35 protein-coding genes and 8 pseudogenes are annotated in these 42,206 nt (G+C 63.9%); 20 read left to right on the top strand and 23 right to left on the bottom strand.

Going from position 1 to position 42,206, the window contains the following annotated elements; all coding sequences use genetic code 11:
* Positions 1 to 533: 533 nt before the first annotated feature.
* From ACSHZY_RS17295 to ACSHZY_RS17280, 4 genes and pseudogenes are all read right to left on the bottom strand, one after another.
* The gene (locus ACSHZY_RS17295; protein WP_435171253.1) at positions 534 to 722 is read right to left on the bottom strand and encodes a hypothetical protein; all 189 of its coding nucleotides are present in this window, start codon (positions 720 to 722) and stop codon (positions 534 to 536) included.
* Positions 723 to 1,070: 348 nt separating this feature from the next.
* Positions 1,071 to 1,812: pseudogene (locus ACSHZY_RS17290) on the bottom strand (IS5 family transposase).
* A 219-nt stretch (positions 1,813 to 2,031) separates the two neighbouring features.
* Positions 2,032 to 2,361: a transposase gene (locus ACSHZY_RS17285; RefSeq protein ID WP_435171251.1), complete on the bottom strand. Its 330-nt coding sequence runs from the start codon at positions 2,359 to 2,361 to the stop codon at positions 2,032 to 2,034.
* Positions 2,362 to 2,375: 14 nt separating this feature from the next.
* Positions 2,376 to 2,757 (bottom strand): annotated as a pseudogene (locus ACSHZY_RS17280) (transposase); the annotation flags it as partial.
* 238 nt (positions 2,758 to 2,995) lie between these two features.
* On the opposite strand from ACSHZY_RS17280, the gene repA reads away from it, so the two are divergent.
* From repA to repC, 3 genes are all read left to right on the top strand, one after another.
* Positions 2,996 to 4,195, top strand: a complete 1,200-nt coding sequence (gene repA, locus ACSHZY_RS17275; protein WP_435171250.1) for a plasmid partitioning protein RepA — start codon at positions 2,996 to 2,998, stop codon at positions 4,193 to 4,195.
* The gene (repB, locus tag ACSHZY_RS17270; RefSeq protein ID WP_435171248.1) at positions 4,195 to 5,283 is read left to right on the top strand and encodes a plasmid partitioning protein RepB; all 1,089 of its coding nucleotides are present in this window, start codon (positions 4,195 to 4,197) and stop codon (positions 5,281 to 5,283) included. Before repA ends, repB begins: the two co-directional genes overlap by 1 nt.
* A gap of 252 nt (positions 5,284 to 5,535) precedes the next feature.
* Complete coding sequence (gene repC, locus ACSHZY_RS17265) at positions 5,536 to 6,687, top strand: plasmid replication protein RepC (protein WP_435171247.1); 1,152 nt, start codon at positions 5,536 to 5,538, stop codon at positions 6,685 to 6,687.
* Positions 6,688 to 7,593: 906 nt separating this feature from the next.
* Here repC and ACSHZY_RS17260 read toward each other — a convergent pair.
* A pseudogene (locus ACSHZY_RS17260) lies at positions 7,594 to 7,824 on the bottom strand (hypothetical protein); the annotation flags it as partial.
* A gap of 986 nt (positions 7,825 to 8,810) precedes the next feature.
* Positions 8,811 to 8,972, bottom strand: coding sequence for a hypothetical protein (locus tag ACSHZY_RS17255; protein ID WP_435171244.1), 162 nt, complete (start codon positions 8,970 to 8,972; stop codon positions 8,811 to 8,813).
* Between the two features lie 365 nt (positions 8,973 to 9,337).
* On the opposite strand from ACSHZY_RS17255, the gene ACSHZY_RS17250 reads away from it, so the two are divergent.
* The 5 genes from ACSHZY_RS17250 to ACSHZY_RS17230 all read left to right on the top strand — a co-directional run bounded on the left by ACSHZY_RS17250 (position 9,338) and on the right by ACSHZY_RS17230 (position 13,886).
* Positions 9,338 to 10,258 carry a LysR family transcriptional regulator gene (locus ACSHZY_RS17250; protein ID WP_435171243.1) on the top strand — a complete coding sequence of 307 codons (921 nt, stop codon included), beginning with the start codon at positions 9,338 to 9,340 and terminating at the stop codon, positions 10,256 to 10,258.
* A gap of 327 nt (positions 10,259 to 10,585) precedes the next feature.
* Positions 10,586 to 11,485, top strand: coding sequence for a SphA family protein (locus tag ACSHZY_RS17245; protein WP_435171241.1), 900 nt, complete (start codon positions 10,586 to 10,588; stop codon positions 11,483 to 11,485).
* A gap of 10 nt (positions 11,486 to 11,495) precedes the next feature.
* Complete coding sequence (locus tag ACSHZY_RS17240) at positions 11,496 to 11,870, top strand: Rieske (2Fe-2S) protein (protein ID WP_435171239.1); 375 nt, start codon at positions 11,496 to 11,498, stop codon at positions 11,868 to 11,870.
* Between the two features lie 9 nt (positions 11,871 to 11,879).
* Positions 11,880 to 12,842, top strand: coding sequence for a fumarylacetoacetate hydrolase family protein (locus ACSHZY_RS17235; RefSeq protein WP_435171237.1), 963 nt, complete (start codon positions 11,880 to 11,882; stop codon positions 12,840 to 12,842).
* Between the two features lie 204 nt (positions 12,843 to 13,046).
* Complete coding sequence (locus tag ACSHZY_RS17230) at positions 13,047 to 13,886, top strand: 3-keto-5-aminohexanoate cleavage protein (RefSeq protein WP_435171235.1); 840 nt, start codon at positions 13,047 to 13,049, stop codon at positions 13,884 to 13,886.
* A 960-nt stretch (positions 13,887 to 14,846) separates the two neighbouring features.
* Here the strand turns inward: ACSHZY_RS17230 and ACSHZY_RS17225 are convergent.
* The 3 genes from ACSHZY_RS17225 to ACSHZY_RS17215 form a co-directional block, all read right to left on the bottom strand.
* A complete protein-coding gene (locus ACSHZY_RS17225; RefSeq protein ID WP_435171233.1) occupies positions 14,847 to 16,487 on the bottom strand; it encodes a tannase/feruloyl esterase family alpha/beta hydrolase in 1,641 nt (546 codons plus the stop codon).
* 41 nt (positions 16,488 to 16,528) lie between these two features.
* The gene (locus tag ACSHZY_RS17220) at positions 16,529 to 16,705 is read right to left on the bottom strand and encodes an alpha/beta fold hydrolase (protein ID WP_435171231.1); all 177 of its coding nucleotides are present in this window, start codon (positions 16,703 to 16,705) and stop codon (positions 16,529 to 16,531) included.
* A 72-nt stretch (positions 16,706 to 16,777) separates the two neighbouring features.
* Positions 16,778 to 17,134, bottom strand: a complete 357-nt coding sequence (locus ACSHZY_RS17215) for a hypothetical protein (RefSeq protein ID WP_435171229.1) — start codon at positions 17,132 to 17,134, stop codon at positions 16,778 to 16,780.
* Between ACSHZY_RS17215 and ACSHZY_RS17210 the strand changes: the two are divergent.
* Positions 17,024 to 18,059: pseudogene (locus tag ACSHZY_RS17210) on the top strand (IS5 family transposase); the annotation flags it as partial. The gene ACSHZY_RS17215 and the pseudogene ACSHZY_RS17210 sit on opposite strands and share 111 nt — an antisense overlap.
* A gap of 383 nt (positions 18,060 to 18,442) precedes the next feature.
* Here ACSHZY_RS17210 and ACSHZY_RS17205 read toward each other — a convergent pair.
* From ACSHZY_RS17205 to ACSHZY_RS17175, 7 genes and pseudogenes are all read right to left on the bottom strand, one after another.
* A pseudogene (locus ACSHZY_RS17205) lies at positions 18,443 to 19,563 on the bottom strand (IS110 family transposase).
* 174 nt (positions 19,564 to 19,737) lie between these two features.
* Positions 19,738 to 21,075: an amidohydrolase family protein gene (locus tag ACSHZY_RS17200; RefSeq protein ID WP_435171227.1), complete on the bottom strand. Its 1,338-nt coding sequence runs from the start codon at positions 21,073 to 21,075 to the stop codon at positions 19,738 to 19,740.
* Entirely contained in the window at positions 21,072 to 21,518 is a 447-nt protein-coding gene (locus ACSHZY_RS17195) for a hypothetical protein (protein WP_435171226.1), read from the bottom strand. The genes ACSHZY_RS17200 and ACSHZY_RS17195 overlap by 4 nt, the downstream gene beginning before the upstream one ends.
* Positions 21,515 to 22,159 carry a hypothetical protein gene (locus ACSHZY_RS17190; protein ID WP_435171224.1) on the bottom strand — a complete coding sequence of 215 codons (645 nt, stop codon included), beginning with the start codon at positions 22,157 to 22,159 and terminating at the stop codon, positions 21,515 to 21,517. Before ACSHZY_RS17190 ends, ACSHZY_RS17195 begins: the two co-directional genes overlap by 4 nt.
* Positions 22,160 to 22,173: 14 nt before the next feature.
* Positions 22,174 to 22,698, bottom strand: a complete 525-nt coding sequence (locus ACSHZY_RS17185) for a VOC family protein (protein ID WP_435171222.1) — start codon at positions 22,696 to 22,698, stop codon at positions 22,174 to 22,176.
* Positions 22,698 to 23,105, bottom strand: a complete 408-nt coding sequence (locus ACSHZY_RS17180; RefSeq protein WP_435171220.1) for a GlcG/HbpS family heme-binding protein — start codon at positions 23,103 to 23,105, stop codon at positions 22,698 to 22,700. The genes ACSHZY_RS17185 and ACSHZY_RS17180 overlap by 1 nt, the downstream gene beginning before the upstream one ends.
* 473 nt (positions 23,106 to 23,578) lie before the next feature.
* Complete coding sequence (locus ACSHZY_RS17175) at positions 23,579 to 24,817, bottom strand: LysR substrate-binding domain-containing protein (RefSeq protein WP_435171217.1); 1,239 nt, start codon at positions 24,815 to 24,817, stop codon at positions 23,579 to 23,581.
* Positions 24,818 to 24,963: 146 nt separating this feature from the next.
* On the opposite strand from ACSHZY_RS17175, the gene ACSHZY_RS17170 reads away from it, so the two are divergent.
* From ACSHZY_RS17170 to ACSHZY_RS17155, 4 genes are all read left to right on the top strand, one after another.
* A complete protein-coding gene (locus tag ACSHZY_RS17170; RefSeq protein WP_435171215.1) occupies positions 24,964 to 25,830 on the top strand; it encodes a DUF1932 domain-containing protein in 867 nt (288 codons plus the stop codon).
* Between the two features lies 1 nt (position 25,831).
* A complete protein-coding gene (locus tag ACSHZY_RS17165; protein ID WP_435171213.1) occupies positions 25,832 to 27,322 on the top strand; it encodes a tripartite tricarboxylate transporter permease in 1,491 nt (496 codons plus the stop codon).
* Between the two features lie 71 nt (positions 27,323 to 27,393).
* Positions 27,394 to 28,341 (top strand): tripartite tricarboxylate transporter substrate binding protein, encoded by a 948-nt coding sequence (locus ACSHZY_RS17160; protein ID WP_435171210.1) that lies wholly within the window; start codon positions 27,394 to 27,396, stop codon positions 28,339 to 28,341.
* Positions 28,338 to 28,850, top strand: a complete 513-nt coding sequence (locus ACSHZY_RS17155; protein ID WP_435171208.1) for a tripartite tricarboxylate transporter TctB family protein — start codon at positions 28,338 to 28,340, stop codon at positions 28,848 to 28,850. Before ACSHZY_RS17160 ends, ACSHZY_RS17155 begins: the two co-directional genes overlap by 4 nt.
* Positions 28,851 to 28,889: 39 nt before the next feature.
* Here ACSHZY_RS17155 and ACSHZY_RS17150 read toward each other — a convergent pair whose 3' ends face one another.
* The 3 genes from ACSHZY_RS17150 to dctA are packed head-to-tail and all read right to left on the bottom strand — an operon-like array spanning position 28,890 to position 31,998.
* A complete protein-coding gene (locus ACSHZY_RS17150; protein ID WP_435171206.1) occupies positions 28,890 to 29,951 on the bottom strand; it encodes a 4-oxalomesaconate tautomerase in 1,062 nt (353 codons plus the stop codon).
* Entirely contained in the window at positions 29,944 to 30,615 is a 672-nt protein-coding gene (locus ACSHZY_RS17145) for a 4-carboxy-4-hydroxy-2-oxoadipate aldolase/oxaloacetate decarboxylase (protein ID WP_435171205.1), read from the bottom strand. The genes ACSHZY_RS17150 and ACSHZY_RS17145 overlap by 8 nt, the downstream gene beginning before the upstream one ends.
* An 18-nt stretch (positions 30,616 to 30,633) precedes the next feature.
* Positions 30,634 to 31,998, bottom strand: a complete 1,365-nt coding sequence (dctA, locus tag ACSHZY_RS17140) for a C4-dicarboxylate transporter DctA (protein WP_435171203.1) — start codon at positions 31,996 to 31,998, stop codon at positions 30,634 to 30,636.
* 185 nt (positions 31,999 to 32,183) lie between these two features.
* Between dctA and ACSHZY_RS17135 the strand changes: the two genes are divergently transcribed.
* The 3 genes from ACSHZY_RS17135 (at position 32,184) to ACSHZY_RS17125 (ending at position 35,414) form a co-directional block, all read left to right on the top strand.
* Positions 32,184 to 33,416, top strand: a complete 1,233-nt coding sequence (locus ACSHZY_RS17135) for a LysR substrate-binding domain-containing protein (RefSeq protein ID WP_435171201.1) — start codon at positions 32,184 to 32,186, stop codon at positions 33,414 to 33,416.
* An 88-nt stretch (positions 33,417 to 33,504) separates the two neighbouring features.
* Positions 33,505 to 34,527, top strand: a complete 1,023-nt coding sequence (locus tag ACSHZY_RS17130) for an amidohydrolase family protein (RefSeq protein ID WP_435171200.1) — start codon at positions 33,505 to 33,507, stop codon at positions 34,525 to 34,527.
* Entirely contained in the window at positions 34,527 to 35,414 is an 888-nt protein-coding gene (locus tag ACSHZY_RS17125; RefSeq protein WP_435171198.1) for an amidohydrolase family protein, read from the top strand. Before ACSHZY_RS17130 ends, ACSHZY_RS17125 begins: the two co-directional genes overlap by 1 nt.
* A 267-nt stretch (positions 35,415 to 35,681) precedes the next feature.
* Here ACSHZY_RS17125 and istB read toward each other — a convergent pair.
* A pseudogene (gene istB, locus ACSHZY_RS17120) lies at positions 35,682 to 36,409 on the bottom strand (IS21-like element helper ATPase IstB).
* Positions 36,342 to 37,906, bottom strand: a pseudogene (gene istA, locus ACSHZY_RS17115) (IS21 family transposase). The pseudogenes istB and istA overlap by 68 nt, the downstream one beginning before the upstream one ends.
* Before the next feature lie 114 nt (positions 37,907 to 38,020).
* Here istA and ACSHZY_RS17110 point away from each other — a divergent pair.
* Positions 38,021 to 38,155 (top strand): annotated as a pseudogene (locus tag ACSHZY_RS17110) (IS3 family transposase); the annotation flags it as partial.
* 468 nt (positions 38,156 to 38,623) lie between these two features.
* Here ACSHZY_RS17110 and ACSHZY_RS17105 read toward each other — a convergent pair.
* Complete coding sequence (locus ACSHZY_RS17105) at positions 38,624 to 38,920, bottom strand: hypothetical protein (protein ID WP_435171197.1); 297 nt, start codon at positions 38,918 to 38,920, stop codon at positions 38,624 to 38,626.
* On the opposite strand from ACSHZY_RS17105, the gene ACSHZY_RS17100 reads away from it, so the two are divergent.
* From ACSHZY_RS17100 to ACSHZY_RS17090, 3 genes are all read left to right on the top strand, one after another.
* Positions 38,919 to 39,473: a hypothetical protein gene (locus ACSHZY_RS17100; protein ID WP_435171195.1), complete on the top strand. Its 555-nt coding sequence runs from the start codon at positions 38,919 to 38,921 to the stop codon at positions 39,471 to 39,473. The two genes, ACSHZY_RS17105 and ACSHZY_RS17100, sit on opposite strands and share 2 nt — an antisense overlap.
* A gap of 105 nt (positions 39,474 to 39,578) precedes the next feature.
* Entirely contained in the window at positions 39,579 to 39,764 is a 186-nt protein-coding gene (locus ACSHZY_RS17095; RefSeq protein ID WP_435171194.1) for a hypothetical protein, read from the top strand.
* 39 nt (positions 39,765 to 39,803) lie between these two features.
* Complete coding sequence (locus ACSHZY_RS17090) at positions 39,804 to 41,384, top strand: ABC transporter substrate-binding protein (protein WP_435171193.1); 1,581 nt, start codon at positions 39,804 to 39,806, stop codon at positions 41,382 to 41,384.
* Here the strand turns inward: ACSHZY_RS17090 and ACSHZY_RS17085 are convergent.
* A complete protein-coding gene (locus ACSHZY_RS17085) occupies positions 41,381 to 41,569 on the bottom strand; it encodes a hypothetical protein (protein ID WP_435171191.1) in 189 nt (62 codons plus the stop codon). The genes ACSHZY_RS17090 and ACSHZY_RS17085 overlap by 4 nt on opposite strands.
* Positions 41,570 to 42,206 lie beyond the last annotated feature (637 nt).

The raw sequence follows: 42,206 nt of genomic DNA, 5'->3' as shown, positions 1-42,206 counted from the left end.
AGATGCTGGCGGATGCCGCCCAGATCCACGAACCGGTCGATGGCCCGGATCAGGTGGTCCTGCGGGACGTGATCCTCAAGGGAGAACTGCTAGAACAGAGCGCCCTGCGCCACCTGCCGCGATCCCATCATCCCGATCACCTCCACCGCCTACGAATGGAAGTGAACCAGCCCCAGACCCGCCGATCAACAGGTGCTTTTCAACACAATCGCCCAGGAGCGGACGCAGGATATAGCGGACGACATCCTCCGGCTGGGTCGCGACCGAGCGGTTTGCGAGGGCGACAAGCCGAGGCTCGCTATCGAAATCGGCGAGCGGATTTAGCAGGTCCGGATGCCTCCAGAGCACAGCTTCGGCATCCGCGGTCCAGAAGCCTTCTCCACCGCCCCCAAGCGTTCCAGTAGCCTCAGGGCAGTTCAAAGCCAAGTTCACCGGCACTGGTGTGGTCTTGGACGTAATCGAGCCCGCTGTGCGGCGGAAGACGACGCGTGACAACGTCTGCGACCAGCTTGGACTCCAACATCTGAGTCATATCAATGCACCATCAATCGAGCGTCCTGCAGCTCCGCCAACTGGAGCATGCGGATCACGGTGCGGAGGTTTTCAGGCCGGTTCAGGCTCGCGATTCGGTCGAGAGCATCGAGAACGCCCATGGTCACCGCATCCGACAGCGACCTCCGCGACCGTTCACGCAAGACGAAGGCCCGAAGGTCCTTCTGCATCAGGTCACGCAGGACGAGGGCGCGACATCGGCTTCGGAACGGGGAGGAAAGCTGTGTAACGTCGTTGGACGTCGTCAACCCACGATACCCAACTCACATCGAAGGGCAGCTGGAAACGGGGACAATTCCAGCCCTTTGCCGTCAGGGTTTCCAAGAACGGGAGAAGCGATCCCGTCAGGCTATAGCTGCCCCCTTGGTGCCTTGAACTGGTCCGACCTTTTCAATCTCGTCGAGCACGGTAAGGAGATTTGCGATACCTCCCCCCCCCGGAAAGTCAGGTTCAAGAGACGGCCTGGTTCCGCGCTCTACCAACCGCGCTGCATACTTAGGCTCCAGACCCATTGAGTTTCAGAGCCAGAACAAGACGGTGGCTGCGAGAGCAATGGCGGAGAAGAACGTCTCCGGGCCTCGGTCGTAACGGATGGCGACCCGCCGCTAATACTTGAGGCGTCCGAACATGATCTCCATTCGGTTGCGCCGCATGTCGTATTTCACGGCCGTCTTGCGGGACTTCCGGCCGGGGATGCAGACCTTTATTCCCTTGTCTTTTAGCGCATCCCTGATGCCAATCCGCATCATAGCCTCGATCCGCCAAAAGCCAATCCGCCTTCGGCAAACCGCCCAGCAGCGCCGCAGCGCCCGTGCAATCGCTCACCTGTCCGGCCGACATGCAGAACCCGATCGGCCGTCCCCTCGCGTCCGTGACGGCATGCAACTTGGTGTTCATGCCGCCTTTTGTGCAGCCGATCTGGCGATCACGCCCCCCTTTTGACCCGCAGGCTCGAGGCCGTGCGATGCGCCTTCAGATCGGTCGCATCATGATTGCCTTGTGCTCGGCGCTCTCGGAGGCCAGGCCCATCATGATCCGGCCGAAAACCCGGTTGTCGCTCCGGCGGTTCCAGCGGTTGTAGAGGATCTTGTGCGGGCCATATTCCCTTGGCGCATCGCACCAGCGCAACCCGTTGCGATTGACGAAGATCATGCCGCTGAGCACCCGTCGATCATCGAGGCGCGGCTCGCCATGGCTTTTCGGAAAGAAGGGCTTCAAGCGCTCCATCTGCGCATCGCTCAGCCAGCAAAGACTGTTCATCGATCAGGTCTCCTCGCGGAGCCTGAATCACGCCAACAGCCTGAAATCAATGGGTCTGGAGCCTAGGTATTGTATCTGTCAGGTTGGATATGCCGCCTATTTCTGAAGGCTTTCGCACAATGCATTGGCGACGTTGACCAGCTTTCTGGCAGCGGTGATGATGACCTTGTGCGGTTTACCTGCCTTGCGAAGTCGATCTGCGAAGGACCTCAGGGAGAGTTATGATGGGCCGCAACCAGGGCCGTTTGGAACATCACGTGCCGGAGAGCACGGCGATCGCCCGTTCCCACAAAGGGTTCCGCTCTCATGCGCGATCGGGGCCAACTCAGTGAGTGCGGCCGCTTCTTCACCGGTGATGGTACCGATCTCGGGCATTTCGGCAATCAGCATTGTATTGGAAACAGGGCTGATCCCGGGGATGGAACGGAGATCGGTGGCCATTTCCAACAGGTGATCATCGCTCGCGACAGCCCGGATGATCCTGCCTTCAAGCTCCTTGATCAGGCTGTCGATCCGTTGCTTCAACTCGGTGTCGACGTCCTCAAACATCGCAACTATTCCCCGATGCGCCGGGCAAGGGCCACCATGGCTCGCTTCGCACCTTGATGGGACGCAACCTTCGCGGCCCATGTTCTCCGCCATGTCGCGCTGCCACGAAGCATCATGACGGTTGCTGCCTGGCACAGCGCGCCTCAGGTTAACGTCCCCTACTTCGATGACTCCGCCCGAGACGCCGTGTTCGCCTGACTGGTTGCGTGAAGGCGTGAGGCCGACCCATGGCCGGACCTTCTTCGGCGACGCAAATCAAGGGCGATCATCAACGGCGGAACGTTAGGGCAGCGCCACGACCGCGCCGACGCCTGGCATCGACATCGGAAGGTGACAGACAGGGTCGTCCTGCGCCAGTTGACGGACACGGCGTTCCAGTCCTGAGAGTTCATGCCGATGCACCGGTTCGCCAGCCTGGCACGATCTGCCGACATGGTTGCCGATGAACCGATACGAAGCTGTGATTATCCACATCAGGGAAAGATAACAGTTGCCCAAGCGCGAGATGCATGGCAATTCTGGTCTTAGTTGCCTCTGACTGTCTTGTATGGATCCATCAATCAAAACAGTTTAGAGGCATACAAGATCGCGCAAGAGCCCTTGGAGGGCCGTGTATGAGGCAGGAATGAACGAGATGAGCCTTCTGGAGCGGAGCTTCAACTCCGACCGAATCTCCCAGTTCGCCGAGAGTCTCGCGAGCTCGCTAGATCGCCAGATGAAAAACGCGTTTCGACCGGACGAGCGGAAGACGCTCAGGCTGTTCTCCGCACGGGAGGTGTCGGAGCTCACGGGAATCTCCATCTCGAACCTGAACACCCGGTTGGCGGATGACCCGGACTTCCCTCAGCCGATCACGGACACTCGCGGTCATCGCTGGTTCTCGGCGGAGAAGATCGACCAGATCCGCGACCGGATGTATGCCACCGGCAAGAATGTCCTGACCTACCGGCCGGGGCGTCAACCGGGCGATGCGTTGCAGGTCCTGAGCTTCGTCAACTTCAAAGGCGGGTCTGGGAAGTCCACCTCCAGTTGCCACGTGGCGCAGCGCCTTGCCCTTCGCGGATACAGGGTGCTCCTCATCGATGCGGATGCGCAGGCTTCTGCCACCACCATGTTCGGCTACCGCCCCGAGATCGAGTTCCAGGACAAGGGCACCCTCTACGACTGCCTGCGTTACGATCAGGATCAGGTCGGCATCGAACACGTCATCAAGAAGACCTACTTCCACAATCTGGACCTCGTCCCAGCTGGCCTGGTCCTTTCCGAATATGAAACCAACACGGCATATGCGCTTGGGCAGAGGATCACGCCCACCTTCGCCGAACGCCTGACGATCCAGCTCAGTAGGGTCGAGCATGATTACGACCTCGTCATCATCGACTGCCCGCCCCAGCTCGGCTTCACCACTCTCACGGCTCTCGCGGCATCCTCCGCCCTTGTCGTTACCGTGGTTCCAAGTATGCTCGACATCGCTTCCATGTCGCAGTTCCTGAGCCTGGCCGGCGACCTCTTCCGGACGATCCAGCACCACACGAACCGGTCGGAGCCCATCAGCTGGAACTTCGTGAAGTTCCTCCTGACACGCTACGAGCCTTCGGACGGTCCGCAGACCCAAATGGCAGCCTATCTGCGGGCCATCCTCGAGGACGAGGTCCTTACGGAGCCGATGCTGAAGTCGACGGCCATCAGCGACGCGGGCATGACCCAGCAGACGGTGTACGAGGTCGACCCGGGCAATTTCGTGAAGAAGACCATCGAACGCGCCGTCCAGAGCTGCAACGCCGTGTCCGACGAGATCGAGGGTCTCATCCAGCGGTCGTGGGGCAGGACCTGATGGGACGCAAGAATATCTTCGAGACGGCCCTCTCCCACCAGCTTCCGCCTGCCGCACCTTCCCAGGCTCCGCCTGCCGCACCTTCCCAGGCTCCGCTTGCCGCACCTTCCCAGGCTCCGCTTGCCGCACTACCTCCCCGCAGGCACGGTGCGCCGGCGTTGGAGACCCTGGGCAGCAGCCTGCGGGACATGAGCGAGAGCGGCATCCAGGAACTGGATCCGTCGCTGATCATAGACTCGGGCGTTCAGGATCGTATAGAACTCGATCCTGTCGAAATTGCCAGGCTCTCCGAAAGCATCCGCACGCATGGGCAGCAAGTGCCCATCCTTGTGCGGCCCCATCCGGACAGCATGAACCGCTTCATCATCGTCTATGGGCGGCGCCGCCTCGCTGCGATCCGCAAGATCGGCCCGGCCGCCCGGGTAAAGGCGATCGTCCGGCATCTCGCCGAGGATGCCGCCATCCTCGCTCAGGGTCAGGAGAACAATCTTCGGGTCGACCCGTCCTACATTGAGAAGGCGCTCTTCGTACGCGAGCTGAAATCCGCAGGATACGACTCTCAAGTCATCCAAGACGCTCTCGGCATCGACCGGACGGCGATCTCCAAGATGTCGACGGTCGTCGACAACGTGCCCCTCGACGTGATCCTGCACATCGGGGCGGCCCCTGACATCGGCCGCCGGCTCTGGACTGAACTTGCGCAGATCGCACGCGACGACGGCGTCGACCTGCGTCGCCTGATCCCCAAGGCCGAGCAGTCATCCCACAGCACCGGCTCGGACCGTTTTGGTAATATATTTCGACAAGCCAAGAAAATCATTGAGGAATCCGTCAGGGATGGCACTGCTCCCCCGAAGGCGAATGTCGTTGTGCCCGCGGGCACAACGACAAAGTCCGGTCCTACCGCTTCGAGGCCCCTCGCCCTCTCCGGACGTCACGTCGGGACGCTGAAGAAGACCGGTCGAAGTCTTTCGCTGAATGTCTCCTTGCGACATCAGCCCCAGTTCGGACAGTGGTTCGAGGAGAACGCGGACGAAATCGTGCGCCTACTTCACGATCGCTGGACGGAGAGCCGGGGCAAGGGGTGAGCCCCCTGCCCTATCTATTTGATCCAACATTCAACAACGAAAGGAGGACCGCTACAGACCGCACATAAGAAAAGAGCCCCCCAGAGAAATCCCTGGAGAGCCCGGTAGTCACGTTTTTGCACCTTCATGCCTACCAGCCTCCACTGTGCCCGTCAATAGCTTCCGTTTCGGGAGTTGGGTAAGGTTTGCCCACTCTTTCGTGAGCAAGGAGGAGGGACTACTCTCGGCTCCGCGGTTCGGCCGGTAACGACCATGACATTCAAAAAACTTATTCAACGTTCCCATCCCGGAGCGAACGATGTTGCAGTGCCCAAGGGCAACTCAGATCAAACATGGGCTATTTACCAGATGATCCGCGACGCGGCCCCAAGCCTCGGGCTCAAGCCGAAGGTCATGCAGACCCTCGCTGCCATGATCAGCTGCCTCAGGCAGGGCCGGGGGACGATCTGCTTCGCATCCACACGAGAGTTGATGCGCCGACTCGCCGGCGTCAGCGAGAGGACCATTCGTCGTCATGTTATGGATCTCGTGGAGATCGGGATCCTCAAGCGCCGCGACAGCCCGAATTGCAAACGCTACGTGAGCCGCGGGACGTCTTCAGGTGACAGCATTGCCTTCGGGTTCGATCTCCAGCCCATGATCGACGCGCGAGACCGGTGGCTTGGCGCCCTCGAACTCCACAACCGGAACGCCCTCGAGTGCCGTCATCTCGCTACTCAAATCAAGGATCTCCTCGCGCGCCTCGAGAAGGAAGATGTGGATCCAGGCATGCTCGCCGACGCAAGGAAGTGTGTCCGGCGCAAGCTGCCGGTCGATCAGCTCCGCGAACTCCGCGACCGTCTTCGGGCGTTCCTGTCCAAACTCATTGAAAAGACGATTGGCGACGGCGCCTCCCAACGCGCTCCAATCCCCCTGCCCCGCCCCGAAAGCCAAGCCGACATCGATCTGTCTGGAGCCGAAGGTCCTGCAAAAATGGCCGGCTCTGGCGGTCAGAATGACCGTGATCATTCTAGGTCTAAAACAGAGGAAATTGATAAGAAAGGCTCTAACGCATCGAGCGTGTGGACCCAGGGCGAGGTCGCGACCTTGCTGGAGAAACTGTCCAGTGCCTGCCCGGACGCATTGTGCTTTGCCGAAAGGCCACTGCGCACAGAGTCCGACATCGTCTTATTAGGGCGGCAGTTGGCTCCCATGATCGGCATCAGATCCGCATTGCACGATGAAGCCTCTTCAAACTTAGGTGCCATCGCGGCTGCGGTTTCGGTGATGGTGATGGTGAATATGCATGGCAGGATCAGGAACATGGAGGCTTACTTCCGGAGCTTGATCAGCGGGAAGCGACGGGAGAGCTTCGATCCCTTCTCATTGCTGGACCGGTTCGCGACGGCATCGAAGCCCTCATGACATACATGGCGGAACACGCTGCGCTTTTCGGGGGCAAAGCCTTCGAGTATCATCACCGATACCCGGCGGCTACGGGAGCGTTAACGTCCGGCGATCAAATCCCGCGGGGCGTACAATCCACGTCACAATACATCGCCGCTACAAGGCCGGCGGATCATGCGTGGAGGCTTGGCAAACGAAGCGGCGCAGAGGATCCAGCGAACTTCACCTCCAGCGGTGGCGAGCGCCCCATGGCCTGCCAGCGTGACCGCGGTCACAAGAAGATGGCCGGGAGCGTCTGCGGCCTATCGCGGCTGGACCGGAACGACAGGTGCATCCGAGATGGAGAGTTGGCTGCGGCAGGTGCTCACTGACGGCTTCCCCGGTGACGACACGGCGCGGGGTTGCCGGAGACGACCCTCTGCGCATTCACAGAACGCAGAAGGGCCCCGATCCGGCAGTTTGCCTGCGCGTCACGCCTCACCAAAGCTTCAAGGGAGATGCACCTATATGGCGGCTCAAGAGCATTTTGCGAACTGGATCGGACGGTAGGTGACAAGCGGGACTGTCAGGCGTTGAACGTTGTGGTGCCGTTAGGACGGGACTCAAACATAGTTCCTTGTGCGGAGATGCAGCCGAACCCGGGGCGGTGGCGTAGGTAAGAGATGACGGAAGTCGTCTTGCCGCAAACTGTGACCGCGGGCACGCTGTCAGAAGGCTACTCACGCCGAACATCCCACACGCGTACGGAGCAACCGGCGCAAACTTGGAAAAGCCTCCGTTGGAGTCGATCTCCAGCTAAACGGGACATGGTCGGAGATCCGGCGTCTCGGTTCTTTATGGGTGACCTCGAGGAACTGGCCGGGAAGTTCGAGCGTGCCGCAGGAGAGGATCGGAAGTAGGATTGAGGCGGGGAACCATATGTTGTCATAAAGGCTGAGGGCCCGCTTTCGATCGACTGATTGAATAGCCCGAAATTTCCCAAACGCCTTCAAGTCTCATCATCTGCCGCCGTTTAAATTCGGCGGGCGACAGCCTCCCGTTCCTCGCACACGTGCGCTTCCAATTGCAGAACCTCTCAACGTAATCGAACGCGTCCCGCCTTGCGTCTGCGCGGGTCCGGTGGGTCCTGCGCCTGATCCGTTCACGTTCGAGCAACAAACCGTGGGATCTGACACCTAGGCTCTCCACCCTGTCTGTGCTTCAAAAAGCGTATCCGAGACCACTCGTCGCGCCGTCGCCGGTTTTACGGACCAGCTGCACTTTTTCCTAGAAGGACCAGGCCCGAGGCGGTTTATTTTGCGGAACCCGGCGAGGGGAAGACAATCGGTGTCGGGCGCTTCCACCATGGCACGCGACAACCGCCGCTCGATCAAGGTTCTCCGGTAAGACATCATACGACGGAAAGTTCTGAGAGCGAGAGCGACTCGTGCTCGGCGCCCTTAAAGTATTCCGTGACCCGATCTTCCTAAGCAGGGTGTGTGGTCGAACACGAGGTCACGCAGCTTCGCGAGGCGGCGCGGCAGGCCGTGGAACACCTTTCCAAGCTTTGCACGAAATCGACCATATTGTTCACACAGTCCTCCCGCTGCGCCTCGTGACGCGCAAAGCTGCGGGAGACGGCCTGCCGTCACGCAGATCTACCCCTCGAGGAGCTCGCCAAAAAGTGACCGTCCTCGAGCGCCATCCAGATGCCATAGGCCGCATAGGGCGAGACCGGATGTACGGCATCCTCGACGTGATCGATACGGCCCGTCGACCAAGACTTCAGCGAGGGCGGTTGTAGATCTTCCACCGGAAGATCTGCGTGTCGGAACCGCCCCCTCCAGCAGCTTCGGGATCGGCTCGATCCAGTTCTTCCAGCAACTTGCTTCGATGCAACTGGGTAGGCAGGAGGTAGATCTGCTTCCTTCGCAGGTTCGACCACCCACCACTCAAAGCCGCGCTTGCCTTCATGCAGCATCGGGAAGAAGCTGACCTGCTGACGCCAGTCATGCGACAAGTCGCCATAGTTCGGTGGCACTCCCTCGACATGGTCGCACCATGCAAGCCACCCGGCGGATGCTGTCGGTACCCACGCGCATGTCCGCATCGACCCGGACACCGCTCTTGGAGTGAACCGCGACGCCCTGTGCGGTCTCCTCTTAAAGATCGGATTTCATAGCCCGTAACGATCCTGCCTTCGGAAAGGCCGAGGAGCGCAGCACGTCATAGTGACGGCCGCCGATGCCCATCCGCGCCCCGACCTCGGCGTCGAAGTGAAGGGCCGCTTGGGTCTTGCCGCGACTGCTCTCAAAAGGGGTCATGGTCGGTAGGCCAAACTGGCCACGTCAGTCCCGGAAGACCGCGGGGTTGCCAGAACGGGAACGCTCACCAGCACCGCGCTGCCGATCGCCTTTGGCTCCGCCTGCCGTTCCTAAAGCCGCACGTCGAAGCCGCGCCGGTGCAGGGTGAGGGTCGTGGACACGCAACGCAGCCAGCCCCCGAGGACCACAACGCGATTGCCATTCGCCACTCGATTGTCATGTTGCCTCACGCCTCACGCACGCCCGCGGCAACATCGCCAGGCGCACCATGTGGCTGCATCCATGTCTAAGATGGTGGAATCATAACACCTCTTCCATATGGCAAATAAATCTGATCCACTCTAGCTATCTGTTTTGGTGATGTCATGCGCTTCAAGAATCTTGACCTGAACCTTCTTGCAGCGCTGGATCTGCTGCTGACCGAGCGTAATGTCAGCCGTGCGGCGGAGAAGATGAAAATTACCCAGTCCGCGATGAGTAACGCGCTCTCGCGGCTACGCGCCTATTTCGGCGATGACCTTCTTGTGCAGGTCGGTCGCCGGCTGGAGCTGACACCTAGGGCGGAGGTGCTGGTGGAGCCGGTGCGCGACATTCTCGTCCGGGTCGAGGCGTCGATTATAGCGGCGCCCGACTTCGATCCCCGCACCTCGGACCGCTTGTTCCGTATCCTCGCCTCGGATTATACGGTAATGACGCTGCTGGCGGATTTCTTACATATCGCGGGGCAGGGGGCCTTGCAATTCCAGTTCCTGCCGCAGACCGACCAGCCCGACCGGGTGCTCGAACGGGGGGAGGCGGACCTGCTGGTGATCCCTGAGAACTACGCTTCGCAGGAACATCCTATGGAGATCCTTTTCGAGGAAAGCTTCGTTGCCGTTGTGGATCGGGCGCATCCGCGAATCTCGGAAATCCTGACGCTTGACGCGTTCTTGCGCGAGCGTCATGCTGTGATGCTTCCGTCTATCGACGTCCCTTCTTTTGAAAGCCAGGCGATCCAGGCTCTGGGGATCCGACGCAACGTCGACGTCGTCAGCTTCAGTTTCCTTGCGCTACCGGCGCTTGTCGTCGGAACGGACCGGATCGCGATCCTGCACCGGCGGCTGGCCAAGCGGGTGATCCGCACGCTGCCGCTGAAGATGCTGGAGCTGCCTTTCGCCATCCCGAAAATGCGCCAATGCGCCCAGTGGCACAGCTACCGGTCAAACGACCCCGCGATCCGCTGGCTGCGCGAGACGGTGGTGAAGGCGGCTGCTGCGGATCCCGACCACGCGAACGGGCATCTGTGACGAACGCCGACACGGGGCGCTTCACTTCCCGACAGAAGATGCGCACACCTTCGGCCGGCGCCACCACGTGCACAGGAAGGGCGGACTGAGGACGGCGGAGCGGGCCCCAAGTTCATGCCCCACGTCTGCGGCCTCTCGTACCCAACTAGGGCCGCGAAATTGTTATTCACAATGTTAATACATTATATGATTAATATCAATTATGTGAATGACCAGTTCCCGATTAATCGTTGGGGAGCCGGCTGGCAGATGTATGTGCATCTGCCGCCAGCCTGAACGGGAGGGGGAGCTCCCGTAGGCCGGTTTGCCGCTTTTGGGAGGATGTCCATGAAACGACTGATGCCGGGCTGTGCTGTCGCAGCCCTGACCGCCGCTCTATTGCCCGTTGCAGGCAAGGCCGCAGAGAACGGGAACACCCAGTATTCCCCCGGATCGTCTGGCTTCTATTCCGGAGCGATCCCGCCCGTGCAAGGACTCTATGCCTTGTCGCAGACCAGCTACTACTCGGCCGACCGGCTGACCGACGACAACGGGGACCGCCTGCCAGTAAGCTTCGGCGCGGACGTGAAGGTCGAGACGCTGCGCCTGTTGGGCGTCACCGGCTGGGAGGCGGCAGGGGGCAAGGTATGGTGGCAGCTGGTCATGCCCGTCATCCTGGACATGGACATCTCCGCCGGGTCTCACGGCGGCTCGACCTCGGGACTTTCCGATGTGCTGGTGGCCGGTGGCCTCGCCTGGCACAGCGGAGCGCACACCTATGTCTTTGGGATCGACGTCGCCCTGCCTACCGGAGATTACGATCCCGGCCGCTTGGCCAATGCCGGCCTCAACCACTGGTCGATCCAGCCGACGTTCGGATACCATTACCTCGACGTGACCGATCCCGCTTGGGAGGTCGCGATCGGGGTGCGCTACCTCAAGAACTTCGAGAATTCCGACACCGACTACACCTCCGGCGACGAGCTGGTGATCGACTATGCCGCCGGCTACAACTTCGGCTCGTTCCGCGCGGCCGTGTCCGGCTACCTGCTGGAGCAGTTGACCGATGATGAAGGGCCGAACGTCGCCTCCGATGGCAACCGGGGCAAGGGCGTCGCTATCGGCCCGTCGCTGAACTACACCTTCGCGAACCACGCCCTGCTTGGCATCAGCTGGCAAAAGGAGATAGAGACGGAAAGCCGCCCCCAGGGGGACACCTGGCAGATCAGCTTCGCGACACGGTTCTAGGGTCGGCGGGATGAGGGGGCTGGTTCATCTGTGCAGGTCCGATGCGATCCCGGAGGGCGCCGCCCGTGGCTTCTTGCCCGGTCCAGGCGCCCGCTGCGCGGTGATCGTCCTCCGGCGGGGCGGAAAACTGTCGGGATTTCAGGATTCCTGTCCCCATTATGCGGGCGGCACGCCAATGGCTTGGCGTTCAGATGCCTATCTGAACCGCTCGGGCCAGATCGTCTGCCACGCGCATGGCGCGGTATTCGACCCGGAGACGGGGGTCTGCATCCTGGGTCCCTGTCTCGGGCGGAGGCTAACCCGGGTGCCCCTGCACATCGATGCGCAGGGCAATGTCATGGTCAGCGACCATCTGGCGGACCGGCAGGAGCGCGCCGGCAAGTAGGAGAGAAAGATGAAATTTGCCACAATGCCCGATGACACGCCTGATGGGCGGCTGCACGTCGTCTCGCGCGATCTGACGCGATGCATGCCTGCCGAGGCGGCGGCGACGATGCAGACGCTGCTTGAAGGCTGGGAGCGTCTGGCTCCGGGTCTGGCGGCACAATACGCCGCGCTGAACGCGGGTGCGGGCGTCCCCTTCGAGGCGGGGCGGGCGCTGGCCCCCTTGCCGAGAGCATGGCAGTGGCTGGACGGATCGGCCTATCAAAGCCACGGGCACCTGATGAGCAAGGTGTTCGGCATGGCCGACAGCCCCGTGGACCGGCCGCTGATGTATCAGGGCCTGTCCGACCGGTTCCTGCCCGCAACGGCCGATGTTCCGCTGCCGTCGGAAGAGGACGGCATCGACTTCGAGGGGGAGTTCGGCGTGATCTGCGGGCCAGTGCCGATGGGCACAGGGGCCGAAGCCGCGCGCGGGCATATCCGCCTTCTGGTGCAGATCAACGATTGGTCGTTGCGGGTGGTGGCGCCGACCGAGATGCGGACGGGCTTCGGCTGGGTGCAGGCGAAGCCCGCCTGTTCGGCGGCACCCGTGGCCGTCACGCCCGACGAGCTTGGGGATGCGTGGCGTGATGCGCGGGTCGATCTCCCGCTTTCGGTCGAATGGAATGGGGACAGCTTCGGGCTGGTGGAAGGCTACCAGATGGCTTGGGGGTTCGACGAGCTGGTCGCCCATGCCGCGCGCACGCGCGACCTTGTCGCGGGCACGATCATCGGGTCCGGCACCGTATCGAACGCGAATTTCCGCGACGTCGGCTCCTCCTGCATCGCGGAGCGCCGGGGTATCGAGATGCTCGATCTTGGAGCGGCCCGGACCCCCTACATGCGCTTCGGGGACCGGGTGCGCATGGAATGCCGGTTGCGGAGCGGTGCGCCGCTCTTCGGCGCGATCGACCAGACCGTGGTGAAGCGTTAGGCGCCGCGCTGCGCCACTGCAGGCAGCTTCGATCCCGTGCTGCTGCCGGACGGGCAGCAATGCCGGTGAGATCCGGCCGCCTTCTCACCGCGATCTCGAACCGACCGTCTGGGCCGGGAGGAGCGACCGCTCCGGTCCCGATGGGCATGGCGGGGGCCGGTTCTACATGCCGGTCTCGGGCCCCATTTCAGAAAGGACCTCCGAATGATCCCCTGCATCATCTGCGTTGCCATCACCGGATCACTTCCCCAAAAAAGCGACAATCCGGCCGTGCCGATTTCCTTGGCCGAGCAGATCGAGAGCACGCATGAAGCTTTCGAAGCCGGCGCCTCGATCGTTCATGCCCATGTACGCGATGATGCGGGCAAGCCTATCGCGGACCCTGAGCGTTTCGCCCGACTCAAGGAAGGCATCGAGACGCATTGCCCCGGCATGATCGTGCAGCTTTCGACCGGCGGCCGGTCAGGGTCGGGCAGGGACCGGGGAGGGATGCTGCCGCTGTGTCCCGACATGGCGTCTCTCGCTGTGGGTTCGAACAACTTCCCCACGCGCGTCTATGAAAATGCCCCCGATCTGGTGGACTGGCTGGCGGCGGAGATGCTGACCTACGAGGTGGTGCCCGAGATCGAGGCGTTCGACCTTTCGCATGTCTTTCAGGCGGCGCTCATGGCTCGGGACGGGCGGCTGCGGGCCAAGCCATACGTTCAGTTCGTCATGGGAGTGAAGAATGCGATGCCCGCCGATGAACGGGCGCTTGACTTCATGATCGAGACGCTGGAGCGCGTGTCGCCCGGCTCGCACTGGTGCGCGGCCGGCATCGGGCGTAACCAACTTGTCGTGAACGAATGGTCGGTGAAGAAAGGTGGCCACGCCCGCACCGGTTTGGAGGACAACGTGCGCCTGGACCGCGAGACGCTCGCCCCGTCCAACGCGGCCCTGGTGCGGCGGGTAGTAGGCCTCTGCGAGCGGCATGACCGGCCGGTCGCGACCTGGCGGCAGGCGAGAGAGATGCTGAGGCTGCGCAGTGTTGGGATCGAGGCCTGACGGATCGACGTGGACGCGCTATCCCGGATGCGACTTTGGGTGGGTTGAGAGATCTGCACGTCTGTTTTCCCGGTCGATGATGTTGGCTATGAACGCCTTGGCGGGGGTGCGGAAGCCGAGACACTTGCGCGGCGTGGCGTTCAGTCCGCGCAGCTGATCCTGAGACAGGCTGTTCGGATCGGTGTCCCGACAGAGCCAGCGCCGCAGCCGCTTGTTGGCGCTCTCCACCGCACCTTTTCGCCAAGTCGATTGCGCCTCGCAGAACCAGGTCTGGGACCGACCGTGGCCTGCAGATGGGGCCAGTCGATGAACGCCAAGCCGCGGTCGGACGGTGCCGAGCGGCAGGCATGGCGGGGCAGGGGCATGAGAGCATGTGCGATCCGGGCCATGATCGGCCTGGTGCGATTTTTCTCATTCTTCAGCACCAGAAGGAAACGGCTCGTGCGTTCGATCATCGTCGTGACATTTGCCGGGCCGTATTTCTGTCGGAACAGCACCAGGTCACATTCCCAGTGGCCGAACTCCTTTCGGTGCGCGACGACGTCTGGCTGGAACAAGATGCTGAGCTCGGGCGCAAAGTTGCGCTTGCGCAGTCGGCAACCACGCCGCCTCCGACGGCCCGAGGGCAGGGGGCGCCAGAGCTCGCCCGGCGGCCTTCTTGGAAGTAGATGTGGCGATAGAGCGTCTCGCGGCAGACCCGACGCGCTGCGCGCTCGTATCGCATCCGCCCGACGATCTGCGCCGGCGTCCAGCCGGATCGCAGGCATCGATCGACCGGATCGCGCAAGCCGGGATAACGCACCAGCTTGCGCTTCCGACGTCCATCACACAGACCCTGCGCCACGATGCACCAGTAGCCGCCGAGCTTCGGGATTTCCTTGTCGTGGAAACGGTTGGCGCGGACGCGGGAGGTCGGCTCCGGCCGTGTCTCTGACACGCCCGGCACCTCACTGGATGATGTCACGGCACCCTGCACTCGAACTGGCCTGCCACGGCATAAGGATAAGCGGGATATACGCATAGCGGACGTGACGCGACAGCTCGGAAAGGCGCGGCATCGTCATGGGCCGTCAGTTCCAGTTCGCCGGGCTCGATCCCCTGTTCAACCCAGGCATCCAGAGCCGCCAGTAGGTCGACATGGCTGGGCAGCGCCTTTCCTCCGGCGTTGAAGATGCGGCCGGAATGGTCCGCGCCGGCGGCGGTGTAGAACCGGAGGAACGTCTCTGTCGCCTCTTCTCCCATCGTCTCCCGGACGCTGTCATAATACACGATGCCCGTCTCGGGGCTTTGGGCATAGTCGGCCATGTTCTCCTTGAGGATCAGCTTCCCACCCCCCTCGGCGAAGCGAGAGAGGTCCGGATCGGTCGCGTCCATCAGGTCCGACACTTCGCGCAGACGCGGTTCGGAATCCGACATCCGATAGCCGTCCATGTCGAACTCCGCGTCCTGCGCGATAAAATAGCGGACCATGCCATTGCCGTAATCCCAAGAGCGGGCTTCCTCTTCCGCCCCCTTGGCCGAGGGAGGCACAGATCCGGTGGACCAGCGCTGCATGCCGTTCGCCTGCCCCTCCCCGCCGATCGGCAGGCCGGGATAACTCTTGACCCCGTTGGCCAGCGCCATGCCATAGTCCAGCGGCTGGCGCAGCGTTTCGGCGACCTTCGCCTGTGCGGGCTTCAGGCAGCCCTCCGACCCGTTCTCGCAGACCAGCGTCCCGATGTCGAACACGTCGCGGCAGGCGGGCGTGTTTCCGATGACGCCGTCCTCCAGGCCGTCCAGCGCGTCGCATTGCGCCATCGCGCCCTGGGCCAGCACCTTGACGGCGGCCTCATCCAGCCAGCCGCCCTCGGCCCGCTGCAACTGCCCCATGCGGACCCCCGCATGCATCAGGCCCACCCAGTTGATCACCGGCACCGCGCTGACGATCCCGTCGAAATCGTGGGGATATCGCTGCGCCATCATCAGCCCTTCGCGCCCGCCTTCCGACCCGCCGAAATAGTAGTAGCGGGCGAGCGCCTGCCCGTATGCCTCGGCCGTGACGGCCACCACCAGATCGTGCAGCTTCTTGTAGGCGGCGTGAGCGAAGTTCTCCAGCGCCTCGTCATTCAGGGCGAAGGCCTGAATCTCCTCCAGTTCCTCGGCGTCGTGCCCGGAATCTGTGCCCGCCGTCACGTAGCCCTGCATCAGCGGCGTGGGGACCGTGGGCGGCGCATCGCGCAGCGGGTCCAGTCCTGTTACGAGCGAGCCGTTGAATCCACCGCCGCCATATTGCACCACTTTGCCGATCCATTCCGCCGGCAGGTTCACCTGGAACCGGATCGGCGGCGCGTCGGACACCGGCCCGATGGCGCCGGTCAGCCGGCAGAAGTCGGGTTGTGCCGGCACGCGCTTTCCATCGGCCACGCCCTCCGCCTGCGCGGCCAGGAAGCGGGCGTCGGTCACTTGGGCCTCGCCGCTCGGGATGCCGAAGCGGTCGGCGGGGATGACCAGCCCGGCCAGTGCGGCGCAGCTCCCCTCGTCGATCCGGGCCTGCGCGGTCCCGGCGGCCAGCAAGGCCGCGCCCGCCACGCCGCATCCGGCCAGCCATCTTGATGTTGTCATGTTCTCCCCCCTCGTGATCCCGCCGTGATGGCGGGGCAAACTCATTCCAGCAGATGTCGCGTCAGCGCGGCGTTGAACGCCCCGGCCGATTCGATGTTCAGGATATGCCGGCCCGGCAGGCTGACATGGCGGCCATCACGCACGTTGCGCGCAATGCTTTCAAGATCGGATGGCGGGCACACCGCGTCGTCCTCGCCCGAGATCGCGAGGACCGGCATCGGGAACGCGCCCACATCCGCGCGCAGGTCCGCCGCCCCGAGCGCCCTGCAGCAGGCGCAGTAGCCCTTTACTCAAGTGGAGATGAAGCGCTGCCTGATGTCGTCGACCAGTTCCGGCGCCTTCTCCGCGAACTCGGGTGAGAACCAGCGTTCCACCGTGGCCATGCGAATTGCGGACAGGGAATGTTCGCCCGTGGCCCCGCACGTGTGGCCCGGCTTTCGCGCTGCTGATCCGCCAACGCGGGCACGGGGCGCCGGGATAGCGAAGATCAGGAAGTTCTGCTGCAGCGGTAGGCCCCTTGCCAGCAGCATTCCTCGAAAGTCAGCCTGATGCAGGTTCTCTATTCGATCCGTTCTGAGCGGCCGTTGATGGAGCAGATGCAGGATAACCTGCTGTTCCGCTGGTTCGTGGGGCGGGGCATCGATCATCAGGTCTGGGGTCAAGGGTGCCGTAGGATCCGTCCAGTGGACAGATTTCACCCCTGAACGGGCGAGGCCCCGGGCCGAAGGCCGACGGTGTTCACGAAGAACCGCGATCGGCTGCTGAATACGGAGATGTCCCGCAAGGTGACGGCGGCGATCCTTGGCATACCACGAGGTCGCGCCACTTCCGTTGGACGATCACCTCTCGGTCGATGGGACGCTGATCAAGGCTCGGGCATCCATGAAAAGCTTCCAGCCGGAGGCAGTAGCCGCGTCGCCCGATGACGATCCGGATGGCCGGCTTGGACCCGACACCCCAAACCGAGGATCAACTCCAAGCGACCGGGACCGACCCGATGCCCCGCCCAAGCCGCCAGCACCCCGATGCTGAGGTCGACTTCCGGGGTGAGAAGCGGACCAGCACCGCCCATGCCTCCACCACCGACCCGGACGCGCAGCTCTGCAAGAAGTCTCTCGGCACCGGGGCGATGCTGTGCTTCATGGGCCATGCCTTGATGGAGAACCGCTCCGGTCTGATCGTGCAGGGCGACCTGACGCAGGCCGACGGTCATGCGGAACGCGCGGCCATGAACATGAGCCACCGTCACTCCCCCGGGTCGATCCGGCAACTGGTGCGGACAAGGGCCTTGACGCGGCCGAGTTCGTCGCCCACCTGCGCGAGCCTGTGTCACACCACATGTCGCGCAGAAAACGAGATATTCAGCGATCGACGGCCGCGCCATTCAGCACGAAGGCTACGCCCGGTCGATCAGGAACCGCAAACGCACGGAGGAGGCCTTCGGCTGGGCCAAAAACCGTCGGGGGCATGGCACAGACCGTCTATCGCGGCGTCGAGCGGGTGCGCGCTCGCTTCATCCTCACCATGGCCGCTAACAATCTTGCCCGACTGCCCCGGCTGCTGGCATCATGACGATGAGATATGGCCTCAGGCACGCAGGCCTTCGGCGTCACTCGGTCCAAGACCGAGTGCCGAAAGTAAATCGTTCCAACCTGCAGGCTTCTTACGCAACCTGTTCTCATGATCGGTGTCAAGCCCCTGTTCCATGGCAACTATCCCGGCGGTGGCGGACGTGGCGTAGTGTAGATGCGCAGGGTAGGAGACGGAACTGAGATGACGGTTGAGCAAGCTCTCATACGTGGGTTGGTTACCGCATGAGCGCGGTTTCGTCCTGGGGCTGCCTCGTTCCAAGGAGCGAGCGTCGACTGTGTCGGCTCATGACAGGGCACGAGGGTTCCCCACCACGTTCCGCCCCCAACCTTGCGCATCGGCGTGGATGGGCGTGTCTTGTCTTCTTAGCTTTGGGCCTTCGTCTCACCAGGAGCGATCGTTACTGCTCTGGCGATGGCCCAGATGAAGCCAACCATCTCGCGGGCGATGGCTGTGGTCACGACCACCGTCGCTCTCCCGGCCATAACCCGATGACGATAGCGCTGACACATCCGCAGCTGTCCCTTCCACGCAATGTCGCGCACGGCCTTGGGCAAGGCTTCAATCCAGGCGTAGAGCTTTGCATTCACCCGCGCCTGCATCCGGTAGCTCCACGCGCCTTCGATCAGCGCCCGTCGGGCAAGGCCGCTGCCGGCTTTGGTGATTCCGCCCCGCCGCACAGTAGTGCCACTGGAATGTTCAGATGGATTCAGCCCGAGATAGGCCATCAACTGACGCGGGTTGTCGAAGCGATGGAAATCCCCGACCTTGGCCACCACCGGCAACGATGAACGCGACCCCGCGCATTGCCTGAACTGCCTCCACTACCGGAGCAAGGGACCAAGTTGGGAGAAGATCCGCAATCTGACCCGTCAAGCGCTCGACCCGAGCCTCGGCGTCAGCTACCGCGTCGACATAATCCTGGAACACGATCTGCTGGACAGGATGCGGGAACCGCACCGTCGTCAGCCAGCGACGATAGGCCACGGTCCAGCCCTTCTTCCCAGGATAGACGCGACCATGCCGCAGCAGAAAACCCTGAAGATGCTGCCGCGTCTGGCCCAGAAACCCTCATCGCGGTCGCCCGTCCCGGACCAGATCCCGCATGGCCTCATGCGCCGCGTCCGACACCCAGACAGCCGTCAACTCGCTCGCCCGGTGCAGCTTCGCCAGCATCACCGCGTCCCGACGGTCCGTCTTCACCCGGTCGCCTGCCTTTACCGGAATAAGCGAGGGCGCCACCACGATGCGGTCATGCTTCAGTTCAACAAGTTGACGGTGCACGCCATACCCGTACGCCTCCGCCTCGTAGCAGAAATGCAATCGATCTCCGCCTGCGCCCAGCTTCTCCACCAGCTTGCGGACATGATCGGGCCGATGCGGAACCGTCCCCGAGGGTGGACCTCATCGCCACGTTCCCCCGCACAACTGCAACTGAACTCGTCGCCTCGTGGACATCCAGCCCGACGAACGTGCTATCTTGCATCTGGTCTCTCTCCCATTCCTGAGGCTCGGCACCGGCCCATCCGGAGCAACCCTCGAATGAAGAATGCCGCGGGAGGGGCCACCGGCCCGGTCAGCTCACAAAGCCATCATGGGGTCTAATGCAATCGTGTAGATATTCTTCATGTGGTTTCTCTCTGGTTCCATTCTTGGGCTATCACCGAATGCCAGCTTGGCGCATGAGGTGCGCAATCATGGAGGCGGCTTCATCGAGCAGCGCCTCATGATCGACCCCGATCAGTTTTCCGCCGTTCTTGCGGACAATGCCGCCGGCGATCACCGTGTCTACGTTCCCGGGATGTGCGGCGTGGGTCACCATGAACTCGGGTGTGCTTGCGGGGCGGGTGTTCACCGCATCCAGCCGCACCGCCACCAGATCGGCCAGCGTCCCCGGCGCAATCCGCCCCGTGTCAGTCAGGCCCAGCGTCTCGGCACCACCCGCCGTGGCCCAGTGCAGCACGGCGGCGTCGGCCACCGCGCCCTGACGTTCGGTCTGGCCGGCGGCAAGATCTGATGCGACCTTCATCACCCCGAACATGTCGGCGTTGCCCCCCAGCACCATGTTGTCCACCGACAGCCCTATCGCCAGCCCTGCCTTTGCCATCCGCGCGACAGGCGGGATGCCGTAGCCCACTTCCATCTCCGTCCACGGGCTGATGGACACGGGCGAGCCGTGATCGGCCATGCGGCGAAAATCGTCGTCGGTGGCGTGGGTGGCATGCACGATCTGCACGTCGGGGCCGAGGAACCCGCCCTCAGCCATACGTGCGATGTTGCCCGCAGCACCCCCCTTCCGGTCCGATGCCACATGGGACGTGATCGGCAGCCCCATCTCGCGCGCGATCCGCCATTCCTCCTGCCAGATGCCGTCGGCGCTGCGGTCGGGGCCGCGGGTGCAGAGACCCATGCGGAGGGTGGGCATGTCGGCGAAGCGGTCGCGGAAGGCGCGGAGGGCGGCGAAATCCATCCGATCCTCCGGCGGCAGGTCCTGGGGGTAGCCGTACGCGAAGATGCCGCGGATGCCGCCCTCGCGCATCGCCTCCCATTCGGCGGCGGCGAACTCGGGGTTGCGGATGTTGTGCGCCCAGTTATGGACGGTGGTGATGCCGCTGCTCCACGCCTCGGCCAGGGCGAGGCGGACGGAGAGGGCCGCAGCCTCGGGCGTCCAGATATTCGCGAGCGGCGCCATCGACGACGCGAACCCGCCGAGGTCGGTCTGCCCCATCCCGCGCGCGATGGTGTTCCACATGTGCCAATGCGTGTCGACCATGCCGGGCATCAGGAGCGTGCCCGAAAGGTCGATTACCTCCGCCCCGTTCGGGGCAATGGCGGAGCCGATCTGTTGGATCCGGTCGCCCTCGATCAGCACGTCGGCAGGGCCGGTGCCGAGGATGGTCGCGCCCGTCAGCAGCAGGCGCGGCGAGGTCTGTGCACGCAAGGCGGTGGGCAGAAACGCGGTAGCCGCCGAAGCGGCGAGCATCTGGCGACGGTTCATCGGGATCCTCCGGGAACGAAGACGGCATTGCCGAGGGGCGCGCCCTCCAGTCTGTCGGGCAAGGCGAGGGCGAGGCCGTTCTCGCCTTTCGCATGTTTGGGCAGCCGCTCCGTCTGCGGCGCAGGCACCATCAGGCGGCGGTCCGCACCGATCCAGATCGCGTCAGGAGAGATCAGGCGGTCGTCCTGCACCAGCGTCAGGATCCGCCCGTCCGGCACCAGAACCGCGATCCGCCGTGCCGCCACGTCCGACAGGTAGATGTTGCCCAGATCGTCGATGGCGGTGCCGCCGATAGGCGGGATTTCGGCCACCGTCTCGATCCGGGCGGCCAGTGCGGCGTCGTCCAGCGCCTCATCCCACAGCGCCGCCGTTTCGATCCGGCGCAGAGGCCCTGCCGGAAACGCCCAGTAAAGCCAGCGCCCGTCGCCTGAAAGCTCGATCATGTCGGCATGGACCTGCGGCCGCGTGCCCTCAGCATCCTGAAGCGGGCGGTTGCTCGTGCCGACCTCCACCGCGAAGGATCGACGCGCAGCAGGGGGTGTTTTGACAGGCGGCGCAGGGTCACGTTGCGGTCCAAGTCGTGCAGGATGATCCCGCCGAGCCCGCTGTCGGTGACGTAGACGCGCCCCCCCTGCTTGCGCAGGTCGTTCATCGCCGCTCCCTCGGGCAGGATGCCCGGCCCGAACGCCAAGTGATGCGCCAGCGTGCCGTCGGGATGGAAGGCGACGAGCTTTTGACCGCCCTCTGGCCCGCCCTGATCCACGGCCCAGATCAGGCCGTCGTCGAACACGTGGACCGCGTTGACGGTGGTCAGCCGGCCCAGCGGGGCGCTGGCCGGATCATGCCATGCACCGCCGGGGAAGGGGACCGGCGCGCCATCTTCCACACGGGCAAGGCCGGGGCTGTCCTCCATCCCCGTCCAGCTTGGCATCGACAGATAGATGCGACCTGCCGCGTCGGTCGTGATCCCATTGGCCAGGAAACGGCGGGACGTGGCGACCACCTTCAACCCCGCACCGGCAAAGGCGGTGCGGGGGATGATAGAGGCCATTGCGGCGGCGGCGATCAGGGTGCGGCGGGTCATCATCGGTCTTTCCTTCAGGCGGGCGGGGGCTGCCAGCGCATGTGCGTGGCACCGAGGGCGTCGCAGGCAGGGGGCGTCGGGAATTGCAGCAGCTCGATCAGCGAGCCCCAGGGGCAGCGACCGAACCAGAGGTAGTTGCCCTCGCCCGCCTCCTGCCCGAAGAAGGGGTTCGGCCCTTTCAGCATTGTGCCGCCCGCCGCCGCGATCGCCTCGCCCACCGCGCGCACGTCATCGCAATAGACCGAGAAGTGGTGCACGCCCATGTCCGTAACCTCCGGCACCCGCGTGGAGGTGGGGGTGATCGCTTCGAACAACTCCAGGTTCGCGCCGCCCGCGATGCGCAGCATCGACAGGGCGCGAAAGCCGTTGTCGGAGGGTACGCCGTTCACGGCGGTCATGTCGCGTCCCGGCTGGTCGGGCCCGTCCTTCGACACGACGCGGTAGAGCACCTCGGCCCCAAAGGCGTTGATGAAGAACCGTTCGGCTTCCGTGATGTCGGGCACGGTCATGCCGACATGCTCGATCCCACGCACGGCCATCAGCGCAGCACCGCGGCACCGGCCTCGGCGCAGGCCTGCTCCACCGGCTCGTTCGCGCCGGACACGGCGACGGCACCGACGCAGACGCCGTCCACCATCAACGGTTCGCCCCCTGCCAGCGGAATCATGCCCGGCAGATCACCCAGCCAAGTCTGGCCGTCCTTTGCCATCTTGCCGAAGGTTGCGAGGCTGTCCTGGAACTTGGCCGAGGACTGCGCCTTGCCAAGCGCGCCGTCCACGCCACCGGGCACCCCTCCATCCGCGCGACCGAACGCGACCAGCCAGCCGCCGCGATCGACCACTGCGACCGAAATGGGGAAATCGCGCTCCTTCCCGGCCTGCAGGGCGGCGTCGATCACGCGCTTGGCGGCGGCATAGCTGATGGAGGGCTGGTTCACGGTGTTCATCGGATGTCCTTTCGATTGTCGCGGAAGAAACGCGCGGACTTCCGCCTGCGTTTCTCGCGACATGGAGAAGGCAGCCTACGCGGATCGGAAACAATGGCCCGGATCGACCACATCGACGACCTGCGCGCCTTCACGGCGGTGGCGCGCGCAGGCAGCCTGTCACTGGGATCGTGGGTGGCCATGCTGAATCGGGTCGCCCCCGGGCAGGGCATCGCCATCATTCCCAACATGCTGCGGGATGCCCTACGCGTTGCACGCGTCGCCTTCCACGAGACCGAAGGGCCCGCGATACCCTCCGGCATCCTCGGGAGCGGCCGGGCAAACGAGGAGACGCCACTGGTGATGAACCTGCTTTCGATGTCCGAAAGCCTGAGCATGGGCCGAGCCTCAAGACCGGTGATGCCGCAGGTAGCCTCCTGGCGGAGAACCGGGGAGGGTCGAAGAACGGGTGGTGACGTTGCCGCGTGTGAGCATCAGGTCCGCATGTTCTTCGCCTCCTCGCGCAGCACCTCGAGAAACGCCTGCTGGAGGCGGCTCGGGAGCCAGTCGAGGCGCGTTGTCACGCCGATCGCACGGGCGGAGAGCCGGTTGGCGACCTCCGGGGCCAGGCTGACGGCGCGCAGCAGGTTCACCTGCATTTCGATCGCGATCTGACGCCGCGACAGCATCGCAAGGTGGTCGCTGTCCAGAAGGATCGCGCGGGTCAGGACAAGCGAACTGGATTCGACATCGACCCTTGGCCGGCTCGCCGCACCCTCGAACAGCTCGTCGAATGCCATACGGATGGGGGTGTTGGAGTGCTGGGCCACCCAGGGGAAGTCAAGCAGGTCCTCCAGCCCGGCACGGCCGATCGCGTGAATCGGATGGTTCGCGCGCGCGGTGATCTCGTAGGGGTCGTCGAACAGCACTTCGCCATGCAGCCCGTCCACGGTTGTCCCGTAACGCAGGGCCCCGATCAGCAGGTCGCACTTTCCTGTCCTGAGTGCTCGGGACAGCGTGTCGTATGAGCCATCGAGCACCTCGATCCGCGCCTGAGGATGCTGGGCTAGCAGACGGCTGATGATGCGGCCGAGAAGCTGCGTCCGCGCCAGGGGCAGGCTTGCCACGCGGATGCGTCCCTCCATCCGTCCTTCCAACTCGCGCAACTCATCATTCGCTTGCTGCAACTCGTTCAGGGCGAGGGCTGACCGGACCGCCAGTCGCTGGCCCGCAGCATTCAGCACCACACCGCTTTCGCCGCGGAGGGTCAGGCTACGTCCGAGATCCGTCTGGAGTTCGGTCAGTGCCTGATGGAGGGACGTCGGAGAGGCTCCCGTGTCGCGGCTCGCCGCGCTCAAAGATTCCGCGGCCTGCATGGCGGTCAACGCGCGGGCATGGCGCAACCCAAAGCGTCCGAGGCTCCGAGCAACCGCGAGGTCCTTCGGGATATGCGCTGCTACCGTGTCGGCCATTGCACGGGTGAGTTGGTCCTCCATGCGCCCGGCGCGGCGGCGGAAGACCTCGCCCGCTTCCGTCGGCACGACCCCCTGCGCATGGCGGTGAAGCAGGCAAGCGCCCACCGCCGCCTCAAGCTTCCCTATGGCCAAGGTGACGGCCGGCTGGGACAGGCCAAGGTGTGATGCCCCCCGGCTGAGGCTTCCATGTTCGCAGCAGCGCAGGAAGGTCGTGATATGGCGGAGTTTGAGATCGGGCATGCGCAACGGATCGTTCATGGCAGCTTTCCGAAAAACTTATGGCTGTACGATCAGAACATATGGGCGTTCGCGCGTCGAGCCGTGCCACCATCCGCACGTAGAGAATGGCGCGCAGCCTCGTTGCGATGCCATCGAGGAACTTACGCATTGTTCGGGGAGGAACGATGACGCATATCACATTCTTGGGCTTTGGCGAGGCGGCTCAGTCTATCGCTGCGGGGTTGAAGGGAAAGGCGCGGATGTCTGCGTTCGACCTGCGCTTTGCACAGGGGGAGGGACCGCTGCGGGATGCGGCTGCCGCGCGAGGCGTCACCCCACTCAACGATCTGGCGGGGATCGCAGACAGCGACATTGTTCTGTCGCTGGTTGTCGGGTCGGCGGCGCGGAACGTGGCTTCCGACGCGGCGCCGCATCTGGGCCGGGGCACGATCTATCTGGACCTGAACTCGGTCGGGCCGGCCACGAAGGCCGAGGCTGCGACCGCGATCGCGGGCGGGGCAGGTGTCTTCGTCGAGGGTGCCGTCATGGCACGCGTGCCGCCCCATGGAGAGAGGGTGCCGGTGCTGGTGGCGGGCGCAGAGGCACAGCGGGCGGCCGATACGCTGAACCCCTTGGGCATGAAGCTGGAGGTCGTGGGCACGGGGGCGGGCCAGGCCTCGGCGCTCAAGATGATCCGGTCGGTGATGGTCAAGGGCGTGGAAGCGCTGCTTATCGAGGCCCTGACCGCGGCCGAGCGGGCGGGCGTGACCGAGCGCATCCTCGACAGCGTGGGCGAGACCTTTCCCGGCATCGACTGGCGCGAAACGGCGGACTACTACCTGTCGCGCAGCTTCGAACACGGCCAGCGGCGCGTGACCGAAATGACGGAAGCGGCCGAGACGATCGAGCAGCTTGGTCTAGCCGCCGAGATGTCGCGCGCGGCCTGCCGCACCATCGCGACCGCCCATGCCGGAATGCAAGGTCACGGCCTGACGGCGCAGGGCGGCTACCGCGCCTTCGTGCCGGTCCTCGCCGCGCAGGGGAAGATCTGACATGGACGCAATCCTGCAATCCTTCGGCACGATCTTCAGCCTTTACGGCGTCGCGGCACTGGTGGTGGGCGCGCTTCTTGGCATCGTCATCGGCGCGCTACCCGGCCTTGGGCCTTCCATCGGCCTCAGCCTCCTGCTGCCCTTCACCTACAACATGCAGCCCGAGATCGCGATGCTGCTGATGATCTCACTCTACACCTCAGCCGAGTATGGCGGCTCGATCAGCGCGATCCTTCTGTCCACGCCCGGAACGGCGGCGGCGGCGGCCACCGTGATCGACGGCCACGCCATGGCGCAAAAGGGCAAGGCCAACGAGGCGATCACCATCTCCCTCACCGCCTCCACCGTCGGTGGCGTGCTGGGGGGCATCGCCTTGATGGTGCTGGCGGTGCCGCTTGCGAAACTGGCCTTGCAGTTCGGGCCGGCGGCCTATTTCGCGGTCGGGCTGTTCGGATTGTCCTCGGTCGCGGCGCTGTCCAGCGGATCGATGGTGAAGGGGCTTCTTTGCGCGGCCTTCGGTCTCGGCCTCGCCACGGTGGGGATCGATCCGATCGCGGGCACCCCGCGCTTCACCATGGGCTTCTTCGAGCTTTACGAGGGCATTCCCTTCCTTGCCGCGCTCATCGGCCTTTTCGCCGTGTCGGAGGCGTTCTCCATGGCCGAGGACCATGCCCGCCAATCCCCCAGGACCGGCAAGAAGGTGGGGCACATCTTCATGTCTATGGACCTGTGGCGGGAGACGTGGCGGACGATGCTGTCGGGATCGGTGATCGGTACGCTTCTTGGCATCCTGCCCGGCGTCGGTGGCAATATCGCCTGCTGGATCGCCCGCGACTACGCCCGTTCGCGGGATCGCCGGCCCGAAGAATTCGGCAAAGGCGCCGCCAACGGCATCGCCGCCCCGGAGGCCGCGAACAACGCGACCGTGGGCGGCGCGCTGGTGCCGCTGCTGGCGCTCGGTATTCCCGGCTCGCCCACCACCGCCATCCTGATCGGCGCGCTGATCATGCACGGCCTACATCCCGGCCCGCAACTCTTCGAGGAGGCGCCGGGCCTTGTTTACGCGATCCTCTTCGGGGTCATCATCGCCTCGCTCGTCCAGTATCTCGTCGGCTCGCTGCTCCTGCCAGCCATGGCGCGGGTGATGTCGTTGCCGCGGGCGGTGATCGCCGTGGGCATCCTCGCCTTCGCGATCCTGGGAGCCTCTGCGATCCGCAACCTCATGTTCGACGTCTGGATCACCATCGGCTTCGGCGTCATCGGCTACCTGATGAAGAAGCTCGACTTCCCAGTCGCTCCTGTCGTGCTGGCGATGGTGCTGGGCTACCTAGTGGAATCGAACTACCGCGCGGCACTTGTCACCTCGCAGGGCAACTACGCGATCTTCTTCACCGATCCGATCAGCCTGATCTTCCTGACCCTCAGCGCGATCAGCCTTGGCGTGCCGATCTGGCGCAGCCTGCGCGCCCGTCGGCGCCCGGCCCCCATCTGACCAATGGCGCGGGCGCCCGGGGCAGGGAGGCCCCGCCCGCGCTGTCCCAAACCATCTGGAGGAATCACACAATGATCCGTTCCCATATCGTTGCCTTGCTTTTGGCGAGCGCGCTTGCCGTTCCCGCCGCCGCGCAGGACTTCCCGCAGAAGACCGTCACCCTGGTGGTGTGGTCAGGGGCGGGCGGCGCGCTCGATACCTATGGCCGCAAGCTCGCGGAGCTTCTGGAAACCCAGGTGGGGTGGAGCGTCAAGGTCGACAACCGCCCCGGCGGCAGCGGCGCGGTCGGCGTCTCGCAGATCATGACCCAGCCGGCCGATGGCTACAACATTCTGGTCCTGACCGGCACGCTGACCTTCGGCATCGCGCAGGGGCTCATCCCCTTCGATCTCGACGACTTCCGCCTGCTGCGCGCGATGCAGTCCGAGCCTTCCTCGCTCGCGGTCAACGCCGACAGCCCGCTCACCTCCACCGCTGGCTTCGTGGAGGCGATGGCGGATGGCGGCAACCTGCGGGTGGGTGGTCACGCGCCGGGCGGCTTCCATCAATACATGCTCTACCAGATGATGCAGGCCGGCGGGTTCGAGAGTGGCTGGATCCCGCATGACGCCTCCGGCAAGGTGACGCTGGCGCTGCTGGGCCATCACATCGACGCGGCGATGATGACCCCCTCCACCGGCCTTGCGCAGGTGAAAAGCGGGGAGGTCCGGCTTCTGGGCGTCAGCACCGAGGAGCGCACGCCCTTCCTGCCCGACGTGCCGACTTTCCGTGAACAGGGATACGACATCGAGGGCGCCGTCTGGCGTGGGATCGCGGTGCGGGCGGGCACGCCCGACGACGTGGTGGCCTCGATCCAGAGCGCCATCGATGCCGTGACGGCCTCGGACGACTGGGCGAAGTTCCAGCAGGACCAGTTCCAAGACAGCCCCAACTGGAACGAGGAGGAGTTCACCCGCCGCGCCACGGACGAGCTTGCCCGGCAGACGGAGTTCCTGAAGGCTGCGGGGTATGTCCAATGACCCTGGCTCACGGCACGCAGCATGACGGCGCCCCCGCATCCCCCCTTCCGGGGAATGCCGCTCCGGCACCGGCCCATCTTCGTCAGAACGCGGTCACGGCCGTCCTCTGCACGGCGGCGAGCGCCGGTTTCCTTCTGGCCGCGCTGCGCCTGCCTGCGGGGCATTCGCGCGGCGATGTGGGGCCGGGGGCGCTGCCGGTGCAGATCGCGGTCGGCGCGCTGGTCCTGTCGCTGGTCTACCTGCTGCTCGTCTGGCGGCGGGCGAGCCTTGGCGGGTCGGATGACGGCTTCCTGCACGCGCGCGCTTTGGCGCTTCTGGGCCTGACGCTGATGACGGTGGCGGGCGCAAAGGTCGTCGGGCTGGCGCTTTCGCTGGCCGTGGCAATGGGTGTGGGCACGCTGCTCTTCGCGGGTTCCCATGCGCTGGTGCGCGCGGGCGCGACGGCCGTGGGGCTGTGGCTGATCGCGCATTTCCTGTTCGCGGTCTTCCTCGGTCTGCCGCTGCCGTAAGGTGGGAGGGGCGGCACCCAGAGGTGCCGCCCCCCACTATCAGGTCTCGGGCGCCGGGAAGACGCGACCGTCGAACAACTTCCGTGCCGTCCGGACTACGCCCGCCCCCTTGACGCCGCCATCCTCGTCGAGATCGAGGAACACCTCCATCGAACCGGAGGGATGTTCGACCTGGTAACGCCCACCCTCGGGATGCGCCGCGACCTCCGCCGCCGGGCCGGAGCCGAGCCGCGCCGCCGTGGCGACCGTGACCGCGGCCAGGACCCCTACCGAGGCGTGGACCCGGTGCGGGATGAAGCTGCGGGTGGAGAGGGCGCCGCCGTCCGTCGCGGCGGAGACCAGCGTCATCTTCGGCACCGACGCCTCCGCCACGTCGCCGAGGTTCATCATCGGCCCGGCCTTGAGGCGGATGGCCTCCAGCCTCGCCTTCAGCGCTGCATCGGCCTCCAGCTCCTCCCGCGTCTCCGTCCCCGACAGGCCGAAATCGGCGGTGCGCAGGATCACGCAGGGCATCCCGTTGTCGATCAGCGTCGCCTCCACGCCCTCGATCACGTCCACCTCGTGGCCCGTCGGCAACAGCGCGCCGCACATGGAGCCCGCGATGTTCTGGAACATGAGCGGCACGGCGGCATGGCTCTTCGGCACGCCGGCGATGATGGCGGTCCCGTCATAGCGCACGCGCCCGTCCGGGGTTTCCACCCTCGCCACGGCGACCTCGCCGGTATTGACCATGTGGATACGCACGGGGGTCACACCGCCCGCGGGCTGGATCATCCCCCGCTCGATCGCGGCGGGGCCGACTCCTGAGAGGATGTTGCCGCAGTTCTGCTTGTCGGAGACCAGCGCCTGATCGGGGAAGACCTGCAGAAAAAGGTAGTCCACATCCGCATCCTCCCGCGAAGAGCGCGACAGGATCGCGACCTTGGAGGTCAAGGGGTCCGCCCCGCCGATCCCGTCAATCTGGCGTGGATCAGGCGAGCCCATGATCCGCAGCAGCAACGCGTCGCGAGCTGCGGCGTCCTGCGGCAGGTCCTCGGCGAGGAAGTAGGCGCCTTTCGAGGAGCCGCCGCGCATCCACAGGCAGGGGATACCTTCAGACATAACGCAATCCCTTCTTCTCCAGCTTCGGACGCATGTCGTAGATGTCGAGGCCCAGCTCCCCGGCAGCCAGCCGCGTGCGCTTTGCTTCCTCCGCGCCGAGGCGTTTTTCGGCTGCGGCCAGAACCTCCTCGGCATCGGCGCGCTTGACCACGCAGACGCCGTCATCATCGGCGACGATGATGTCGCCCGCCTCGATCGCGGCGCCGGCACAGACGACGGGCACGTTCACCGAGCCAAGCGTCTCCTTCACCGTTCCCTGGGCCGAGATGGCCTTGGACCAGACCGGGAAACCCATCGCTGTCAGGTCACGCACGTCGCGCACACCCGCGTCGATCACCAACCCACGGCAGCCCCGCACCATCGCCGACGTGGCCAGCAGGTCGCCGAAATAGCCGTTGTCGCAGGGCGAGGTCGGCGCGAGGACAAGTATGTCGCCTTTCTGCAACTGCTCGATCGCCACGTGCAGCATCCAATTGTCGCCCGGGGGGGCGGAGATCGTCACCGCCGACCCGGCGATCTGGGCGCCAGTGTAGATGGGGCGCATGTAACTGGCGAGCATCCCGCGGCGACCCTGCGCCTCGTGCACGGTGGCGACCCCGGCGGCGGCAAGGCGCTCGACGATATCGGACGGTGCGCGTTCGATGTTCTGGACGACGATACCCATGGAAGATCCTTTCTGCTGTCAGACGTGGTGAAGGCGACGGGTGCGGGCGTTGCCGATAGTCTCCGCGAGGACTCGCTCGTCGAGCTTGCCTTCCCATTTCGCGATGACGATGGTGGCAAGCGCGTTGCCGATGAGGTTTACGAAGGTCAGGCCCTCGGCAAGGATCCTGTGGATCCCGAGAATAAGCGCGATGCTGGCCACCGGGATCACACCCGTGGTGTTCAGCGTGGCGGCCAACACGACGAAAGCCGCGCCGGCGACGCCTGCGGCTCCCTTGGAGGTCAGGAGCAGCACGCCTATCAGCGTCAGCTCGTGCCAGATGGTCAATGGCGTGTTGGTGGCTTGCGCCAGGAACACTGCAACGGTGGTGAGGTAAAGACAGGTCCCGTCAAGATTGAAGGAATAGCCCGCAGGGATCACGAAGCCCACGACAGATTCCTCGCAGCCTGCGGCACGCATCTTCTGGACAAGGCGCGGCAGCACCGTCTCGGTCGAGGTGGTGGCCGCAACGATGATGATCTCGTCCTTCAGATAGCCCATCAGCCGCCACAGGCTGACGCCGCACCACCAGGCGATGCCCCCGAAGACGATGGCCGTGAAGGCCGCGCACACAATGAAGAACTGGATGATCAGCTCTCCCAGCGACAGCAGAGATGCGGTGCCGAACTGACCTACGGTAAAGGCAATGGCACCAAACGCGCCGAGCGGCGCGAAATACATGATATAGCCGATGATGCGGAAGAAGCCCTGCGAGGCGCTTTCGATGACGGAGTAGACAGGCTTTCCCTTTTCGCCCAATGCTGCCAGAGCGATGCCGAACAGCACGGCAATGAACAGCACCTGCAGCACGTGCCCCTCGGTAAAGGCGCTCACGAAGGTGGTCGGGATGATGTTCAGGATGTAGGCCATCATCGACTGGTCGTGCGCGGTCGCGACGTAGGACTGGATCGCGTCAGCGTTCAGCGTCGAAGGGTCGATGTTCATCCCCGCGCCGGGCTTCCACAGGTTGACCGCGACGAGGCCGAAGACGAGCGCGAGGGTGGTGATGATCTCGAAGTAGATCAGCGACTTGAGCGCCATGCGCCCGACGCTCTTCATGTCATTCATTCCGGCGATGCCATGGACCACGGTCACGAAGATGATCGGGCCGATCATCATCTTGATCAGCTTGATGAAGGCGTCGCCAAAGGGTTTCATCGCGACGCCGATTTCCGGCGCAAGATGGCCAAGCGCGATGCCGATCAGCGTGCCGGCGAGGACCTGGAACCAGAGCTGGCCGAGAATCCCAAATCGGCCGGGCGCACCTTTGGGTGCGGGTATGCTGACGTCTGCATGGGTCATGTGTCGTTCCTCCCTCGAGCCCGCGCTGACGGGCGTCTGCACCGATCCGGCGCCTCCATGACACCTGTGGTGTCCTCCGAACAACGCGCCTTCCCACCCCTCTGGCAGGGCGACGCTTCGTTCACCTCCGCTTCGGACATGAGGGGGAGCGGCCCAAAAACGCAAAGTGGAATTGCGCTCGGCTCATAAGCTGTGATTAAGTCTGGTGTATGGACATCTTGCCGGACATGAACCTTCGCCATCTGGAAGCGGTCAGCGCGGCGCGCCGTCTGGGGAGCATCAGCAAAGCCGCTCAGAGCATGAATCTGTCGCAGCCCGCCATCACGCAAGGGATCGCGAAGGTGGAAGCACAGCTGGGCCACCAGCTGCTGGACCGGCAGCCGGGCGGCGTTCAGCCCACCCGTGCTGGCCAGCTGATGGCGGAGCGCACGGACCGGGCGCTCGGCTACATCTCGCGCGGAGGGCAGAGCGTACGCCGCGCTGCGCGACTGCCGCCCCTGCCTCATATCGAACGGCGGATCACCTATGGCCACCTGCGCACGCTGACCACCGTCGACCAAGCCGGCAGCTTCGCGCTCGCCTCCGGCTTGACGGGTCTGTCAGAACCCGCGCTGCATCGGTCCGCGCGTGATCTCGAACAGTTGCTGGGATTGCTGTTGCTGACCCGGCAAGGACGAACGGTGCAGCCTACACCGGCCGCGACTGTCCTTCTGCGCTTTGCCCGGCTGGCCTTTGCAGAACTTCGGGCGGGCTTGGATGAGCTTGCGGCCCTTCGGGTGGAAGGGGCGGGGCAGGTGACCCTCGGCACCTTGCCCATGGCACAGTCAATCCTGGTGCCGCGCGTTCTGTCCCGGTTTTCCCGGGTCTATCCCACGGCCCGGATCGGCGTGGTCGAAGGGCCATATTCCGACCTTCTGGCGGGCCTCCGGTCGGGGCAGGTCGATCTGCTGATCGGGGCTCTGCGCGATCCGGCTCCGGTAACTGATATCCGGCAGGAGGCGCTGTTTACCGATGACCCCGTCATCGTCGGACGGGCAAGCCATCCCCTTTCGGGACAACCAAACCTCGACTTTGCATGCCTTCTGGGGTTTCCCTGGATCATCGCGACGACCGCAGCCCCTGCGCGCCGCTTATGGGAGGCGATGTTCGCCGAACGCGGTCTGGCCGTGCCGCAGCGTTTCATCGAGACGAACAGCCTTGTTATCAGCCGGGGGATGATGCTGGAAGATGACTGGCTGACCCTCATGTCCCGCGACCAATTTGCCTTCGAACGGCGTGCGGGACTGCTGGTCGAGATCGCGCGGGCCACAGAAGTGCCGCGACGTCAGCTAGGGCTGACGGTGCGCGCGGACTGGCGGCCGACGCAGCTGCAATCGGCCTTCGTGGACATGTTCCGTGCCATTACCGAAGAATGGAATTCAGGAAAACCAATGGACGGGAAGCCGTTTCGATATGCCTGAGGCGGGGCCATGCAGCTAGAACCTCATCAAGCGAGGAAGCCGAACAACGTTCGCTTTCTTGCACCTGTTGGAGGAGGGGAGCGACGTCATGATCATCGATTGCCACGGACATTACACCACCGCACCGGCCGCACACACGGCCTGGCGTAAGCAGCAGGAAGACGCCATCAAGAGCGGAGGCGACATCGATCCCGCCTATCCCCGCATTTCCGACGACGAGATCCGCGAGACGATCGAGGCGAACCAGTTGCGCCTGCTGCGCGAACGCGGTGCCGACATGACCATCTTCTCGCCCCGCGCCTCGGCGATGGCGCCGCATGTGGGTGATCAGTCTGCCGCAAAGGTCTGGGCGCGCCGGTCGAACGACCTGATCAAGCGCGTCGTCGACCTCTATCCCGAGACCTTCATCGGCGTCTGCCAGCTTCCCCAGACCCCAGGTGTTTCGATCGAGACCTCGATCGACGAGCTGGAACGCTGCGTGACGGAGCTGGGCTTTGTCGGCTGCAACCTGAACCCCGACCCCTCGGGCGGCAGCTTCAGCGCGCCGCCGCTGACGGACCGCGCGTGGTATCCCTTCTTCGAGAAGATGGTGGAGCTGGACGTGCCTGCGATGATTCACGTCTCGGGTAGCTGCAATTGCGCGATGCACGCGACGGGGGCCTATTACATCGCGGCGGACACCATCGCCTTCATGCAGTTTCTGGAGGGCGACCTGTTCCGCGACTTCCCCGATCTGCGCTTCATCATCCCGCATGGCGGGGGCGGGGTGCCCTATCACTGGGGCCGCTACCGGGGCCTTGCCGACATGCTGAAGCGTCCACCGCTGGCCGAGCATGTGATGAGGAACGTCTTCTTCGACACCTGCGTCTACCATCAGCCAGGCATCGACCTTCTGTTCAAGGTGATCGACATTGATAATATCCTCTTCGGCTCCGAGATGGTCGGCGCCGTGCGTGGGATCGACCCCGAGACCGGGCAGTATTTCGACGACACGAAACGCTATGTCGACGCGTTGGCGATCCCGGAGTCTGACAAGCGCAAGGTGTTCGAGTTGAACGCCCGGCGGGTTTATCCTCGCCTTGATGCGCAACTTAAGGCGCGGGGGCTCTGATGGCCGATTTCACCATGGACCCGGACTGGCTCTGCTTCGACCCGGATCCGAGCAAGCCGTCCTTCCGCCCTCCGGCGGGCGCAGTGGATGCCCATTGCCATGTCTTCGGGCCAGGGAACGTCTTCCCCTACGCGCCGGAGCGGAAATACACGCCCTGCGATGCCGGAAAGGACAAGCTTTTCGCCTTGCGCGATTTCCTTGGGTTCGAGCGCAACGTGATCGTGCAAGCCACCTGCCACGGTGCCGACAACCGGGCGCTGGTTGACGCGCTCCGGGCGTCGGACGGCATGGCGCGCGGAGTCGCCACGGTGCGCGACACCGTTAAAGCCGAGGAGTTGGCAGAATTGCACGAGGCCGGGGTACGCGGGGTGCGCTTCAACTTCGTGCGCCGCTTGGTCGATCCGAAGCCCGACGCCTACTACTGTTCCATCATCGAGCGGATCGCCCCGCTGGGTTGGCATGTCGTGATCTACTTTGAAGCCGCCGATCTCGCGGAGAAGTGGGACTTCTTCACGTCACTGCCAACGACTGTCGTGGTCGATCACATGGGTCGCCCGGATGTTACCAAGCCGGTCGACGGGCCGGAATTTGGCCGCTTTATCCGGCTCATGGACGAGCACGAGAACGTCGTGAGCAAAGTGAGTTGCCCCGAGCGCCTTTCCCGGTCCGGTGAGCTGACTTACGACGACGTCATTCCCTTCGCGCAGAGACTGGTCGAACGCTTTCCAGATCGCGTTCTGTGGGGAACGGATTGGCCGCATCCGAACATGACCTCGCACGTGCCGGACGATGGCAGGCTGGTGGATATCATCCCCCGCATCGCGCCGACCCAGGAGCTTCAGCGCAAGCTGCTCGTGGACAATCCGATGCGGATCTATTGGCCATAGCTTTTGGAGAATATGCTATACTTGCAGCGAACATGCTTGGGGCCGCCATAGATGGCAATACCGCTGTGCCTTTATTGATCTTACAGGTAGATCGTGCTGTTCAGCACGATTGATCTTGGGTGCGTATGGCTCACGACGCCGCCGTGGTGTCAATCGGCACGCAAAACTGACCCCTTATCGGCGTCCCAAATTGACCCCCTTGATGCGGTTTGCGCCGGGGCCTGAGCCGACGGAACTGATCAGTGGTGGAGGCGGGTCAGGCCCCGGTCATGCGCGGTTCTTGAAGCGCCAGGACTCGTTGCCGGTCTCGATGATCTCGCAATGATGGGTGAGCCGATCGAGGAGCGCCGTGGTCATCTTGGCATCGCCGAGGACCGTCGGCCATTCGCCGTAGGCAAGGTTCGTGGTGACGTGATCGAGGTGCGCTCGTAGAGGCGGCTGATCAGGTGGAACAGCAGCTGACCGCCTGACTGGGCGAAGGGCAGATAGCCGAGTTTGTCGAGGGTGACGAAGTCGAGGCGGGTCAGGTAATCGGCGATGCGACCCTGCCTGCCGTTACGGGTCTCAGTCTCCAGACGGTTCACCAGATCAACGACATTGAAGAAGCGTCCGCGGGTGCCGCCTCGGATCAGGGCGCGTGCTATGGCAATGGCAAGATGGGTCTTGCCGGTGCCTGTCCCCCCGATCAGCACGACATTGCGCTGGTCGGCGACGAAGCTGCCGGTGCTGAGGTCGCGCACCAGACCCTCGTTGATCGGCGTGCCCGTGAAGTCGAACTCTTCGATGTCCTTCGCCAAGGGCAATTTGGCGACGGTCAGTTGATAGCGGACGGATCGTGCCAGCTTCTCGGCAATCTCCGACTGCAGCAGATCGCCGACGATCCGGGGCGGCTCATGCTGACGCTTGATGCCGGCGGCCATGACCTCGTCATAGGCGCTGCGCATTCCGTAAGGCTTCAGCGTCCCCATCAGGTCGAGGATTTGGGTGCGTTCCATGATGGCTTGTCCTCCTGAGGTTATCGTAGCGCGCAGTCGGCCACGGGCTCATGGGTCAAGCGCAGCGCGGTTGCGGTAAGCAGCAAGGGCGGTGGCGCGGGGTCGCGCTGGCGGGCAAGGATATTAATGACGGCCGGCGCGGAATGGACGCCGTGGTCAAGCGCTTCGCGGCACGCAGCCTCGACAGCCTGGAGGCCGTCCTCCGACGCAGGCCAGGATCTGGACCATCTGCCGATCGCCGTCATCGCTACCCTTCAACTTGCGCCGGATCGCGGACATGGCGGCGGGCAAGGCCCAGTCCCTGAAGGGCGCGCCATTGCGCAACGCTCCGGGTTTGCGCGCCAGAACAGGCACATAATGCCAAAGGTCATAAACAGTCTGGCCTCGTCCGAAGACGCGGGCATGCGCGGCGTCCACCACCCCGTCCTGCCGGATGGTGATGCGATCGGCATAGGCATGGACCTCGACCGGACGGCCGACAGCCGTGGCCAGCACCGAATACTTGTTGTTGTCGAACCGCACCGTGCAGGTCTTCGAGATCGATGCCGGAACGCTGTGGAAGCCGTCGAAGGGCCCGGCATAGGGCACGAGGTGTGGACGTTCCGCTTCGAACATCTCCCAGACCGTCTTCCCGCTTACCTCGGGATGACGATGGGTCTTGACATAGGCCACGCATTTGTCGAGCAACCAGCCGTTCAGCTTGTCGAGGCTCTTTACCCGCAGACGCGGCGTGAAGAAGCGCTCCCCCACCAGCCCGACCTAGTTCTCCACCTGTCCCTTCTCCCATCCGGAGGCTGGGGTGCAGGCGACGGGCTGCACCAGATAGTGGCTGCACATCTGCAGGAAGCGGCGATTGTATTGGCGCTCCTTGCCACTGAAGATCGCCTCCACCGCCGTCTTCATGTTGTCGTAGATCCCGCGCGTGCAGGCCCCCTTGAGGAACGCGAAGGCACGGTCGTAGGCATCCAAGACCACCTCCTGGCTCTCGCGCATATAGGCGCGGGCGAACATCATCCGGTTGTGGCACAGCCGGAGATGGGCGACCTTCACCGTGACCGTCACGCCCCAGATCAGAACGACCTCATGGCTCCAGTCGAACGGGTAAGCTTCGCCGGGAGCGTAGCAGAGCGGCACATAGGCCTCTGCCGTCACCGCCCCGCGGGTCTGTGACCACGTTCGCCCAAACCGGAGCACCGCATCGTATCCGCCCTCATATCCGAGAGCCTGCAATGCCTCGAAGATGCGGATTAAAGTCAGCCGCTCCCGCGACGCCTTCGACGCGTTCGAGGACAGAAACTGCTCCAGCTGCCCCTGTCACGGCCCGATCCGGGGCAACGGCTGGCGGCTGCGCTCATAGCTGAAATCCGTCTCGTCCGACCGAAGTATCATGCGCACCGTATTCCGCGACACGTGCAGTTCCCGGACGAGCTTCTTCACCGACCAGCCACGAACATAGAAGGCTCGCCGGACCCGCGCGATCGTATCCACCCGCTTCATCTCCCCCTCCGCTCGCTGATCCTCCAGCGAACGGTCCGACAAAACATCAGGGGGGGGTCAAAATTGGGTGCCGATACCCCCCTCTAAGGGGTCGAGATTGCACGCCGAAACACAGGCCGCTATGGCTATCGCCGGATCGCAGCTTTGTTGCGCGATGCCGGATGGCAGGTGAACGACAAACGCGTCGAACGCCTGTGGCGGCGTGAAGGGCTGAAAGTGCCATCGAGACACCCCAAGAAGGGCCGGTTGTGCCGCAAATGCCTGACGATCAGGGTGCGGCGCAAGCTGAACTCGACCGTCGTGGTTGATGCACTGGAAAAGCCGCGATCCATCAGAAATCGGTTGCCCACTTCCGTCAAGGTCAGCGGCGCGTTGCTGAACGGGGGGGTGTTGATACGTTGCACGGCACGTTTTGTGCCACGGTTCAACACGTCGTAGAACAGCCAGACATTTCCCCGTGCCGAATCCGAAGGCGAAAGCATCTGCAGATTGGAACCGATCTCCACCAGTCCGTCCCATCGCGGAGTGCCTGATCGATCAGTGCGATGCAGCGGTTCGACGGGTGAATCGGATCGACGGCCAGACGTGCGGTGCCCGCAACGAAATCATATGTGCTTGCGCGGAAATCATGACCGTCGAATGCTTCCTCGATCCGGTGCGTCTGCAGGAAATCAACCGGTGCGGCATGATCCGAATTGACTGGTCTCCAGCGAGGCCTTACGCTTCTTTGATCAAATAATCAGATGGGAGTTGCCCGTGGCTGTTGAGACGATAGATCTGATTCAAAGCCACGTTGGAGCCCGTCGCAGCATCACTGTCCACCGGTTCGGAACCGAAGGCGCGCGGCCCAAGATCTACATTCAGGCAGGTCTTCACGCGGCGGAAGTTCCGGGAATGGTCATTGAATGCCATCTGCTGCGGATGCTGTCCGGTGCCAAGGCTGCGGACCGCGTTCAGGGCGAGGTTGTCGTGGTGCCTGCCGCGAACCCCCATCGGGATGGGTACCACGGTCATGGGCGTTCACGTCGGGCGACACGCGATCGCCTCGGGCCAGAACTACAACCGGAATTTCACCGACCTCGCGAAGGTAGTGGCCGCCGAAGCACCCCGGTCGGGGAACGATGCGGGGGAAAATACCGCCGTGATCCAGGAGGCGATGCTGGCAAGATCGACGGCGATCCTCCCGAAGAACGAGGTGGAGGACATGCGCCGCCAGCTGATGCAGTTCGCGGCGGATGTCGATTACGTCTACGACATGCATGCCGAGGAGGACGTGCTTTTCGCCGCGGTCATTGCGCCGTTCACGCTGCCCTTTGCAACCGGGTTGCTGGGCGACATGCGGCCCGCCCTGACCTTCTGGGCCGATCACCCCCTCTGCTCGATACCGCGCTCGGCCGTCCATGGTCCGCGATCGCCGCCGCGCATCCCGATCGTCCGATCGTGCAGGGCTGCAAGTCGATTACGCTGGGACTGCGCGGTTCCGGCCATGTGGACGATGCGCATGCCCGCGCGGATGCCGAAGCGATCCTTGCGACGTTCACCCGGCTGGGCATGGTTGCGGGCATAGTGGGGGAGGTGCGTGCCCATTCCGACCCTATCCGCTTCGAGGGCTGGACCATCCCGGCCTGCGCCACCTTGCATCTTCGTCTATCACCGCGGCCTTGGCGAGGCGGTGCGCGCGGGCGACCTTCTGGCTGAAATCGTGCTGCCCTACGCGGTGGGCGAGGATCGCCTTCCCGTCGCCGCCATCACCGGCGGCATCTTCTTCGCGCGTTGCCACGCCACGGTCGTTCAGCGCAACGATGTGGTGGCCAAGGTCGCGGGCGACATGCCGCTGAACGATCCAAAACATTACTAGAGCCGCCGGAAGCGGCCTTACCTCAACACGGAGACTGCAATGCGACCCTTCCTGCTGGCCGCCGCCCTGATGATGGGCACGGCCCCCATCCACGCCGAGACGCTGCGCTTCGCCGGCCCCGTCTCGCCCTTGTCCTTCGATCCGCATGCGACCAACGACTTCACGACCGTGGCGCTCGTGCGGCAGGTCTATGACTCGCTGCTGTCGCTCGGACCCAACATGGAACCGCTTCCGGGGCTTGCCACCGAATGGCAGGCGGTGGACGACAAGACGTGGCGTTTCACCTTGCGCGACGGAGTGAAGTTCCACGACGGCAACACGATGACCGCCGACGACGTGGCATTCTCGATCAATCGCGGGCGTGAAAGCGGCTATTATGCCGGGCTGTTCGGCAAGATTGAGGGCGCCACGGTCTCGGGACCGCTGACGGTGGACGTGACCTCCTCCGAACCCGATCCTGTGCTGCCGACCAAGATGGTACGCATGTTCATCATGTCGAAACCATGGTCGGAGAAGCATGGCCTGACCGAGATCCCCGACCTTGGCGCGAATGCCGAGGCGTTTTCAGTCAACAACGAAAACGGGACGGGGCCGATGGTGCTCGTGTCCAACCAGCGCGACGTGAAGACGGTCTTCAACGTCTTCCCCGGCTACTGGCAGGAACGGTCGGGTAATGTCGACATGGCGGAGTTCGTGCCGATCTCCTCTGGGCCGACGCGGATCGCGGCGCTGCTGTCGGGGGAGGTGGACGTGGTGACGGATATCCCCCTGCAGGACATCGGTCGGGTCGAGGCGGGCGGCATGTCGATCAACACCGTTCCCCAGCTTTTGTGGACGCAACTGGAAATGGACGGCACCCGTGAAGTCGCGCTCGACACCTGGGACAAGCAAGGCAACCCCCTGACAGAAAATCCCTTCCGCAAGGTAGAGGTGCGGCAGGCCATCGCCCATGCCATCGACGCGCAGGCCATCGTGGACCGCATCCTGCGCGGCCATGCAAGGGTGCTGGGCGAAAGTTCCATTCCGCAGATGGGTGGCTATCAGGCGGATCTGGACGAACGCTGGGCAACGGATCCGGCAAAGGCGAAGGAGTTGCTGGCAAGCGCGGGCTATCCCGACGGGTTCCGCACGCAGCTGAACTGCCCGAACGAACGGTACGTCAATTCCGAGGATGTTTGCCGCGCCATCGCGACGATGTTGTCGCGGGTGGGCATCGATGTCAGCGTCAAGGGAATGCCCTGGGCGGAATTTGCCAAGATGCTGGTGCAGGGACCCAACAGCAGCTTCCACTTCATCGGCGTCGCCAGTGTCTGGGACACGCAGGACTCGTTCCTGTCGATCATGATGACGCGCGATGCCGAAACGAAAGACGGCTTCTTCAACTGGGCGCAGTGGACCGATCCGGACTTTGACGCCGTTGCGAACGAACTGCGCACCGCCTTCGAGCCGGCTCGCAGGAACGAGCTGTATCGCGATGGGCTGATGCTGGCCAAGGAACGCGTGAACGCGGTCTATCTGTATCAGAACGAGATCGTTTGGGGATCGCGTCAGGGCGTTTCCGGCGTCATGCGTCCGGATTCCGTTCTGGATCTAGCCAACTTCACGGTGGAGGGGCGCTAAAGCGCCCCCTCCTTCTTGTGGATCGCCTCGCGCACCACGCCATAGCTGGCGCCCGCTACCAGAATGGCGACGGGGTGGCCCTTCAGCGACCGTGACCCCATCCCAATTGAACGGTGGATGAGGTAGACGTGCATGGCGCGGAACTGCTGGAACAGCTCGTCGTATCCGATCAGCGCCTCGGCCACGGCATAGCTTTCGCCGTGGTCGTAGCGCGCGTCGTAGATGTTGGCGACCGCCAGTCCGCGCCCGTCCAGATAAACGCTGCGAAACGTGTCCTACAGATCGCCGATGCGCAGAAGAATTTTGAAATCCCGGCGATCCCTGACCCGAATCTTTGCCCAGCTGCTTGAGGACCTCTTGGTATTCGCGGGGCGACATCGTTCCCAGCACGTCAGCTGCTGGGTCATCAAGCGCATGAGACGGTGGACGCGACCCATCAGCGTGACTACATGGCGCGACGCGCCAGCGCTATGTAGTCGCGCACATCGACCAGTGTATAGGCCATGAGCTTCATCCAAAGCTCCTCCACCTGATGGATAATCTGGATCTGCAATTCGTTGCCGTTTCACATCTCGTCCGGCGGCTTCTGACAGTCCAGCAGACGGTCCACGGCAAGGTGGACGCCGTAATCCAGCATCTTCGGCGTCTCGATCAGGCGGCGCCATTCTTCCCGAGTCATGCGTCACCCTTGAGGTTGCGTGGTGGTCCGATCATTCTAGGAGACGCAGATAACATTGTTCCCTAAGTGTCTGATCGGACGGTTTGATGGTGCGACCCTTTCGTTGGAATGGAAGGATGCCCTATGGGACAAGTTCGTCACGA

The organism is Falsirhodobacter sp. 1013, from assembly GCF_051195255.1.
Classification (GTDB): domain Bacteria; phylum Pseudomonadota; class Alphaproteobacteria; order Rhodobacterales; family Rhodobacteraceae; genus Falsirhodobacter.
This window is presented reverse-complemented; position numbering and strand designations above follow the sequence as displayed.

What these genes read in the sequence shown, in the direction of transcription:
- ACSHZY_RS17295 (WP_435171253.1), bottom strand. Translation starts at nt 722, where the DNA reads ATGCAGAAGGACCTTCGGGCCTTCGTCTTGCGTGAACGGTCGCGGAGG.
- ACSHZY_RS17285 (WP_435171251.1), bottom strand. Translation starts at nt 2,361, where the DNA reads ATGTTTGAGGACGTCGACACCGAGTTGAAGCAACGGATCGACAGCCTG.
- repA (WP_435171250.1), top strand. Translation starts at nt 2,996, where the DNA reads ATGAGCCTTCTGGAGCGGAGCTTCAACTCCGACCGAATCTCCCAGTTC.
- repB (WP_435171248.1), top strand. Translation starts at nt 4,195, where the DNA reads ATGGGACGCAAGAATATCTTCGAGACGGCCCTCTCCCACCAGCTTCCG.
- repC (WP_435171247.1), top strand. Translation starts at nt 5,536, where the DNA reads ATGACATTCAAAAAACTTATTCAACGTTCCCATCCCGGAGCGAACGAT.
- ACSHZY_RS17255 (WP_435171244.1), bottom strand. Translation starts at nt 8,972, where the DNA reads ATGACCCCTTTTGAGAGCAGTCGCGGCAAGACCCAAGCGGCCCTTCAC.
- ACSHZY_RS17250 (WP_435171243.1), top strand. Translation starts at nt 9,338, where the DNA reads ATGCGCTTCAAGAATCTTGACCTGAACCTTCTTGCAGCGCTGGATCTG.
- ACSHZY_RS17245 (WP_435171241.1), top strand. Translation starts at nt 10,586, where the DNA reads ATGAAACGACTGATGCCGGGCTGTGCTGTCGCAGCCCTGACCGCCGCT.
- ACSHZY_RS17240 (WP_435171239.1), top strand. Translation starts at nt 11,496, where the DNA reads ATGAGGGGGCTGGTTCATCTGTGCAGGTCCGATGCGATCCCGGAGGGC.
- ACSHZY_RS17235 (WP_435171237.1), top strand. Translation starts at nt 11,880, where the DNA reads ATGAAATTTGCCACAATGCCCGATGACACGCCTGATGGGCGGCTGCAC.
- ACSHZY_RS17230 (WP_435171235.1), top strand. Translation starts at nt 13,047, where the DNA reads ATGATCCCCTGCATCATCTGCGTTGCCATCACCGGATCACTTCCCCAA.
- ACSHZY_RS17225 (WP_435171233.1), bottom strand. Translation starts at nt 16,487, where the DNA reads ATGACAACATCAAGATGGCTGGCCGGATGCGGCGTGGCGGGCGCGGCC.
- ACSHZY_RS17220 (WP_435171231.1), bottom strand. Translation starts at nt 16,705, where the DNA reads ATGCCGGTCCTCGCGATCTCGGGCGAGGACGACGCGGTGTGCCCGCCA.
- ACSHZY_RS17215 (WP_435171229.1), bottom strand. Translation starts at nt 17,134, where the DNA reads ATGATCGATGCCCCGCCCCACGAACCAGCGGAACAGCAGGTTATCCTG.
- ACSHZY_RS17200 (WP_435171227.1), bottom strand. Translation starts at nt 21,075, where the DNA reads ATGAACCGTCGCCAGATGCTCGCCGCTTCGGCGGCTACCGCGTTTCTG.
- ACSHZY_RS17195 (WP_435171226.1), bottom strand. Translation starts at nt 21,518, where the DNA reads ATGATCGAGCTTTCAGGCGACGGGCGCTGGCTTTACTGGGCGTTTCCG.
- ACSHZY_RS17190 (WP_435171224.1), bottom strand. Translation starts at nt 22,159, where the DNA reads ATGACCCGCCGCACCCTGATCGCCGCCGCCGCAATGGCCTCTATCATC.
- ACSHZY_RS17185 (WP_435171222.1), bottom strand. Translation starts at nt 22,698, where the DNA reads ATGGCCGTGCGTGGGATCGAGCATGTCGGCATGACCGTGCCCGACATC.
- ACSHZY_RS17180 (WP_435171220.1), bottom strand. Translation starts at nt 23,105, where the DNA reads ATGAACACCGTGAACCAGCCCTCCATCAGCTATGCCGCCGCCAAGCGC.
- ACSHZY_RS17175 (WP_435171217.1), bottom strand. Translation starts at nt 24,817, where the DNA reads ATGAACGATCCGTTGCGCATGCCCGATCTCAAACTCCGCCATATCACG.
- ACSHZY_RS17170 (WP_435171215.1), top strand. Translation starts at nt 24,964, where the DNA reads ATGACGCATATCACATTCTTGGGCTTTGGCGAGGCGGCTCAGTCTATC.
- ACSHZY_RS17165 (WP_435171213.1), top strand. Translation starts at nt 25,832, where the DNA reads ATGGACGCAATCCTGCAATCCTTCGGCACGATCTTCAGCCTTTACGGC.
- ACSHZY_RS17160 (WP_435171210.1), top strand. Translation starts at nt 27,394, where the DNA reads ATGATCCGTTCCCATATCGTTGCCTTGCTTTTGGCGAGCGCGCTTGCC.
- ACSHZY_RS17155 (WP_435171208.1), top strand. Translation starts at nt 28,338, where the DNA reads ATGACCCTGGCTCACGGCACGCAGCATGACGGCGCCCCCGCATCCCCC.
- ACSHZY_RS17150 (WP_435171206.1), bottom strand. Translation starts at nt 29,951, where the DNA reads ATGTCTGAAGGTATCCCCTGCCTGTGGATGCGCGGCGGCTCCTCGAAA.
- ACSHZY_RS17145 (WP_435171205.1), bottom strand. Translation starts at nt 30,615, where the DNA reads ATGGGTATCGTCGTCCAGAACATCGAACGCGCACCGTCCGATATCGTC.
- ACSHZY_RS17135 (WP_435171201.1), top strand. Translation starts at nt 32,184, where the DNA reads ATGAACCTTCGCCATCTGGAAGCGGTCAGCGCGGCGCGCCGTCTGGGG.
- ACSHZY_RS17130 (WP_435171200.1), top strand. Translation starts at nt 33,505, where the DNA reads ATGATCATCGATTGCCACGGACATTACACCACCGCACCGGCCGCACAC.
- ACSHZY_RS17125 (WP_435171198.1), top strand. Translation starts at nt 34,527, where the DNA reads ATGGCCGATTTCACCATGGACCCGGACTGGCTCTGCTTCGACCCGGAT.
- ACSHZY_RS17100 (WP_435171195.1), top strand. Translation starts at nt 38,919, where the DNA reads ATGGGCGTTCACGTCGGGCGACACGCGATCGCCTCGGGCCAGAACTAC.
- ACSHZY_RS17105 (WP_435171197.1), bottom strand. Translation starts at nt 38,920, where the DNA reads ATGACCGTGGTACCCATCCCGATGGGGGTTCGCGGCAGGCACCACGAC.
- ACSHZY_RS17090 (WP_435171193.1), top strand. Translation starts at nt 39,804, where the DNA reads ATGCGACCCTTCCTGCTGGCCGCCGCCCTGATGATGGGCACGGCCCCC.